Annotated in this window: 43 protein-coding genes and 3 pseudogenes (1 of these 46 cut by a window edge); 28 read left to right on the top strand and 18 right to left on the bottom strand. The window is 71.8% G+C overall.

The genetic code is table 11. The annotated features are described in order from the left end of the window. Nucleotides 1–265: 265 nt before the first annotated feature. Nucleotides 266–2,005 carry a S8 family serine peptidase gene (locus ACZ5DS_RS32925; RefSeq protein ID WP_468245840.1) on the bottom strand — a complete coding sequence of 580 codons (1,740 nt, stop codon included), beginning with the start codon at nt 2,003–2,005 and terminating at the stop codon, nt 266–268. A 144-nt stretch (nt 2,006–2,149) separates the two neighbouring features. Beyond that, on the bottom strand, nt 2,150–2,620 hold the full coding sequence (locus tag ACZ5DS_RS32920; RefSeq protein WP_468245838.1) for a hypothetical protein: 471 nt from the start codon (nt 2,618–2,620) through the stop codon (nt 2,150–2,152). A 494-nt stretch (nt 2,621–3,114) separates the two neighbouring features. Between ACZ5DS_RS32920 and ACZ5DS_RS32915 the strand changes: the two genes are divergently transcribed. The 8 genes from ACZ5DS_RS32915 to ACZ5DS_RS32880 all read left to right on the top strand — a co-directional run bounded on the left by ACZ5DS_RS32915 (nt 3,115) and on the right by ACZ5DS_RS32880 (nt 14,254). After that, nucleotides 3,115–5,889 carry a SpoIIE family protein phosphatase gene (locus ACZ5DS_RS32915; RefSeq protein WP_468245835.1) on the top strand — a complete coding sequence of 925 codons (2,775 nt, stop codon included), beginning with the start codon at nt 3,115–3,117 and terminating at the stop codon, nt 5,887–5,889. Nucleotides 5,890–6,011: 122 nt separating this feature from the next. Then, nucleotides 6,012–7,541 (top strand): sugar ABC transporter ATP-binding protein, encoded by a 1,530-nt coding sequence (locus ACZ5DS_RS32910; protein ID WP_468245833.1) that lies wholly within the window; start codon nt 6,012–6,014, stop codon nt 7,539–7,541. Next, nucleotides 7,538–8,632: an ABC transporter permease gene (locus ACZ5DS_RS32905; protein WP_468245830.1), complete on the top strand. Its 1,095-nt coding sequence runs from the start codon at nt 7,538–7,540 to the stop codon at nt 8,630–8,632. Before ACZ5DS_RS32910 ends, ACZ5DS_RS32905 begins: the two co-directional genes overlap by 4 nt. An 83-nt stretch (nt 8,633–8,715) precedes the next feature. Beyond that, complete coding sequence (locus tag ACZ5DS_RS32900) at nt 8,716–9,879, top strand: substrate-binding domain-containing protein (protein ID WP_468245828.1); 1,164 nt, start codon at nt 8,716–8,718, stop codon at nt 9,877–9,879. A 79-nt stretch (nt 9,880–9,958) separates the two neighbouring features. Next, on the top strand, nt 9,959–10,777 hold the full coding sequence (locus ACZ5DS_RS32895; RefSeq protein ID WP_468245826.1) for a DUF429 domain-containing protein: 819 nt from the start codon (nt 9,959–9,961) through the stop codon (nt 10,775–10,777). 107 nt (nt 10,778–10,884) lie between these two features. Next, nucleotides 10,885–11,592: a CBS domain-containing protein gene (locus ACZ5DS_RS32890; protein ID WP_468245823.1), complete on the top strand. Its 708-nt coding sequence runs from the start codon at nt 10,885–10,887 to the stop codon at nt 11,590–11,592. A 63-nt stretch (nt 11,593–11,655) separates the two neighbouring features. Next, nucleotides 11,656–12,804: a site-2 protease family protein gene (locus tag ACZ5DS_RS32885; RefSeq protein ID WP_468245821.1), complete on the top strand. Its 1,149-nt coding sequence runs from the start codon at nt 11,656–11,658 to the stop codon at nt 12,802–12,804. A gap of 235 nt (nt 12,805–13,039) precedes the next feature. After that, nucleotides 13,040–14,254 (top strand): cytochrome P450, encoded by a 1,215-nt coding sequence (locus tag ACZ5DS_RS32880; protein WP_468245819.1) that lies wholly within the window; start codon nt 13,040–13,042, stop codon nt 14,252–14,254. Nucleotides 14,255–14,299: 45 nt separating this feature from the next. Here the strand turns inward: ACZ5DS_RS32880 and ACZ5DS_RS32875 are convergent, their stop codons facing one another. The 3 genes from ACZ5DS_RS32875 to ACZ5DS_RS32865 all read right to left on the bottom strand — a co-directional run bounded on the left by ACZ5DS_RS32875 (nt 14,300) and on the right by ACZ5DS_RS32865 (nt 16,621). Next, on the bottom strand, nt 14,300–15,019 hold the full coding sequence (locus ACZ5DS_RS32875) for a putative Ig domain-containing protein (protein ID WP_468245816.1): 720 nt from the start codon (nt 15,017–15,019) through the stop codon (nt 14,300–14,302). Between the two features lie 57 nt (nt 15,020–15,076). Further along, a complete protein-coding gene (locus tag ACZ5DS_RS32870; protein ID WP_468245815.1) occupies nt 15,077–15,493 on the bottom strand; it encodes a hypothetical protein in 417 nt (138 codons plus the stop codon). A gap of 234 nt (nt 15,494–15,727) precedes the next feature. Then, on the bottom strand, nt 15,728–16,621 hold the full coding sequence (locus ACZ5DS_RS32865) for a LysR family transcriptional regulator (RefSeq protein ID WP_468245814.1): 894 nt from the start codon (nt 16,619–16,621) through the stop codon (nt 15,728–15,730). A gap of 853 nt (nt 16,622–17,474) precedes the next feature. Between ACZ5DS_RS32865 and ACZ5DS_RS32860 the strand changes: the two genes are divergently transcribed. The 6 genes from ACZ5DS_RS32860 to ACZ5DS_RS32835 all read left to right on the top strand — a co-directional run bounded on the left by ACZ5DS_RS32860 (nt 17,475) and on the right by ACZ5DS_RS32835 (nt 24,690). Beyond that, complete coding sequence (locus ACZ5DS_RS32860; protein WP_468245811.1) at nt 17,475–18,344, top strand: galactokinase; 870 nt, start codon at nt 17,475–17,477, stop codon at nt 18,342–18,344. Nucleotides 18,345–18,474: 130 nt separating this feature from the next. Then, nucleotides 18,475–19,647, top strand: a complete 1,173-nt coding sequence (locus ACZ5DS_RS32855) for an alkaline phosphatase family protein (RefSeq protein ID WP_468245809.1) — start codon at nt 18,475–18,477, stop codon at nt 19,645–19,647. 8 nt (nt 19,648–19,655) lie between these two features. Further along, a complete protein-coding gene (locus ACZ5DS_RS32850; RefSeq protein ID WP_468245806.1) occupies nt 19,656–21,005 on the top strand; it encodes an MFS transporter in 1,350 nt (449 codons plus the stop codon). Beyond that, complete coding sequence (locus ACZ5DS_RS32845; RefSeq protein WP_468245804.1) at nt 21,002–22,027, top strand: TolB family protein; 1,026 nt, start codon at nt 21,002–21,004, stop codon at nt 22,025–22,027. The genes ACZ5DS_RS32850 and ACZ5DS_RS32845 overlap by 4 nt, the downstream gene beginning before the upstream one ends. Nucleotides 22,028–22,038: 11 nt before the next feature. Then, nucleotides 22,039–22,185 carry a hypothetical protein gene (locus tag ACZ5DS_RS32840; RefSeq protein ID WP_468245802.1) on the top strand — a complete coding sequence of 49 codons (147 nt, stop codon included), beginning with the start codon at nt 22,039–22,041 and terminating at the stop codon, nt 22,183–22,185. A 99-nt stretch (nt 22,186–22,284) separates the two neighbouring features. Continuing rightward, nucleotides 22,285–24,690, top strand: a complete 2,406-nt coding sequence (locus ACZ5DS_RS32835; RefSeq protein ID WP_468245799.1) for an NACHT domain-containing protein — start codon at nt 22,285–22,287, stop codon at nt 24,688–24,690. A 319-nt stretch (nt 24,691–25,009) separates the two neighbouring features. Here ACZ5DS_RS32835 and ACZ5DS_RS32830 read toward each other — a convergent pair. From ACZ5DS_RS32830 to ACZ5DS_RS32815, 4 genes and pseudogenes are all read right to left on the bottom strand, one after another. After that, nucleotides 25,010–25,132, bottom strand: a pseudogene (locus ACZ5DS_RS32830) (metallophosphoesterase); the annotation flags it as partial. 89 nt (nt 25,133–25,221) lie between these two features. Then, a complete protein-coding gene (locus tag ACZ5DS_RS32825) occupies nt 25,222–27,612 on the bottom strand; it encodes an ATP-binding cassette domain-containing protein (RefSeq protein ID WP_468245797.1) in 2,391 nt (796 codons plus the stop codon). Nucleotides 27,613–27,790: 178 nt separating this feature from the next. Further along, nucleotides 27,791–28,454 (bottom strand): annotated as a pseudogene (locus tag ACZ5DS_RS32820) (NAD(P)-dependent oxidoreductase); the annotation flags it as partial. Then, nucleotides 28,453–28,710, bottom strand: a pseudogene (locus ACZ5DS_RS32815) (LysR family transcriptional regulator); the annotation flags it as partial. The pseudogenes ACZ5DS_RS32815 and ACZ5DS_RS32820, both read right to left, overlap by 2 nt. A 454-nt stretch (nt 28,711–29,164) precedes the next feature. Here ACZ5DS_RS32815 and ACZ5DS_RS32810 point away from each other — a divergent pair. Genes ACZ5DS_RS32810 through sbnA form a run of 5 tightly spaced genes read left to right on the top strand, consistent with a single transcriptional unit; the run spans nt 29,165 to nt 38,193 of the window. Next, entirely contained in the window at nt 29,165–31,753 is a 2,589-nt protein-coding gene (locus ACZ5DS_RS32810; RefSeq protein ID WP_468245795.1) for a Pls/PosA family non-ribosomal peptide synthetase, read from the top strand. Between the two features lie 13 nt (nt 31,754–31,766). Then, entirely contained in the window at nt 31,767–35,018 is a 3,252-nt protein-coding gene (locus ACZ5DS_RS32805) for a non-ribosomal peptide synthetase (protein WP_468245792.1), read from the top strand. Nucleotides 35,019–35,061: 43 nt separating this feature from the next. Continuing rightward, a complete protein-coding gene (locus ACZ5DS_RS32800; RefSeq protein WP_468245790.1) occupies nt 35,062–36,066 on the top strand; it encodes a TauD/TfdA family dioxygenase in 1,005 nt (334 codons plus the stop codon). Further along, nucleotides 36,063–37,133, top strand: coding sequence for a 2,3-diaminopropionate biosynthesis protein SbnB (gene sbnB / locus ACZ5DS_RS32795; RefSeq protein WP_468245788.1), 1,071 nt, complete (start codon nt 36,063–36,065; stop codon nt 37,131–37,133). Before ACZ5DS_RS32800 ends, sbnB begins: the two co-directional genes overlap by 4 nt. A 37-nt stretch (nt 37,134–37,170) precedes the next feature. Further along, a complete protein-coding gene (gene sbnA, locus ACZ5DS_RS32790; RefSeq protein ID WP_468245785.1) occupies nt 37,171–38,193 on the top strand; it encodes a 2,3-diaminopropionate biosynthesis protein SbnA in 1,023 nt (340 codons plus the stop codon). Nucleotides 38,194–38,251: 58 nt separating this feature from the next. On the opposite strand, the gene ACZ5DS_RS32785 is transcribed toward sbnA, so the two are convergent. Continuing rightward, entirely contained in the window at nt 38,252–39,214 is a 963-nt protein-coding gene (locus ACZ5DS_RS32785) for an SDR family NAD(P)-dependent oxidoreductase (RefSeq protein ID WP_468245783.1), read from the bottom strand. 102 nt (nt 39,215–39,316) lie between these two features. Here ACZ5DS_RS32785 and ACZ5DS_RS32780 point away from each other — a divergent pair, with 102 nt between their 5' ends. Both ACZ5DS_RS32780 and ACZ5DS_RS32775 read left to right on the top strand, forming a co-directional pair. Beyond that, the gene (locus tag ACZ5DS_RS32780) at nt 39,317–40,852 is read left to right on the top strand and encodes a M1 family metallopeptidase (protein WP_468245781.1); all 1,536 of its coding nucleotides are present in this window, start codon (nt 39,317–39,319) and stop codon (nt 40,850–40,852) included. 218 nt (nt 40,853–41,070) lie between these two features. Then, nucleotides 41,071–43,041, top strand: a complete 1,971-nt coding sequence (locus ACZ5DS_RS32775; RefSeq protein ID WP_468245778.1) for an N-acetylmuramoyl-L-alanine amidase — start codon at nt 41,071–41,073, stop codon at nt 43,039–43,041. Nucleotides 43,042–43,189: 148 nt separating this feature from the next. Here ACZ5DS_RS32775 and ACZ5DS_RS32770 read toward each other — a convergent pair whose 3' ends face one another. After that, on the bottom strand, nt 43,190–43,915 hold the full coding sequence (locus tag ACZ5DS_RS32770) for a DUF2625 family protein (protein ID WP_468245777.1): 726 nt from the start codon (nt 43,913–43,915) through the stop codon (nt 43,190–43,192). Nucleotides 43,916–43,944: 29 nt separating this feature from the next. Next, nucleotides 43,945–44,442, bottom strand: a complete 498-nt coding sequence (locus ACZ5DS_RS32765; protein ID WP_468245775.1) for a hypothetical protein — start codon at nt 44,440–44,442, stop codon at nt 43,945–43,947. A gap of 116 nt (nt 44,443–44,558) precedes the next feature. On the opposite strand from ACZ5DS_RS32765, the gene ACZ5DS_RS32760 reads away from it, so the two are divergent. The 3 genes from ACZ5DS_RS32760 (at nt 44,559) to ACZ5DS_RS32750 (ending at nt 46,680) form a co-directional block, all read left to right on the top strand. After that, nucleotides 44,559–44,906: a VOC family protein gene (locus tag ACZ5DS_RS32760; RefSeq protein WP_468245773.1), complete on the top strand. Its 348-nt coding sequence runs from the start codon at nt 44,559–44,561 to the stop codon at nt 44,904–44,906. A 103-nt stretch (nt 44,907–45,009) separates the two neighbouring features. Then, nucleotides 45,010–45,369: a DUF779 domain-containing protein gene (locus tag ACZ5DS_RS32755; RefSeq protein ID WP_468245771.1), complete on the top strand. Its 360-nt coding sequence runs from the start codon at nt 45,010–45,012 to the stop codon at nt 45,367–45,369. 144 nt (nt 45,370–45,513) lie between these two features. Next, nucleotides 45,514–46,680, top strand: a complete 1,167-nt coding sequence (locus ACZ5DS_RS32750; protein WP_468245855.1) for a phosphodiester glycosidase family protein — start codon at nt 45,514–45,516, stop codon at nt 46,678–46,680. Between the two features lie 22 nt (nt 46,681–46,702). On the opposite strand, the gene ACZ5DS_RS32745 is transcribed toward ACZ5DS_RS32750, so the two are convergent. The 6 genes from ACZ5DS_RS32745 to ACZ5DS_RS32720 form a co-directional block, all read right to left on the bottom strand. Continuing rightward, on the bottom strand, nt 46,703–46,897 hold the full coding sequence (locus ACZ5DS_RS32745) for a hypothetical protein (protein ID WP_468245769.1): 195 nt from the start codon (nt 46,895–46,897) through the stop codon (nt 46,703–46,705). Between the two features lie 102 nt (nt 46,898–46,999). Then, the gene (locus tag ACZ5DS_RS32740) at nt 47,000–47,863 is read right to left on the bottom strand and encodes a phosphatidylinositol-specific phospholipase C/glycerophosphodiester phosphodiesterase family protein (RefSeq protein WP_468245767.1); all 864 of its coding nucleotides are present in this window, start codon (nt 47,861–47,863) and stop codon (nt 47,000–47,002) included. 173 nt (nt 47,864–48,036) lie between these two features. Continuing rightward, nucleotides 48,037–49,119 (bottom strand): acyl-CoA dehydrogenase family protein, encoded by a 1,083-nt coding sequence (locus ACZ5DS_RS32735; protein ID WP_468245764.1) that lies wholly within the window; start codon nt 49,117–49,119, stop codon nt 48,037–48,039. Then, nucleotides 49,116–50,297, bottom strand: a complete 1,182-nt coding sequence (locus tag ACZ5DS_RS32730; protein WP_468245762.1) for an acyl-CoA dehydrogenase family protein — start codon at nt 50,295–50,297, stop codon at nt 49,116–49,118. The genes ACZ5DS_RS32735 and ACZ5DS_RS32730 overlap by 4 nt, the downstream gene beginning before the upstream one ends. Further along, nucleotides 50,294–51,259 (bottom strand): NADPH:quinone oxidoreductase family protein, encoded by a 966-nt coding sequence (locus ACZ5DS_RS32725; protein ID WP_468245759.1) that lies wholly within the window; start codon nt 51,257–51,259, stop codon nt 50,294–50,296. The genes ACZ5DS_RS32730 and ACZ5DS_RS32725 overlap by 4 nt, the downstream gene beginning before the upstream one ends. Nucleotides 51,260–51,353: 94 nt before the next feature. Beyond that, the gene (locus ACZ5DS_RS32720; RefSeq protein ID WP_468245757.1) at nt 51,354–51,935 is read right to left on the bottom strand and encodes a helix-turn-helix domain-containing protein; all 582 of its coding nucleotides are present in this window, start codon (nt 51,933–51,935) and stop codon (nt 51,354–51,356) included. Nucleotides 51,936–52,013: 78 nt separating this feature from the next. On the opposite strand from ACZ5DS_RS32720, the gene ACZ5DS_RS32715 reads away from it, so the two are divergent. The 4 genes from ACZ5DS_RS32715 to ACZ5DS_RS32700 all read left to right on the top strand — a co-directional run. Continuing rightward, complete coding sequence (locus ACZ5DS_RS32715; protein WP_468245754.1) at nt 52,014–52,943, top strand: NAD(P)/FAD-dependent oxidoreductase; 930 nt, start codon at nt 52,014–52,016, stop codon at nt 52,941–52,943. Between the two features lie 29 nt (nt 52,944–52,972). After that, complete coding sequence (locus ACZ5DS_RS32710) at nt 52,973–54,511, top strand: ATP-dependent DNA ligase (protein WP_468245752.1); 1,539 nt, start codon at nt 52,973–52,975, stop codon at nt 54,509–54,511. After that, nucleotides 54,508–54,981: an NUDIX hydrolase gene (locus tag ACZ5DS_RS32705; RefSeq protein ID WP_468245750.1), complete on the top strand. Its 474-nt coding sequence runs from the start codon at nt 54,508–54,510 to the stop codon at nt 54,979–54,981. The genes ACZ5DS_RS32710 and ACZ5DS_RS32705 overlap by 4 nt, the downstream gene beginning before the upstream one ends. 100 nt (nt 54,982–55,081) lie before the next feature. Then, on the top strand, nt 55,082–55,576 hold the start of the coding sequence (locus tag ACZ5DS_RS32700; RefSeq protein WP_468245747.1) for an NADP-dependent succinic semialdehyde dehydrogenase. 891 nt of this gene lie beyond the right edge of the window; 495 of the gene's 1,386 nt are visible here — the first part of the coding sequence; the start codon lies at nt 55,082–55,084; its stop codon lies off the right edge, out of view.

Raw genomic sequence — 55,576 nt, 5'->3', positions numbered from 1 at the left:
TCCACACCTACAACCACCACCGCTGCCACACCGCACTCGGCGGCCAGCCACCCATCACCCGCGTGAACAACCCTGCGGGTCAATACACCTAGGGCCTGTTGCGAAAGTCCCGCCTGCCCGGCGACGCCCGGCACGCACTCTCGCCGCACCGGGCGCAGACCCAAGTACGTCCAGTACGAGGGCCTGCACCCGGCACGCCGAGAGCACGCACCGGACGCCGCCGGGCCCGCCCTCCGGGCGGACGACGGGACTTTCGCAACAGGCCCTAGCCGGACATGGCCGCGGTGTACGGCGACAGGGCCGGGGCGAGCTGCACTCCGGGAGCCAGACCGAGGGCGACGAGTGCATCGGGCAAGCCCCGTCCGACGCGGACCGCCTCCAGGGTTCCCGGAGCGGCCAGTTGGCGGCAGCTTGCCGCGATGATCTCGAACAGGTGCTGCACCCGGCCGGGGCCGCGAGGCAGCAACTGGCCGTGGAAGTCCTCGTGGTGGGCGAGAACGAGCGCGGCGAGTCCGGCGACGTGCGCGGAGGCCGTACCGGTTCCGTCGAGGGCCGTGTAGCCGCCTTGCGGGGCGCATGACAGGACCGCCACGCCGGGGGCGGCCGCATCCACTCCGGGGCCGTAGCAGCTGAAGGGTGCGGCGAAAAGCCCTTCCGGGCTCAACGGCGGCCCCGTGTGGGTTGCTTGGGAGGTGTCGGGCGGATACGAGCCGAAGACCCCCAGCGCGCCGACGGTGAACACCGTGGGCAGTGTGCCGGGGAAGGAGACCGGTCCGCCGGTGTCGCCTGCCGGGGCGACGCAGGCGATGCCCGCGGCGCCTGCGTCGGCGAGTTTGCGGGAGACGAGCGCCGAGGGGTACGGGGTCGCCACCGCGATGTGGGCGATGTCGACCTCGCGCTCGATGCAGTGGTCCAGGGCTGCGATCAGGTCGCTGAAGTGGCCGTCGGGCAGCACCTGGCAGACCTCGATCTCGGCGTCGACGGCGATGCCGATGACGCCCTTGCCGGTGTCCGCTCCGGCGATGACGCCCGCCGCGTGGGTGCCAGTGCCCACCGTGTCGTGGGCCCAGCCCTCGTCCGTACCGCCCACCAGATCCACACCCGAGCGCACCCGTTGTTTCAGATCGGGGTGTTCGACGCTGACGCCCGTACCGATGACCCCGATCCGCACTCCGAAGGCGCGGAACGTGGGCGGCAGCCGGTCCAGCCGCATCGCCTGCTGGCCCCAGCCGTACTGCTGCCGCTGCTCCAGTTCCGGGTACACCTTGGCCAGCGGGGTGAGGGTGACGAGGTTCTCCTGGGTCGCCGACAGGTCGGGGCGATGGATCCAGCGGTCCGCGTACCCGCCCGTCGGCCGGACGTAGAGGGACTGGATGGAATGTTCGGTCTCGGTCGCCAGGGTGACGGTGACCGTGCCGTCGGCTCCGGTGATGCCCTGGCCGGGCCAGGTCGCCCCGATCAGGAACACCCCCGCACCCGCCAGCGGTTCGCCGTCCGGTCCGCAGACGCGCAGCGCGATCTCCACGGGTTGTTCCAGGGGCATGACCAGCCCCGGATCGCGCAGCGGCGGCATGCCGGCGATCTGCGTGGCCAGGGGTACGGATCCGGACAGCGGCAGGTCCGGTTCGATGTGCACGTGCAGCGACCGCATCACGGGTACCTGGGCCTCGGCCGCCTCGACGACCGCGATCTCCGGGCAGGAGGGGGGCAGCCCCGCCGACTGCAGCTTCTCCGACGGCCGGAGTCTGCGGATCACCGTGACCTCCGGCATCCGAGCCAGCCGGTCGCACACCGCATCCATGCCGACTTCCGGAACACCCGGGGGGAGGAGTTGCTGCGGCAGCGGTGTCACCATGTACCGCGATCGGCGCGGCTGTACCGCGATCGGCGACGGCGCGCCCTTGCCGCGCGGCCCCGCCTCTTGTTTGCCCTCGGGTCCCGGCCCGCCGACCCCCGCGCCCTCGGACCCGCTCTCGCGGTTGTTTCCGGACCTTTCCTTGGCCATTACGTCCACCTTCACCACGTCTATGTCGTCGTCCTCGTACTCCTGATCCGGTGACGGGCGGCTCGCGCTTCCACGAGGATGCGGTGTGCCCGGGAATCAGTTCCTGGGCACACCGCATCGCGCGCCGCCTACGTCAGCCGTGCATCAGCCGATACCGAAGGGCTGGCCGCCCATCTGGCCGAAGCCGAAGCCGGGCTGCTGGTACTGCGGGAACTGCTGGCCGTAGGCCTGCGGGCCGTACCCGCCACCCCACTGCTGCTGGCCCGGCTGACCCTGCTGACCCAGCTGGCTCTGCTGGAGCAGCGCCACGACTGCGGTCGGCAGCGCCTGCTGCACGGACTGCTCCACCGCACTCCGGACGCCCTGCTGCAGCGTGTGGTGCAGCGCAACGGCCAGGTACGGGTGCGCCTGGTGGGCCATGCCCTGCTGCTGGAGCTGCTGCTGGACCTGCTGGATGTGCTGCAGCGTCTGCTGCATGCGCTGCGCGATCTGGATGCTCGCCTGCTGACAGGCCTGCTGGATCGTCTGCTGGACGACCTGAGCGATCTGCTGCTGCGGGGCGCCGGCCTGCTGGCCGAACTGCTGCAGGGGTTGGGTACCGGTCATCACCGACATGAATGCTCCGTTCGATGCCATGGAAAGCCGACATAGTTCTCTATGTGGGCCTTATCGGTACATACCGACGCACCGAAGCTAAGTTGGCGTCGCCCCGGCCGCAAACGGAGGGTCACCTTCTGGGGCAGGGACACACGCGGACCACCGACGCGAAAGCACCCCGCACACCCGACGACACAGGGACCGCGGGTCGCCGAACACGGTGAACGGCACGAGGGCCGGGCCTCGCCCCCTGCCGGGAACAGCGCCGCCAACCGGGTGAACCTGCCCACGCTCCCCCGCGTCACCCCGGAGAACGGTGAGTACAAGCCACGCGTGCGAAGGAGATCACCTGGGCGCCGTACCACTGCTGGACTGCTGGTCGTGGCGCCGCTGAACATCCCGGGCGGGACGGGCCCGCCCGCCGACCCCCCAAATGACCGAATGTCCGTATTCTCATATATGTCAGATTGTTTCCGAAAAGCGGACTATCGTGGGCGCGGGTGAGGCGAAGCGTGGTTCGGTCCGGCGGGGCACCTATGCCGACGGGGCGTGCGACAGGCGGCGCGGGGCCCGTTCGTTCGCGTGAGCGGTTTCTGGAGGGTGAGCCGGTCGAAGCGGGCGTGCGCGCGTCCATCTCGAATTCGTGGCAGCGCTGCCGGTCCCTGGGGCTCTCGCCGGACCAGTCCGACCTCCCCTTCCGGGACGACTTCGATCCGGACGCCCGGATCGTCCGCGCGGCCGTGCCGGTGCTCGACCGACTGCAGTCCAGGTTCGCCGGCAGCAGCATGAACATCTGCGTCGCCGATGAAAGCGGAACGGTCCTCCTGCGCCGCTTCGGCGAGGCGTCCTTCGCCAGGAGCCTCCCGGCGATCCAGCGCGTGCCGGGATTCGTGTTCGCCGAGCAGGTCGCCGGCACCAACGGCATCGGCCTCGCGCTGGCCGAGCGCAAGCTCATCCAGGTCTGCGGCGCCGAGCACTTCGCCGAGCGCTCCCAGGGCAGCGCCTGCCGCGCCCTCCCGGTCCGCGACCCCCTCAGCGGCCGCATCGAGGGTGTCCTGTGCCTCGGCTATCCGCGCAGCTTCGACGACCCCGCGCTGGCAGCCGTGATACGCAAGGCGGCCCAGGCCATCGAACGGCGGCTGCTGCGGCAGAGCTCCGAACGCGAGCGCGCTCTGCTGCAGGCGTACCTGGACGCCGAGGCCGAAGCCGCCGTCGGCCTCCACCACAGCATCGGGTTGGACGAACTGGCCCTCGGACAGCACCCCCATGACCACGCGATCCTCATGGAGAGGGCCACCGAGTTGATCTCCTGTGCGCAGCGGGCCGCCGTCCATGTCCCCCTGCCCGACGGCCGGCGTGTCACGTTGGTGAGCCGTCCGATGACGAGTGCCACCGGGGTGGAGGGCCTGGCCATCGAGGCCGTCCTGCCCGACCCCTCGCCACGGGAGCCCGTCGTCGTCCCGCGGCGGGTCGACGAGTTGCCGGGCCAGCCCGCCGAGCCTGCCGCCTCCCCTGTCGTCCCGCCGTCCGGAGCCGCTCCCGTCGCAGCGAGGCACGATCATCGTGCCTCCCCTCCCGCGGCGAGAGGGCTCGTGCTGGTGGGGGAGCCACAGGTGGGGCAGTACGCCCTCGCCGCACGACGCCGCCTGGAGCTGCTGTCCGAGGCCAGCACGCGCATCGGCACCACCCTGGACGTGCGCCGGACCGCCCAGGAACTCGCGGAGACGGCGGTGCCACAGCTCGCCGACTACGTCACGATCGACCTGCCCGAGGCCGTACTGCGCGGAGAGGAGTCCGCCGACCCCCGCAGCGACCTGTGCAGGACGGTGCTCCATGGCATCCGCGACGATCTTCCGTTCCACCCCGTCGGCAAACGGGTCGACTTCGGCCCGACCACGCCGCAGCTGCGCTGCCTGACCAGCGGGCAGGCGGTGCTGGAACCGGACCTGAAGGCCGCCGCGGGCTGGCTCGCCCACGATCCCGAGCACACCGAGGAACTGCTGGCCCACGTCCACTCCCTGATCGCGGTCCCCCTGGTCGCCCGCGGCGTCGTCCTGGGCGTCGCCGGCTTCTACCGCGGGCAGGACCCCGCCCATTTCGGCGACGACGACCGTTCGCTGGCCCAGGAACTCGCCGCCCGCGCCGCCCTGTCCATCGACAACGCCCGGCGCTACACCCGCGAACGCACCATGGTCCTCGCCCTGCAGCGCAGCCTGCTCCCGCACGGTCTGCCCGACCAGGACACCGTCGAGATCGCCCATCGCTATCTGCCCGCCGAATCCGACGTGGGCGGGGACTGGTACGACGTCATCCCCCTCTCCGGCACCCGTATGGGTCTCCTGGTCGGGGACGTCGTCGGCCACGGCATGCTCTCCGCCGCCACCATGGGCCGGCTGCGCACCGCAGCACGCAGCTTCGCCGAACTCGACTTCCCCCCGGACGAAGTCCTCACCCACCTCGACAACCTGGTGGGACGCCTGGACCGGGAGGACCCCGCCGCCGACGAAGCGGGCATCATCGGCGCGACCTGCCTGTACGCCGTCTACGACCCGACCACGCAGCAGTGCACCATGGCCCGCGCCGGGCATCCTCCCCCCGCGCTGGTCCGCCCCGACGGCACGGTGTCGTTCCCCGACCTGCCCGCCGGGCCTCCCCTCGGCCTCGGAGGCCTGCCCTTCGAAGCCGCAGAGATCGGCCTCCCCGAGGGCAGCCGGCTGGTCCTCTACACCGACGGTCTGATCGAGGACCGGGACCGCGACGTCGATGTGGTCCTCGACCAGCTGCGCGGAGCCCTGGCCCACCCGGAGCACACGCCCGAGGAGACCTGTCAGGCGGTCCTGGACACCGTGGCGCCCGCCCACCCCTGCGACGACATCGCCCTGCTCGTCGCACGCACCCATGCCCTGGACCCCGACCGGATCGCCACCTGGGACCTGCCCGCCGATCCGGCCCTGGTCAGTGAGGTCCGCGCCGCCGCGATGCGGCAGCTGGCCGACTGGGGACTCGACGAGGCCGCGTTCGCCGCGGAGCTGATGCTGAGCGAGCTGGTCACCAACGCCATCCGCCACGGCTGCGGGCCCGTCCGCGTACGACTGCTCCACGACCGCACCCTGATCTGCGAGGTCTCCGACACCAGCAACACCGCCCCGCACCTGCGCCGGGCGGCCACCACCGACGAGGGCGGCCGGGGCCTGTTCCTGGTCGCGCAGCTGGCACAGAGCTGGGGTACGCGCTACCTCCCGCAGGGCAAGGTCATCTGGGCCGAATGCGGCCTCGATGGTGTCTGAGACCGGCGGCGCCGCTGACCCGTTGGTGTCATGGCGTGCGACATATATCTGATATTCCATGACTCATCCCACTAGGATCACTGGCGAACGTCGGGAAGAACTCGCCAGGCCGACCCTCGGAGATGTCCGTGCACGACCCTCCCGACGCCTCTGCGCAGCCCCTGGTCCGCATCCGCGGGCTCGCCAAGCGGTTCGGGGGGACCCGCGCGCTGGACGGGGTCGACCTCGACGTCCACGCCGGCAGCGTCCTCGCCCTCCTCGGCCCCAACGGAGCCGGAAAGTCCACGCTGATCAAGGTGCTCGCCGGCGTCCACCGGGCCGACGCGGGACAGATCACGGTGGACGGGCACCCGCTCGGGAGTCATGCCGCCTCCCGCAGCATGTCCTTCATCCACCAGGACCTCGGTCTCGTGGAGTGGATGACGGTCGCCGAGAACATCGCCCTGAGCACCGGATATCCCCGCCGCGCCGGACTGATCTCCTGGCGGCGGACCCGGGAGCGCTGCACCGACGCCCTGCGGATCGTCGCCGGACACCTCGACCCCGACGCGCCGATCGCCTGCCTCGCCCCCGCCGAGCGCGCGCTGGTCGCCATCGCCCGAGCCCTCGCCGCCCGGGCGAGGCTCATCGTCCTCGACGAGCCGACCGCCCGCCTGCCCGCCACCGACTGCGCCCGGCTCTTCCGAGTCCTGCACACCCTGCGCGACCGGGGTCACGGCATCCTCTACGTCAGCCATCGCCTGGACGAGGTGTACGAGGTCGCCGACACCTTCGCCGTCCTGCGTGACGGCCGCCTCGTCAGCCACGGCCCGCTGGCGGGCCACAGCCCCGCCCGTCTCGTGCATGACATCGTCGGCGAGGAACCGACCCCCTACCGCCCGGCCACCGTCCCCGCCGGCGGCCCGGCCGTCCTGACCCTCGACGGCGTACGGACCGCCGGCGCGGGACCGGTCGGCCTGGAACTCAGGGCCGGGGAGGTCCTGGGCCTGGTCGGCTTCTCCGGCGCCGGGCACATGGACCTGGGCCGAGCGCTCGCCGGTAGCCGGCCCGTCCTCGGCGGCCGGGTACTCCTCGGCGGCCGGCCGTACCGCCCCCGGACCGTCCCCGACGCCGTCCGCCTCGGTGTCGGCCTCGTGCCCGGCGACAGACTGCGGGAGGGCTGCGCCGCCGAGCTGACCGTGCGGGAGAACCTCCTGGCCAACCCGCGCGCGGGAGGCCTGCCGGCGCTGCGCTGGGTCGCCCCCCGCCGCGAACGCGCCGAGGCCGCCGGCCTGATCGAACGGTTCTCGGTGCGTCCCCGCGACACCGAGGCCCCCATCGCCACGCTGTCCGGCGGAAACCAGCAGAAGGTCATGATCGGCCGGTGGCTCCGGGTGGGCCTGCGCCTGCTGATCCTGGAGGAGCCGACCGCAAGCGTGGACATCGGAGCCAAGGCCGCGGTCTACCGCCTGCTCGACGAGGCCCTGTCCGCCGGCCTCGCGGTGCTGCTCGTCTCCACGGACTTCGAGGAGGTCGCGGGCGTGTGCCGGCGGGCCCTGGTGTTCGTCCGCGGGTCCGTGACGGCCGAGCTGAGCGGTCCGGCACTCACGGTCGCCGGGCTCACCCGGGCGGCTTCGGCCATGCCCCCCGCAGGAACCACGACGGACTCATGACCGCCTCGCCCTCTTCCTCCCCGTCCCCGTCCCGGCCGCGCCGACGGAGCCCCGCCGGACATCTCACCAGCGCCTACGGCCTGCTGGCCCTCACCGTCCTGCTCTTCCTGATCTTCTCTCTCGCCCTGCCGCGTACGTTTCCCACGCGGGACACCGTCGACGCGATCCTGTCCAACCAGTCGATCCCGGCCGTCCTCGCGCTCGCCGCCACGGTCCCCATCGTGACCGGCGCGTTCGACCTCTCCATCGGCTACGGCCTCGGCCTGGCGCACGTCATGGTGATGCAGCTCGTCGTCAACGACGGGTGGCCCTGGCCGTGGGCCTGCCTCGCGGTGATCACCGCAGGCGCGGTCGTGGGCATCCTCAACGGTGTCGTCGTCGAGTTCGGCCGGATCGACTCCTTCATCGCCACCCTCGGGACCGGCAGCATGCTGTACGCCGTCACCGGCTGGGTCACCGGCGGCGGCCGGATCGTCCCCGGCCCGCAAGGTCTCCCCGCCGCCTTCACCGACCTCTACGACTCCAGGTTCCTCGGCCTTCCTGTTCCCGCCTTCTACGTGCTCGCCCTCGCCGTCGCTCTGTGGCTGGTGCTGGAGCGGCTGCCGCTCGGCCGGTACCTCTACGTCGTCGGCTCGAACCCACGCGCCGCCGACCTCGTCGGCATCCCGACGCGCACGTACACCGTCTACGCCTTCGCCGCATCGGGACTGATCGTCGGATGCGCCGGTGTGCTGCTCGCGGCCCAGCAGCAGATCGGCAACCCCAGCGTCGGCCTCGACTATCTGCTGCCCGCCTTCGTCGGCGCCCTCCTCGGCTCCACCGCGATCAAACCCGGCCGCCCCAACGCCCTGGGCACGCTCGTCGCCGTGGCCGTGCTCGCCGTCGGTCTCACCGGCATCGGCCAGATGGGCGCCGACTTCTGGACGATCCCCCTGTTCTACGGCGGCACCCTCCTGCTCGCCGTCGGCCTGGCCGGCTACTCGGCCCGCCGTCTGCGCACCGGGGCCGGCGCGGCCCGCGACGCATCCGCCGTACCTCCGCAGCCGCCGCCCTCGGCGCGGGACGGTGGCACGGCGGGAACCACTCCATGACCCACGCCGTGGGCCCCACGTCCGGCCCACTCCGGCCGCTCTTCCCGCTGATTCCTCCGCTCATTCCTCCGAGAGGAGCTCCCGTGCACCGCAACCGCAAGGCCGTCCCCGGCGTCGTCAGGGCACGATCCGTCTCCCTCGCCCTGCTGGCGGCGGCAACCGCCGTCGTGGGCTGTGAACGCGGCTCGTCGAACGCCTCCGGGGTCTCCACCACGGGCCCGAGCGGCTGCCCCGCGGCCCAGGCAGCGGCCCAGGCCGCCGTCGCCCGGGCAGAGAAGACCGACGTCCCCTGGAACGGGCCGACCAGTGGCCCCGCGGCGGTGCCCGGCAAGACGATCGTCTACGTCGCGCAGACCATGACCAACCCCGGAGTCGCAGGCGCCGCGAAGGGCGTGCGGGAGGCGGCGAGGGTCATCGGCTGGCACGTCCGGGTGATCGACGGCGAGGGCACCCCCGCCGGCATCCAGGCCGCACTGAGCGCGGCCGTGACCCTCAAGCCTTCGGGCATCGTCATCGGCGGCTTCGACCCCAACTCGACCTCGCAGCAGGTCGCACGGGCAGGCGCGGCGCGCATCCCGCTCATCGGCTGGCACGCGGTCGCCTCCCCCGGCCCCAGCGAGAAGCCCAGGCTTTTCACCAACGTCACCACCAACGTCGACGACGTGGCCGCGATCAGCGCGCAGTGGGTCATCTCGCGCTCCCACGGCAACGCCGGGGTCGTCCTCTTCACCGACGCCTCGATTCCCTTCGCCAAGAACAAGTCCGAGCTGATCAGGAAGGGGCTGGCCGCCTGTTCGGGCGTGCGGCTGCTGGCGTACGAGAACATCCCGATCCCGGACGCGAGCAGCCGTACCCCGAGGGAGGTCTCCTCCCTCCTCTCCCGCTTCGGGAGCAGCTGGACCTACTCCGTCGCCATCAACGACCTGTACTTCGCCGATGCCGCCCCCGCCTTCCGCGCGGCCGGAGAGAAGGGCTCCGGTCCGCCCTTCAACATCGGCGCCGGCGACGGCGACCCGTCCGCCTTCCAGCGCATCAACAGCAGGCAGTACCAGGCGGCCACCGTTCCCGAGCCGCTGTCGCTGCAGGGCTGGCAGATCGTCGACGAGTTCAACCGCGCCTTCTCCGGCCGTCTTGCCAGCGGTTATGTCGCGCCCGTCCACATCGCCACGGCGGCCAACAGCGAAGGGGCCACGACCTGGGACCCGTCGGGCTACCGGGAGGCGTACCGGAAGATCTGGGGCAAGTGACAGCGGCGTCGCGCCGAGGGCCGCTCCACGGCACTGCTGACGGGTGGGCCTGCCCGGCTCGCTGCGGGAAGATCCAGGCATGGAACGACGGCAGACGGTGACGGTCGGCGTCGATCTGGCCGCCCGTGCACGGCGCACGGCCGTGTGCCGGGTGGTCTGGGGATCCCAGGACGGCTTGGCGGTGGAGTTCGTCGTGCCCGAGGGGGACGAGCAGCTGCTCGCTGTGGTCCGGGCGGCCGACAAGACCGGCCTCGACTGCCCCCTCGGCTGGCCGTCGAGCTTCGTGGCGACGGTGGTGGCCCACCACCAGGGCGTGCGGCTGCCGCCTCCTGTCCGGTTCGAGGAGCGTGCCGACGGCAGGCCCGGTCTGGACCCGTTGCGGTTCCGGCTGACCGACGACCTCACCTGGAAGGCGACCGCGATGCGGCCGCCCCTGTCGGTGTCCACCGACCTGCTGGGTGTCGTGGCGCTCCGAGCGGCCCATCTGCTCGACGCGCTCGCGGCGTCGGGCGTCCCCGTGCCCAGGGACGGGTCCGGGCCGGTCGCCGAGGTGTATCCCGCCGCCGCGCTGCGGCGCTGGGGGATCCACCTCACCCGCAGTTACAAGACCGCCATGCCCGAAGCGCACGCCGTCCGGGAGCACATCGTCCGCTCCATCGAGGCGGGTTTGGGGTCGGCTCTTCCCGCGCCGGTGCGCGCGAGGTGCGTCGACAGCCACGACCATCTCGACGCGCTGGTCTGCGCCCTGGTCGCCCGCGCCGTCCTGGTCGGGGACACGCTGTGGCCACGCTCTGCGGACGAGCGCGCGGCCGCCCGGCAGGAAGGCTGGATCCACCTGCCGGGTACGGATCTCGCCGTCCTGCGTGCAGCGGCAAGGCCCGACGGTGCTGAGATCTGAGTGCGGGCCTGCGCACGCAGAGGCGGGCCGTTCCCTGGCCAGGTGGTCCGTGTGACGTGTCGCCACCCGGGTACCCGGGTGGTTCGGAGGCCGAAGGGAGGTGGGCCATGTCGGCGCGCATTTTCGACCGGCAGGAGGTGTTCCGTCTCGTGGAGCAGGACCTGGCCCAACTGGTCGAGGTACTGCCCCAGCAGGCGTACGACCAGGTGCATCTGCCGGGCGCGATCCACATCGGGCTGCGCGACCTGGACCAGGAGGCGCCGCGGCAGCTGGACGCCCACCGGCCCGTCATCGTCTACTGCGCCGACGAGTTGTGCGACATGAGCCCGCGGGCCGCCGCACGGCTGCGTGGGCTCGGTTTCCGTGAGGTCTTCGACTACGTGCCCGGCAAGGCCGACTGGCTGGCCGCCGGTCTGCCGAGGGAGGGCGAGGCGGCCGACACGCCCCTGGCCGGGGACGTCGCCGACCGGAACGTCCCCCTGTGCACCGTGGACCAGTCGGTCGACGACGTCGTGGACATCCTCGACGAGACGGGCCGCCAGGTCGCCGTGGTGGTGGACGACGACCAGGTGGTCATGGGGCTCCTCCGGCACCAGGAAGCGGCTGACCGGAGCGGCGACACCGTCGGGGCCGCGATGCGACCGGGGCCGACCACGGTCAGAGCCGACCAGTTGCTCGCCCCGCTCCTGGAGCGTATGCAGCAGACGGGCACGGCCGCGGTCCCGGTCACCGATCCGGAGGGGCACCTGCTGGGCCTGCTGGATCGGGACAGCGCCGAAGGAGCCCTCGCCCAGCGCGAAGCAGTGGGCGGCTGAGGGCCAACAGGGGGCGGACCATGCCTGCCAGTCGGAGGGCACGAGTCGTCGGCGGTGATGGCGATGAAGCGTTCGATCCGGCTCGGGAGTGTCCGGGGGCTGGCGGTGCGGGCGCACTGGAGCGTGCCGTTGATCATGCTCTTCTTCGCGTACGGTCTGGCTTCCCGGACACTGCCCGGGTACGCGCCGGGTCTGGCGCCGGTGGCGTACGCGATCGCCGGAGTCGCCGGTGCACTGCTGTTGCTGGCGAGTCTGATCGTGCACGAGGTGGCGCATGCGCTGGTGGCACGCAGGGCGGGGATCTCCGTGCGGGACGTGACGCTGTGGGCCCTCGGCGGACTCACCCGGATGGACCGCCCGGCGACGGCACGGACAGCGTTCGCGGTGGCCGTCAGCGGACCGCTCGCCAGCCTCCTGCTCGGCGGGATCGGGCTGGGAGCGGCGGTAGCGGTGGCGGAGGTGCCGGGCTGGCGGATCGTGTTTGTCCTGCTGGGCTGGCTCGGCGGCACGAATCTGTTGCTCGGCGTCTTCAACCTGCTGCCCGCTGCCCCGCTGGACGGAGGCCGACTGCTGCAGGCCGTGCTGTGGTGGCGCACGGGGGACCGGGAACGCGCCCAGCAGGCGGCCGGGCGCAGCGGCCAGGTCGTCGGGGTGGCGCTGGGCGTCATCGGCTGGCTGGCGTTCGTGAGGGGGCAGTCCGGCGGGCTGTGGCTGATGCTCGTCGGCCTGTTCGTGGCGGGCGCCGCCGCGGCCGAACGCCGGTGGTCCGAACTCGTCACAGCCCTCCGCGGGGTGCGGGTCGGTCAGGCGATGACCACGCCGGTCGCCACCGGCCCCGACTGGCTGACCGTGGACCGCTTCCTGTCCGAGGTGGCCGGCCGGACAGGGCACTCGGCGCTGCCGGTGCTCGACTTCGACGGCCGGCCCAGCGGTGTCGTACGGCCACGCCGACTGGCCGCCCTGCCGTCCGAGCAGCGGGTGTCACTGCGGGTACGGGACGTCGCGACCCCGCTGTCCCAGTGCACGCTCGCCGCACCGGACGAACTGCTGAACTCCGTCCTGGAGCGCCTCGGCGCCGCCGGGAGCTTCCTGCCGATCCTGGTGGTGGACGACGGCCGGCTGCGCGGGATCATCACCGCGCACGACATCGACCGGTCCCGTCGGGACCCCCGCCTTCAGTCGTCTCCTCCGGCGTCCCCGGGTCCGTCGTGAGACCCATCGGCAGCACGGCGCGGACGCGGGGATCTGAGCGGCTTTCACCCAACTGGCCAGTTCGTTGCCTGAAGCGCCTGTTCTGCGAAGCTGATCAAACTATCGCATAGTGGGCACGATGATCTCTATCAGGCCGGACGACCGCGCGGGCCGCCGCAACGACACCGGACGGCCGGCACGGGAAAGACCGACACCCTCGGAAGTGACGCGCCCGACGGCGCACAAAGGAGGCTGTATGTCCGTCCACGACCCGGCAGTGCTCGACTGCCCCTTCGACTTCGCCGACGCGCTGGAGTTCGACCCCTCGCTGGCCTCGCTGGCGCAGCGCGGTCCGGTCAGCCGGATCCGGTTGCCCTACGGCGAGGCCGAGGCGTGGCTGGTGACCAGCTTCGCCGGAGTGCGTCAGGTGACGTGCGATCCGAGGTTCAGCCGGGCGGCGATCGTCGGGCGCGACTATCCGAGGATGACGCCCGAGCCCATCGTGTCGCCGGAATCGATCAACGTGGCGGACCCGCCGCACGGCACCCGGTTGCGGCACGTGGCGGCCCAGGCGTTCACCCGGGAGCGGGTGGCAGGCATGCGGCCGGCTGTGGACCGGGTGGTGGCCGGGCTGCTCGCGGCGATGGCCGAGGCGGGACCGCCCGCGGATCTGGTGACCCATCTGTCGGTTCCGCTGCCGCACCTGACGATCTGCGAGCTGCTCGCCGTCCCCGAGGCCGACCGCGACCAGCTGCGTGCGTACACCATGCGGCTCCTGGCCACCTCACCCGGCGCCCAGAAGGACGCGGCCGACGCCAAGGCCTGCCTGCGGACGTACTTCGCCGAACTGGTCCCGGACCGGCGGAGGACGCCGGGTGAGGACCTGCTCAGCGCGATGGCCGCTGCCCCGGTGCCGGCGGGCGAGGAGCCCCTGAGCGACGACGAGTTGGCGGTCCTGGCCGTGACGCTCATCCTCAGCGGCAACGACACGGCGACCTGCCAGATCAGCAACATCGCCTACCTGCTGCTGACCCGGCCCGAGGAGCGGGCCGCGCTCGCGCGCGACCCCGACCGGTTCCCCGGCGCGCTGGAAGAGCTGCTGCGGTTCATCCCCTTCCGCAAGGGCGTGGGCATCCCACGGATCGCGCTGGAGGACGCGGAGGTCGAGGGAACCGCCATCAGGGCCGGCGACTATGTGCACGTGTCCTACCTGGCCGCCAACCGCGACCCGTCCGTCTTCCCCGACCCGCACACGCTCGACCTCGCACGGCCGGTGCGCCCGCACATGACCTTCGGCTGGGGTGGACACCACTGCCTTGCCGCACCGCTCGCGCGGGCGGAGCTGGAGAGCGCGGTCGCCGGCTTGCTGACCCGCTTCCCCCACCTGCGCCTCGATGTCGCCCCCGACGACATCCGATGGGACACCGGGACCATCCGCCGCTTCCCCCTGCGCCTGCCGGTCACCTGGTGAAGCCGGGCGCCTTCGACGTCGTCCGGGGTTGTTCTCCCGAGCGCGTCAGATCCAGCTGACGGTGAGGGGGAAGGTGGCGTCGGCGGTGGTGCCGGCGGCGTCGGTGGCGGTGGCGGTGATCTGGATGGTTCCGCTGCCCCACGGTTTGCCGGTGATGCGTCCGGTGGCGGAGTCGATGGACAGGCCCCAGGGCAGTCCGGTGGCGCTGTACTTCAGGGGTGCTGTGCCGCCGGTTGCGGTGATCTGAATGGTGCAGGACTGGTTGAACTTGCAGCTCCGCGGGCCGGGGCTGGTCACCTTCAGATCACCTGGCTGCGGAGGCTCGGTACCTCCGCAGCCCGGGGCGGCCTCCGGCGGCAGCGGGACCCGCCAGACCTGGCTGTCGTTCTCCGAGCCGACGAGAAGCGTGCCGCAGTCGGCGTAGGTGACCGTCTCCCCCTGGGGCTGCGAGGGCAGCGCCACCTCGGCGAGTTTGCCGCCGGAGGAGTCGTACACATAGGCCGTGTTGGCGCCGAACGGGCCGCCGCTGCGGATGACGTACGACTTCCCGGTGGGCGCGTACGCGCCGTCCGTGGCGAAGACCGGCCCCGAACGCACCGGGCTGAGGGTGTTGACCTGTCCGGTCACCGGCGGCAGCGGCGCCTGGTACAACCGGCCGGCCGCGCCGATCAGTTTGCTGGCCACGTACAGCCGGCCGGTGACCGGGTCGGCGAGCAGGGACTCGGCGTCGTGCCTGCCGTCGGAGTAGGCGAACCGGTACGTCACAGGGGTGACGGTGGCGTCGGCGAGGGTGTCCGGCTCGGGCAGGCTGTGGACCTGTATCTAGGCGCGACTGCCGAAGTTGTCGCCGATGTCGCCGACCAGGATCACCGGGCGGCCCGCCGTGTCCCTGCCGACGGCCAGGGCCTCCCAGTCGGTGTTGGTGGTGCCCGAGAGGGTGAGGGTGGCTCTGAGCTTGCCGGTCGCGCCGGAGCAGTCGACGGCGAAGACCTGGTTGGAGTTCCCGCTGTCGTTGACCGCGTAGAAGATCCCGGGATGGCGGGCGCTCATGGCGAGGCCGCTGAATTCCGTCAGCCCCGCGGGAAGAGTGCACTTGCGCTCCGGCGCGAGCCCCGACCGGGGCACGGTGATGGCTCGGGGCGTGGGGCGAGCCGACGCCGAGGCCACGGCGGGGAGTGGACACAGGGCCAGGGCGAGCGCCGCCGCCGTGGCCCGCGAGAGGGTGAGGAGTCGAGGCATGGGCACAATGTGACTGCGGTTCCTTCAAGGGCCAAGCGACGATCGGGCGCCCTTTGGGCATGGCCCGATGCCACCCGTGCATGCCCCCCACCGGTGCCTCCTCGTGTCCTCCGCCGGGGCATGCCCCGCCCCCTCCAGCCTCCGCGTCCTCCGCCCGGGCATCCCCCGCCCCCTCCAGCCTCACCTCCCACCGCTCCGATACGCCTCGCTCCTCTCCCCCGCATCCCGCTCCCGTCACCGAATCGGTTCGCGTATGGGTGAGTTGTGCCGCACATGGGTGAGAAACGCCCGCCCCGCCCGGCTCAGCGGGCGCCGAGCGTGGACCACCCCGACGGGGCGGAGCAGAGGCGGGGTGAACGACCGTACTTCCACCCGGCGGCCGAAGGCCCGTAACACCACGTCCCGGTACCAGATCAGCGAGCCCCGGCCGTCCGTCACACCCGTCACCCAGGCCAGCCGCTCATCGGTCTCCAGCGAGGGGACGGGGCGCACCCCCAGGGAGCTGAACATGGCCTCCAGCTCGGTGCGCCGACCCGCGCCCGGGGTGGGCAGCACCATGTTCATCCCGTCGAGACAGCGGAACGGCACGGGGTCGGGCAGCCGGGTGCCCGGCGGTGAGATGAGTACGATCTCGCGTTCGACGAGATGGTGCGCCGACAGCTCCTTGTCCACCGGCAGATCCACGAGACCCAACTCGGCTTCGCGCTGCGTGAGTTCTCTCGCCAGCGCCTCCCGGCTCCCCCTTTGGTGCAACCGTACGTCGATGCCTGGATGCCGTGCGGTGAAGGCCTCGACCAGTTCCGTGGCCAGGTCCAGGGCCAGTGTGGGTGTGGTCACCAGGTGCAGCGTGGCCTGGGTGTTCCCGGTGTGGCAGACCCCGATGTCCTCGATGGCCTCCACCGCGTCCAGTACGGTCCGGGCGAGCCGCACGACGCGGGCGCCCTCGGGTGTGAGGTCCACACCCCGGCTGGTGCGGGTCAGCAGGGCCACACCGAGATCGCGCTCCATGGCCTGCACGGCCCGGGACAGGGCGGACTGGGCGACGAAGACCGACGCTGCGGCGCCGGTGATGGAACGGCAGTCCGCGACCGCGACGAGATAGCGAAGCTGCGCGAGTGTGGGGGTCATGACCGGACGGTAACCCCCGAAAGGTTCCGGTGTAAGGAGCAGTCGGGCGAACAGCCGGGCATCGCCTGAGCTGACGTATGCCGGCTCGGTAGCAAGCCATACCGACCCGGCATGAGCGGGCGGTTCCCTCCCACCCCGGCGGCTCGGATCTGCCCCGTGTGCCACGGGGAACAGCGCAGGCGGGGGCCGAACACACCCGTTCCAGCTTCGGATTTCGCAGCACCGATGGCGACACGCGAAGCGAACGTCCCCGTGGTGAAGGGGCGTTGACAGTGCAAGGCGGCGATCGCACGATCTGCCCCCGGTCGTGAACGCGCGGCGCAGGGCCGTCCCGTCGCCGCTGACCGTCGGATCCGGCGCCCCCCCTCGCCGCCCCGGCCAAGCCATGCCCGCCCCCCCGGCACCGCGTATCGCGTACCCCCGCAGCACGACGCACCGGAGAAGGAGCGCCTATGACCCTCCAGTCGGCCCAGTCCCCCGCCGGCCGTGACCTCGTCGTCGCGGTCAGTCCCTTCGAGGAGCCCCACGCGCCCATCGTCCTCGCCGCCGAACGGGCCGGCGCCCTCGGCCTGCTCGATCTGGGCCGGGACGCGGGATCCGCGCGCCGTGCCCTGGCCGAGCTGACCGCGCGGCTGAGGGGTCCGTTCGGGGTGCGGGTACCCGTCGGCTGCCCCACCGGGCCCGACGACCTGCCGACCGAGGTGCGGGTACCGGTCGGCTCCCCGACCCGACCCAACGGACTGCCGCCCGACGTGCGGGTACCCGTCGGCCCCCGACCGGACCCAACAACCTCCCGCCCGAAGCGCGGGTACCCGTCGGCTCCCCGACCGGACCCGACGACCTCCCGCCCGACGTGCGGGGGCTGGCCGGCACCCCGACCGGACCCAACAACCACCCTCCCGCGGCCGCAGTGCCGGGGGCGGCGATCTCGCTCGCCCGCCGGGCCACCGCCGACCCGCTGTTCCGGCTGGTCGCGTACGCGCTGGAGACCGCTCACGGCCGTCCCCCGGCCGCGGTGTGGAGCGCCCCGCACGCCTTTCACCTGGGCTCCCCTGGTCTGGTGGCCGCAGCGGGCAGGCCGGTCGCGGCGGCCGCGGCCCCGCGGACGGACGGGCTGGTGCGGCTCAGCTCGCTCGGCCACCCGGCGCAGAGCTGCACGCTGCCGCTGTCCGGGACACGGCCACCGGAGGTACCGCGCTGGGTCCGGCGCCCCTACGCCCTGCTGCGCGCTCTCGCCGAGGCCGGGTACGGACGCTGCGGCACCGACCTCCATGTGCACGGCACGCTCACGGAGGCCGCCGGGCTCTCCCTGGCGGAGCCGGCCGACTGCGTGGTGGCGCTGGCGGCCGCCGACGTACACGCCTCGCAGGAGGGTCCGGCCTCCCGGGCCCGCATCGCGGAGATCCTGCGGGAGGTCGCGCCGTACGAGGACGAGGCCCTGCGCGGCGGGGTGCTGTACGCCCGGCCGGGCACAGCGCTGCTGCTCGGCGACGGACCGCGCCGCCATGTCTCCTTCGATCCGGCCGCCTTGGGCGCCCGGCTGGTGCTGATGGCCGCCCGCGCCGGACCGGAGGACCGGGCCGCGGATCTCGCCGCGGGCCGTGGAGTGCGCGCGACGGGCGGGAGCGCTGAGCGTCTGGCCGACGGGCGGGCCGGTCCCGCGCAGCGTGCTGATGCTGCTGCCCGAGGACCGCCGGATCGCCGTGCGCACCACGGTGGTTGAGGACTTCCGCGCCCGGCAGCGGCCCGTACCGCGCTTGCTGAACATCGCCGTGGCCGGAGCGGCCCGGCGAGAGGACTGACCCGGTGAAGGAACAGGAAGCAACACCGACCGTGCAGAAGGGACAACAGCCATGAGACACCCCGCCCCGCGAGGGACGACCGTCGGCGCAATCCTCGCCGCGCTCGGCCTGATCGCCGCAGCGGCCCTGAGCAACTCCCCGGCCGCGGACGCCCGTCCTACCGCTGCCGCCGCGGCCCTGCCCGCCTACGACCACGTGGTCGTCGTGGTGTTCGAGAACAAGCAGTACGGGGAGATCATCGGCAGCGCGAGCGCCCCGTACATCAACCAACTGGCGGGCGGGGGCGCGAGTCTGACCGGGATGAAGGCACTCACCCACCCGAGCCAGCCCAACTACTTCAACCTCTTCTCCGGCGCGACACAGGGCATCACCGGCGACGGCTGCTACACCGCCCAGTCGATGTCCGCGGCCAACCTCGGACAGGAGCTGATCGCGGCGGGCAAGACCTTCGCCTCATACAACGAGGACCTGCCCGCCGAGGGTTCCACGGCCTGCACGAGCGGCAAGTACGCGCAGAAGCACAACCCGTGGTTCGCCTTCAAGAACGTGCCGCTGACCACGGGCAAGACCTGGGCGCAGTTCCCGACGACCGACTTCGCCTCCCTGCCGGACCTGTCGTTCGTGGTGCCCAACCTGTGCAACGACATGCACGACTGCGCGGTCGGCAGCGGCGACACCTGGCTGAAGAACAACCTGGACGGCTACGCCCAGTGGGCCAAGACCCACCACAGCCTCCTGGTGTTCACCTGGGACGAGGACAACTACCTCGGCTCGAACCAGATCGCCACGGTCTTCTACGGCGCGGACGTCAGGCCGGGCAAGTACAGCGGGGCGTACAACCACTTCCACCTGCTGCGGACCTTCGAGGATCTGTTCGGTACGGCCCACGCGGGCAACGCCGCGAGCGCCACCCCGATCTCCGAGGTCTTCGGGTCGGGCGGCGGTACGGAGCCGCCTTCGGGTGATCTGAGGGTGACCAGCCCCGGTCCGCAGAGCTGCAAGTTCAACCAGTCCTGCACCATTCAGATCACCGCAACCGGCGGCACAGCACCCCTGAAGTACAGCGCCACCGGACTGCCCTGGGGCCTGTCCATCGACTCCGCCACCGGACGCATCACCGGCAAACCGTGGGGCAGCGGAACCATCCAGATCACCGCCACCGCCACCGACGCCGCCGGCACCACCGCCGGCGCCGCCTTCCCCCTCACCATCAGCTGGATCTGACCCGAGCCGTGTACGTAGCAGACAGCCATAGCACGCGCGCGAAGGGCGGCGCTGTCCCGAAGCGTTCCGCACGACGGCCCGCCCTCGCGCCCACGGTCTACGCCTTGGGCATGGTCAGTCTCGTCACCGATGTCTCGTCCGAGATGGTGACGGCCGTACTGCCGCTCTATCTGGTGACGGGACTGGGCCTGACGCCACTCGCCTTCGGCTTTCTCGACGGCTTCTACAACGGCGTCAGCGCCCTCGTCCGGCTGACCGGTGGCCATCTCGCCGACCGCTGGGCCCGCCACAAGATGATCGCCGGCCTCGGCTACGGCCTCTCGGCGCTGGCCAAGCCCCTCCTCATGGCCGCTGGTTCGCTCCCCGCGATCAGTACGGCGCTTGCCGTCGACCGCACGGGCAAGGGACTGCGCACCGCACCCCGCGATGCACTGATCTCGCTGGCCGCCGACCCCGCCGAGCGCGGGCGCGCCTTCGGCGTGCACCGGGCCATGGACACCGTCGGCGCCCTGTTGGGCCCGGCAACCGCCTTCCTGATCCTGCGTCAGGCGGCCGACGGGTACGACGCCGTGTTCGCGGTGAGCGGGTGCGTGGCAGTACTCGGCGTGCTCGTCCTCGTGCTGTTCGTCCCCGGGCGGGCACCCCGCCCTGGGCGAACCACGGAGTACGGTGCCGAACCCGCCCCCGCCCCCGCCCCCGACGGCCGACGCGTCTCGCTGCGGGCCTCCCTTGCCCTGCTGCGCCGCCGCGATCTGCGCCGCATCACCCTGTGCACCCTGATGTTGAGCCTGACCACCATCAGCGACGCCTTCGTCTTCCTGCTCCTCCAGCACCGCTCCGGGCTGGCCGACCGCTGGTTCGCACTCCTGCCCCTGGGCACCGCCGGTGCCTTCCTCCTGCTCGCGGTACCGCTCGGCCGGCTCGCCGACCGGTTCGGCCGCTGGCGGGTGTTCCTCGCCGGCCATCTCGCGCTGCTGCTCGCCTACGGGGTGATGCTGTCGCCGTGGCGCGGCCCGGCCCTGCCGTATGCGGTGCTGCTCCTGCACGGCCTGTTCTACGCGGCCACCGACGGCGTGCTGATGGCGGCCGCCGCCGGAGCCGTACCGGACGAACTGCGCGGGGGCGGGCTGGCCGTCGTACAGACCGGTCAGGCGCTGGCGCGGTTCGCCTGCTCGCTGGCCTTCGGCGCCGCGTGGACGGCCTGGGGGGAGCGTCCGGCCCTGTGCACGGCCGCCGCCGGGCTGACCGTGACGGTCCTCCTCGCCACCCGCTTCGGCCCCGGAGACCCGGCGGATCCGGGCCGCTCCGGGGATCGCACCGACCCCGCTCCCGCTGCTCCGAGAAAGGCCCCCGAATGACCCACCGCAACCGGCTGCTGGTCCTGCTGGCCGCTGCCCTCGTCCTGGGTTGTGCGGCCGGGGCGGCGGTCTGGCGTGCCGCCGGGCGGGCGGACGACAGGACCCAGGCGCAGGCGGGTGGTCCCGACGTGCGTGCCGGGCAGGTCTCCCTCGCCCCGGGCGGACAGCGCCGGATCGTCTTCCGCACCATGGCCTGGGGCCCGCACCGGGACGAACTGGCCACCGTGCCCGCCGCGGCACCGGGTGGCCCGCGCACCGCCTCGGGGGTGCGCTGCCTGCGCTTCCACGCCGCCGCCGGGACCGGGGTCTGCCTGCGGTCCGTCCAGGGCCCGTTGCTGAAGGGCTACCGGGCCGTGATCCTGGACGCCGGCCTGAGGGAACGCGCCCGCTACAGCCTTGCGGGCATTCCGACGCGGGCCAGGGTCTCTCCCTCGGGGCATCTGGTCGCCTGGACGGTCTTCGTGGGCGGCGACTCGTATGCCGGCACCGACTTCTCCACCAGAACCGCCGTCCTGGACACCCGGACCGGCCATCTCACCGCATCCTTGGAGCAGTTCACCGCGGTCCGGGACGGCAAGCGGGTAGCGGCGACGGACGTCAACTACTGGGGGGTCACCTTCGACTCCGACGACCGGCACTTCTACGCGACGATGGCGACCGGCGGCCGCACGTACCTGATGCGGGGCGACCTCACCGAGCGGAAGCTGACGGCCGTGCACACCAACGCAGAGTGCCCGTCGCTCTCCCCCGACGGCACACACGTCGTCTACAAGAAGCGGGTGAAGGGCCTGCCCGCCGAGGCCCCGTGGCGGCTGTACTCCCTGGACCTGGCCACCTTCAAGGAGACCCCGCTGGCCGAGACCCGGAGCGTCGACGACCAGGTGGTCTGGGTGAACTCGCGGACCGTGGCGTACGCGCTGCCCGGCGACTACGGCGCGGACCTGTACACGGTCCCGGCCGACGGCTCGGGCACCCCGACCCGCCGGCTGACGTCCGCCCTGGCACCGGTGTACCTGGGCTGACCCTGCTGGTGATGGAGCACGGCGACCTGGCCGGCCCCGAACGCGTCGCCGCGCTCTTCCCCGCCCGAGGCCGGCGAGACCAGGGCGCCCTGGTCGGCGCCGGATCCGACTTCCCCGTAGGCCGGTTCGGCGCCGTGCGCGCCGTCTGGGGCATGTAGCCGACCGGGGTCAAGGCGTTCTCGTTGCCTTCCGCTTCTGCCTCTCGTTGGTCCGGTGACGTCCCGGATCGGGTGATCGACAGGTCATGGAGGCAAGCCGTGTTGCGCTGGCGCTGGGTCGTGGCAGTGGGGGCGTCCGCCGTCATCATCGCCGCGATGGTGACGGCCTGGATCGGCAAGAGCGTGGAGTACGCCGGCAACGCCGCCTCCGTACTCGGTGCCTGGGGCGCCGTGGTCGCGCTGATCCTCTGGGCCCGTGAGAACTCCGCCGGCGGGCCGCCACCGACGGCCGAGCAGCTCGCCGCTGCGGAGGACCGGCTGGCCCGCCTCGTCCAGCAGGTCTGGATCCGGGAGGCAGCGCTGCGCCGGCTGGACGATCCACGGCCTTTGGACGTCCGCTGGGTGGACAGCCCACGCCCACTCGCCGACCATCGCGCGCTCGTCGGAACACCGCTCGACTGCCGCGCGGACGACGCCGCAGGACTCGCTGCGGCTTTTCGCGCGCTCGCCCGGCAGCGGCTGGTCATCATCGGTCCGGCTGGATCGGGCAAGACCACTCTGGCACTTCTGCTGACCCTCGCCCTCCTGCGCACCCGCGCGCCCGGCGATCCGGTCCCGGTGATCCTCTCGCTCTCCTCAGACGTGCTCGGCCACACGAACCTGCGGGCCTGGCTGCAGCAACGGCTCACCACCGAGTACCCGGCACTCGGCGACCGGCGAGTCCATGGAAGCGAAGCCATGGCCGAACTTCTCGCGAGTCACCGTCTGTTGCCCGTGCTGGACGGGCTCGACGAGGTACCTGCCCCGCATCAGGTGCGGGTGTTCACCATGGTCAACGACTGGCTGGCGGAGGGTGGTTCCCTCGTTCTCACGTGTCGTACGGGCGCCTACGAGCAGGCGGTGGCTCGGTGCCAGGACGTGCTGACCGCAGCAGCCGTGATCGAGCCGCAGCCGGTGAGTGTGGATGCGGTGGCGGAGTTCCTCACCCTCGGCGCCGCCCCCGGCGACGTCAACCCCGGCTGGAGCAGGCTGGCCCAGCGACTGCGAGCCGATCCGCAGGGCCCGGCAGCAACCGCCCTCACCAACCCGCTCAATGCCTCCATGGCCAGGCTGGTCTACGCAGCGCCGTCCGGTTCGACGCGTACGGTCGGCCCGGAAGAACTCACCGACGTCGTCCGCTTCCCCGACAGCGCTGCCGTCACCAAGCACCTGCTCGCCGGCGTGGTCCCCGCGCTCTGTGACCGGGATGCCCGGCTCGCCGTCGCACACCCGGGCACCCGCCGCGCGAGGAGCGAACTCGGGGACGCGCCGCGCCGCCTCGGGCAACTCGCCTCCCAACTGCACAGCAAGGGCACCTACGACATCGAGTGGTGGCGTCTTCACCGGGCAGATCCGACCCCGGCCCGCACATGGCGCCGAGCGCTCTGCCTCGCACTGGGGGTCTTCGCTGCCTTCCTCGGTGCGGGGTTCTGGGCGGGAGGACAGTCTTCGTGGGTGGCACCACGGGCAGGCGAGTACGCATGCACCGTGCTGTTCCTCGTGGTGGTCGCTCCCGTGCTGCGCCGGTGCACCCCCTCGCGCGGGGCCGCAGCCGCCGGCCTGGCCCTGCTGCTCGGCTGCAGCGCCGGGATGCTGCAGGGGGGACTGTACGACCTGGCACGCGCCTACATCCGAGGCGAACCCGTATTCATCCCATGGCGCTACGTGTCGCCGATGGCCATGGCGGTGATCCCGTACACCGTGACCGTGCTGGCGGCCGGTCCGCCGCACCCGCCGTCCCTGCCCGTTCGGGCCCGGTTCGGCGTACGCGGCCGAGGGAGGCTGCTGGCCACCGAACTTGCTTCCGTCCCTCTGGCTGTCCTCGGTTTCGGTCTGCTGTGCAACGTGCTGCCCCACGTCTTCACGCTGCAGCCGCAGAGCCCGCTGACCCTGCTGAGCAACATCACCGACAACACGACGCCGCTTGCACTAGGGGTGCTCTTCGGGCTGGGGCTGGCACTCCTGCGCTTCGTCCGCGCGCCCCTGGCATCGGACAGCGGTGCCACCCCCGTGTCCTCACTGCGGGCGGATCGCCGCTACACCCTCGCCGTGGCCGCCCTGTCCGCTCTCGCGTTCATGGTCTATTCCGCGATGCGCCATGCTCCCCAGCAGTACTACGGACATCTCGACAATCTCGTCGAAGGCATGCGCAACGCAGCCGGCGGAGACCTGCCGACGTCAGCGGCGCTCGGCACTCTGCTGACGCTGTCAGCAACAAACTGGGGCCATTTCGCCGCTGCCCGGCTACGGTTCGCCCGGCGCGGGGGACTCCCCCGGAACACGATGGCATTCCTTCAGGATGCCCACCGCCTGGGAATCCTCCGGCAGGTCGGCCCGGTCTACCAATTCCGTCACGCACTGCTACAGGACCACCTCGCCGCCCAGACGCCCCTCCCACACATGCGCCGACCCCACCAGGCCCCTCGCGATGCGGCATCGGCAAACCAGCAGCGAACTGATGGATAGCGGCGACCATCACCCAGCCATCACGTGTCCACGTCGATCTTCCCCACGGCCAGATCCACCAGAATCCTCTGGTCTCCGGCTCGGATCAGGAAGGATTCCGAACGAGAAGCCGTCGGGGCTCGGGGGGGTGTGCGGGGGAGGTATCGGCGGCTCTCAGCCGTTGAGCGTCCCCATGAACTCGGGTGCGTAGCGGTCGCCGGTGACCATGCCGTGCGGAGCGACCGCCTCGATCGCGGCGATGGCCGCTGCCGAGGACCTTCGCAAAGGCGCCGCGCTCGTCGTGATTTCCGGTGCTGTACAGCACGGGCACATTCCGGGCCGACGCGAAGGACCCGATGAGTTCACGCGCGGCCGTGTACGCCTCCGGCGATCCGTCGTCCGCGATGTCACCGCTGACCACCACGACGTCGATCTCCGGCGTAGTGGCCAGATCCGCCAGCATGCCGCGGAGTGACTACCGGAAGGCGGACTGCGCAACCATGTCCCGCAGTCCGCAAGGGAATTCGAGCCCCTGACCCCGAGCCGACCCGGTCAGGCGCCGACGTAGTCTGCGAGGTGCTCGCCGGTGAGGGTGGAGCGGACGGCGACGAGGTCGGCGGGGGTGCCCTCGAAGACGATCCGGCCGCCGTCGTGGCCGGCGCCGGGGCCGAGGTCGATGATCCAGTCCGCGTGCGCCATGACCGCCTGGTGGTGCTCGACGACGATGACCGACTTGCCGGAGTCGACCAGCCGGTCGAGCAGGCCGAGCAGCTGTGCGACATCGGCGAGGTGAAGGCCCGCGGTCGGCTCGTCGAGGACGTAGACACCGCCCTTCTCGGCCATGTGGGTCGCCAGCTTCAGCCGCTGCCGCTCGCCGCCGGACAGCGTGGTGAGCGGCTGGCCGAGAGTGAGGTAGCCGAGCCCGACGTCGGCGAGCCGGTCGAGGATGCGGTGCGCGGCGGGGGTGCGCGCCTCGCCGGCGCCGAAGAACTCCTCGGCCTCGGCCACCGACATCGCCAGCACCTCGCTGATGTCGCGGCCGCCGAGGTGGTACTCCAGCACCGATGCGTCGAACCGCTTCCCCTCGCACTCCTCGCAGGTGGTGGCGACACCGGCCATCATCGCCAGGTCGGTGTAGATGACGCCGGCGCCGTTGCAGGTGGGGCAGGCGCCCTCGGAGTTGGCGCTGAACAGGGCCGGCTTCACGCCGTTGGTCTTCGCGAAGGCCTTGCGGATCGGTTCGAGCAGTCCGGTGTACGTCGCCGGGTTGCTCCGGCGCGAGCCGCGGATCGGGCTCTGGTCGACCGACACGACGCCCGCGCCGGCCGGGATCGACCCGTGGACGAGCGAGCTCTTGCCGGATCCCGCGACGCCGGTGACGACGGTCAGCACCCCGAGCGGAACGTCGACGTCGACGCCCTGCAGGTTGTGCATCGTCGCGCCGCGGATCTCCAGCGCGCCGGTGGGCTTGCGCACCGTCTCCTTGACGGCGGCCCGGTCGTCGAGGTGGCGGCCGGTGATGGTGCCGCCGGTCCGCAGCCCCTCGACGGTTCCCTCGAAGCAGACGGTGCCGCCCGCCGTGCCGGCGCCGGGGCCGAGGTCGACGACGTGGTCGGCGATCGCGATGACCTCCGGCTTGTGCTCCACGACGAGCACCGTGTTGCCCTTGTCGCGCAGCCGCAGCAGCAGCTTGTTCATCCGCTGGATGTCATGGGGGTGCAGGCCCGTGGTGGGCTCGTCGAAGACGTAGGTGACGTCGGTGAGCGAGGAGCCGAGGTGGCGGATCATCTTGACGCGCTGCGCCTCACCGCCCGACAGCGTGCCCGAGGGCCGTTCGAGGGAGAGGTAGCCGAGGCCGATCTCCACGAACGAGTCGAGGGTGTGCACGAGCGTGCTGAGCAGCGGCGCCACCGACGGCTCGTCGAGGCCGCGCACCCACTCGGCCAGGTCGCTGATCTGCATCGCGCAGGCGTCGGCGATGCTGACCCCTTTGATCTTCGACGAGCGGGCGCCCTCGTTGAGCCGGGTGCCGTCGCAGTCGGGGCAGGTGGTGAAGGCGACCGCGCGGTCCACGAACTCGCGGATGTGCGGCTGCATCGACTCCCTGTCCTTGGCGAGCATCGACTTCTGGATGCGCGGGATCAGACCCTCGTAGGTCATGTTGATGCCCGCGATCTTCATCCGGGTCGGCTCGTGGTGGAGCAGGTTGTGCAGCTCCTTCTTGGTGTACTTGCGGATCGGTTTGTCCGGGTCGAAGAAGCCGGACTCGGTGTAGAGCCGGTAGTTCCAGCCGCCCGCCGTATAGCCGGGGATGGTGAACGCGCCCTCGGCGAGCGACTTGGAGTCGTCGTAGAGCTGAGCGAGGTCGAGGTCCGTGACCGAGCCCCGGCCCTCGCAGCGCGTGCACATGCCGCCGGTGATGCTGAAGGAGCGGCGCTCCTTCACCTTCTGTCCGCCGCGGTCCACGGTCACCGCGCCCGCGCCGCTGATCGAGGCGACGTTGAACGAGAACGCCTTCGGCGAGCCGAGGTGCGGCGTGCCGAGCCGGCTGAAGAGGATGCGCAGCATGGCGTTGGCGTCGGTGGCGGTGCCCACCGTGGAGCGGGGGTCGCCGCCCATCCGCTGCTGGTCGACGGTGATCGCGGTGGTCAGCCCTTCGAGGACGTCGACCTCGGGTCGCGCCAGGTTCGGCATGAAGCCCTGGACGAAGGCGCTGTACGTCTCGTTGATCAGCCGCTGCGACTCGGCGGCGATGGTGTCGAACACCAGCGAGCTCTTGCCGGAGCCGGAGACGCCGGTGAACACGGTCAGCCGGCGCTTCGGGATCTCGATGCTGACGTCCTTGAGGTTGTTCTCGCGTGCGCCGTGCACGCGGATCCACTCGTGGCTGTCGGCAGCGTGCGGCGCGGGCGACCTCGTGTCCGTCCTCGGGGCCATGCTCATCGTGTCTCCATCCGTGGGGCGGGCGGGGCGGCCTGCGCGGTCCTCGTCGGCATCGCCCGGCCCGGTCCGACCGGCTCCGAGCCTAACGTCAGACCGACCTTAGATCGGGAGAGGTGACCGGGGCTTCTCCGATCCTGACCGGTCCGGTCACCTCACCCGCTGCCCGTGACTCCCCCGCTCACCCCTTGACGGAGTACGCGTGGGCGCCGGCCCCGGCGAGGGCGCCGGCGTCGACGATCAGGTACTCCTCGCGGATCGGCCGGCCGCGTAGCGGGCCTGCGCGGAGAGGGAGGAGCCGGAGATGTGCGGGGTCATGCCGTGGTACGGCATCGTGCGCCAGGGGTGGTCGGCGGGGGCTGGCTGCGGGTACCAGACATCGCCCGCGTATCCCGCCAGCCGGTCGCTGCGCAGGCCGCGGTCGACGGCGTCCCGGTCGACGATCCTGGCCCGGGCGGTGTCGATGAGGGCTGCGTTGATCGTGACGACGTCCAGTGCGGCACCATGTCGGCGGCGCTCGCGTGGAAGACCAGCCCCAGCTCGCGGCTCGACGTCCGCGGGCAGCGGTGCCGGTCGGTGTAGTGCAGCTTCACCTCGAAGGGCGCGAGCCGCCACAGCACAGCGAGGCCGATCCGCCCGGCGGCGACCGTGCCGACGTGCATAGCCTCCAGGTCGTACGAGCGGGCCACGCAGTCGGCGATGTTCCAACCGCCGTCGAGGACCACCTGGTGGGAGGGCGGGTAGGTGCGCACGAGGGTGAGCGTCGTCATCACCACGTTCTCGGCGACGCTGATGCTGTTGCAGTAGGTCACCTCGGCCACCGTCACCCCGTGCGCGATCGCCGCGCAGCATCGACAACTCCTGCTGCAGGGCGTCGCGTTCGGCGAGGATCCGGTGCGCCCACGCCAGCACCACCTCGCCCTCGGGCGTCAGGCCCTCGTAACGCCTCCCCCGCCGTACGACCGGCACGCCCAGCTCGTGTTCGAGTCGTCGTATCGCGGCGGACACCGGCGGCTGCGACACGTGACAGGCGGCCGTGGCGCGGGCGAAGTGCCGCTCCCTGGCGAGCGCGACGAGGTACTCCAGCTGGCGCAGCAGAATGCGGGGGCCGCCGTAGGGGGATCGCAGGGCTGGGGTGCGGGGGTGCCGACGTACAGCATCGGCCAGGGCGCGCTGCCGACGGGGTGTCGTCGGCGGGAGTGACGCACAGTTCCTTCTCCGCTCCTTCGATCTGCTCGCACCGGGGCGAGGCTCGGCGTCGTGGAGCGCTCGGAAGGCCCGCCATTCGGGTGATCCGTGACGCGCCCCGGTTCTGCGACGGGCCTGAGAACACGGGCCCGGCGAGCATTCCCCGCTCGAAACGGCGGTCGATTCGAATGGCAACGGAACGGGGGCCGACTGAAACTGAACGCGGCGGTTCGTGATCAGGAATTCGTGATCAGGAAAGAGCACGCGCTTCGAGCTTCCGATGGCTCGGCGGGCCGTTCTGCTGTGGCGAGGGCCCCGGACACCCATCGGCGGCCCCCGGCGATCCAGACGTCCTCCAGGAGATCGAATGGTGGAGCAGTCCTCCGAGGTCCATATATCCGGGCCGGACGAAGCCGCCGTCACCAGGCGGAACCCCGCCGGCTCGACGACGGACACCCAGCGGAGACTCGCGGAAGTGCTGGCCGACCTCGTGGGCGCCGAGAGCGTCCCGGTGGACAGCCACTTCTTCACGGATCTCGGCGCCAACTCCCTGGTCATGGCCCAGTTCTGTGCCCGGGTGAGGAAGCAGTCGGATCTGCCGTCCCCGTCCATGAAGGACATCTACCGGTATTCGACGATCCGCAGCCTGGCCGAGTCCCTCGCGCAGAGCGCCCCGGATCCTGTCGGCGCACCGAACTCCTCGCCGCCGCAGACGGCGCCGCCGGCCCCGGAGACGCGGCCGAGCGGGCGGGCTCATTTCCTCTGCGGAGTCTTCCAGTTGCTGTTCTTCCTGGGGTACTCCCTGGTCGCCGGTTTCGTCACCTCCGCCGGATACCAGTGGGTCGACTCCGGTTCCGGTCTGGCCGGCATCTATCTGCGGTCGCTGCTGTTCGGAGGGGCCGGGTTCATCGCCCTGTGTGTCTTCCCGATCGCCGCCAAGTGGCTTCTCGTCGGCCGCTGGAGAACGAGCGAATTCCCGCTCTGGGGCCTCACCTATCTGCGCTTCTGGCTCGTCAAGGTCCTCCTCCACGCGAATCCGATGATTCTCTTCGTCGGGAATCCGCTGTACGTGCTGTACCTCCGGGCTCTCGGCGCACGGATCGGCAAGGGTGTCACGATCCTGTCCCCCTCCGTCCCGGTCTGCACCGACCTGCTGACGATCGGCGCCGGCAGCGTGATCCGCAAGGACGCGTTCCTCCTCGGCTACCGGGCGCACGCGGGGCGTATCCAGACCGGCCCGGTCACGCTCGGCCGTGATGTGTACATCGGTGAGAAGACCGTCCTGGACATCGACACCTCGATGGGCGACGGCGCGCAGCTCGGTCACGCGTCGGCCCTGCACCGTGGCATGGCGGTCCCGGACGGCGAGCGCTGGCACGGGTCTCCGGCGCAGCCCACGGCGATCGACTACATGCGGATCCCGCCGGCCAGGTGCGGGACCCCGCGCCGGGCCTGGTTCGGTCTCGTCACCCTGCTTCAGCTGTTCTTCCTGTACATACCGCTGGCCGTCGGCGGGATGTACATGCTGTTCACCGAAGTACCGGCGATCGGCAAGCGACTCGACCCGAAGACGGCCGCGCTGTCCCGGCCGGAAATGATCGACGACGCGCTGGCCCTCTCCCTCGTGGTGTTCCTCGGTTTCCTCGTCGTGGGCCTCGTCGTCCTGTGCACCGTTCCGCGGCTGCTGAGTCTGGCCGTGAAGCCGGACAGGGTCTATCCGCTCTACGGGTTCCACTACGCGGTGCACCGGGCCACGGCTCGCATGACGAACATCAGGTTCTTCGCCTGGCTGTTCGGTGACAGCTCCTACATCGTGCCCTATCTCCAGGGCATCGGATACGACCTGTCCCGGGTCGAGCAGACCGGCTCGAATTTCGGCACCGAGGTGCAGCACGACAATCCCCTGCTGGTCTCCGTCGGCAGCGGCACGATGGTGGCCGACGGGCTCTCCGTCATCAACGCGGACTTCTCCAGCACGTCCTTCCGGGTGTCCCGGACGGCGATCGGTGCGCACAACTTCCTGGGCAACAACATCGCCTATCCCCCGGGCGGCAGGACGGGCGAGAACTGCCTGCTCGCGACCAAGGTGATGGTTCCCCTCGACGGTGCCGTCCGCGAGGGTGTCGGCCTTCTCGGCTCACCCAGCTTCGAGATCCCCCGGTCGGTGGAGCGCGACGCACGGTTCGACGGCCTCAGGACCGGGGACGCACTGCGCCGCGGTCTCGCCGCGAAGAACCGCTACAACCTGCGCTCGATGGTCCTCTGGCTGCTCATACGGTGGCTGCACACCTTCGCGCTCACGTTGTTCGGGCTCGCGACCGTCGATCTGTACGGAGTGGTGGGTCAGGCGGTGATCGCCGGGTATCTGGCCATCACGCTCGCCTTCACCACCGCCTACTTCGTGCTGGTGGAGCGCTGTCTCGCCCGGTTCCGTGCGCTGCGGCCCCGGTTGTGTTCCATCTACGAGCCCTACTTCTGGTGGCACGAGCGCCTGTGGAAGGTGCCCGACCACTACCTGAACGTCTTCAACGGAACGCCCTTCAAGGCCCTTGTCTGGCGTCTGCTGGGCGTGCGCATCGGCCGCCGGGTCTTCGACGACGGCTGCTACCTGACCGAGCGGACGCTGTCCACCATCGGCGACGACTGCACCCTCAACTTCGGGAGCAAGATTCAGTGCCACTCGCAGGAGGACGGCACCTTCAAGTCCGACGGCACCACGCTCGGCGCCGGCTGCACCTTGGGCGTCGGCGCCCATGTGCACTACGGCGTGACGATCGGCGACGGCGCGGTGCTGGCACCCGATTCCTTCCTCATGAAGGGCGAGGAAGTCCCCCCGTACGCACGGTGGGGCGGCAATCCGGCCGTGGATCTGCCGGATGCCGTCGACCAGCCGGGCCCCGGCGCCCGGCCGGCATCACCGTCTTCGGCCGACGCCCCTGCGGCGACCGTGAGTTGAGGAAGGCCATTCGATGGGAACGCGCGTGGAAGCGGACCGGGAGTTCTGGAGGCGTGTGCTGACCGCCGGCGGCAGCACGGCGGTGCCGCGATGGGTTCAGGAGCCCGTGCCGGGAACGGCCGAGCACGAGGCTGCGGTGCCGGACGAGGTCGCGGACGCGGCGCGGGGGCTGGTACGGCAGTTGGACGTACCGGTCAGCGCGCTGCTGCTGGCGGCACACGCCAGGGTGCTGGCCGCCCTGTCCGGCGAGCAGGAGGTCGTGACGGGCTATGCCGCCGGGGTGCACGGCGAGCCGCTGCCGTGCCGGCTGGCAGTTCCCCAGGGGTCCTGGCGCGACCTGGTGGCGGCCGCCCGGCGTGCCGAGGCGGAGGTGCTGGCGCACCGCGAGTTCCCGGTGGACGAGCTGCGGCGGGAGCTGCGGGTCGAGGAGCCGTCGTACGAGGTCGTGTTCGGCCCCCGGGCGGCCGGGGACCCACCGGCCGACGCAGGCGTGCTGCACGTGCGCTGGTGCGACCGCGACGGCCGGCTCAGGCTGCGGCTCCGGTACCGCACGGACGTGCTGGACGCCGGGAGTGCGGCCCGGATCGGCGGCTACCACCTGACGGCGCTCCGGCTCATGACGGCCGACGTGGACGCCGACCATACACGGCAGAGTCTGCTGTCGGCCGACGAGGTGCGCGAGCAGCTGGAAGGGCTGGCCGGGCCGCGCCGCACGCTGCCCGACGCACGGGCGCACGAGCTGTTCGAGCAGCGGGTACGGGCCCATCCGGACGCGGTGGCGGCCGTGCACGGCGAGCGGGAGTGGACGTACGGACAGCTCAACGCGCACGCGAACCGGCTGGCCCGGGCGCTGCTGGCACGCGGTCTGGGCCGCGAGGGCGTGGTCGCCGTGGTCACCGAGCGCACCCTCGACTGGCTGGCCGCGACCTTGGCGGTCTTCAAGGCGGGCGGCACCTACCTGCCGATCGAACCCCACTTCCCGGCCGGCCGGATCGCGGCAACGTTGTCGCGCGCGGGGTGCCGGCTGGTGCTGACCGAGTCCGGCAGCACCCACACGCTCGACCAGGCACTGGCCGCACTGCCGGGAACCGAGCGGCTGCTGATCGGGACGGCGTACGCGGAACCGCACCCCGAAACCGATCCCGGGGTGCCGGTCGACGCCGCTCAGCTGGCCTACATCTACTTCACCTCCGGCTCCACCGGCGAGCCGAAGGGGGCGATGTGCGAACACGCGGGCATGCTCAACCATCTCTTCGCCAAGATCGACGACCTGGGGATCGGTGAGGGGTGCGTGGTGGCGCAGACCGCCCCGCAGTGCTTCGACATCTCCCTGTGGCAGCTGGTGTCCGCGCTGCTGGTGGGCGGGCGGACACTGCTGGTCGGGCAGGACGTGATCACGGACGTGGAGCGGTTCGTCGACACGCTGGTGCGCGGCCGGGCCGGGGTGGCGCAGGTCGTGCCCTCCTATCTGGAGGTCGTGGTCTCGTACCTGGAGCAGCACCCGCGCGCGCTGCCGGACCTGGGGTGCGTGTCGGTGACCGGTGAGGCGTTGAAACGGGAGCTGGTCCAGCGCTGGTTCGCCGTCCAGCCGGGGATCAAGCTGGTCAACGCCTATGGACTGACCGAGACTTCGGACGACACCAACCACGAGGTCATGGACGCTGTCCCGGAGCGCGTTCTGCTGGGGCGTGCGGTCAACAACGTGCACGTCCACGTCGTGGACGAGCACCTGTCCCTGGTGCCGCTGGGCGCCCCGGGCCTGATCGCCTTCTCCGGTGTCTGCGTGGGCCGGGGGTACGTCAACGATCCCGGGCGGACCCGTGAGGCGTACCGGCAGGACCCGTTCCGGCCCGGTCAGCGGCTCTACGTCGGGGGTGACTGGGGACGCTGGCACCCCGGTGGCAAGCTGGAGTTCCTCGGCCGCCGGGACAACCAGGTCAAGATCCGCGGCTTCCGTATCGAGATCGGCGAGATCGAGAACGCCCTGCTGCGGGTGACCGGGGTACGGGACGGTGCGGTGGTCGTCGCGGAACTGGCCGGGCAGAGCAAGCACCTGATCGCCTTCTACACCGGCCGGCGGCTCGAGGCGGACCTGCTGCGCGAGGCGCTGGGTGCCGTCCTGCCCGGCTACATGGTGCCCTCGGCATTCCACTGGCGGCCCGGCCTGCCGCTGACCGCCAACGGCAAGACCGACCGGAAGGCGCTCACCGCGCTCGCGGAGGAGACGGAACGGGCGGCGTCCGACAAGCGCGACGACGCCCCGCTCACCCCGACCGAGCGGAAGCTGACGGCCGCCTGGGCCGAGGTGCTGGGCGTCCCCGAGCACCGGATCGGCCGCAGGGACCACTTCTTCGACTCCGGCGGCACCTCCCTGTCCGCGGTCAAGCTCACCATCGCGCTCGACCGCGCGGTGTCCCTGAAGGACATCACCCGGCACCCGGTCCTCGCCGACCTGGCCGCCCTGCTCGACGGCACGCGCCGGCAGCAGCCGGAGCTGCTCCAGCCGCTGTCGCAGGTGAGCGGGGTGCCGGAGTGCACCCTGGTGTGCTTCCCCTACGCGGGCGGCAACGCGGTCAACTACCAGCCGATGGCGAGCGTGTTGGCGAGCCACCGCATCGCGGTCCTCGCGGTGGACCTGCCCGGTCACGACCTGGCGTCCCACCCGGAGCCGTTCGCGTCGATCGCGCAGGTGGCGGACCGCATCACCGCCGAGATCACCGCGCGCGGCCTGACCCGGGTGCTGCTGTGGGGCCACTCGTCGGGTACCGCGCCGGCCGTGGAGACGGCCAGGCGACTCCAGCAGGCCGATGTGGACGTGCCGCGGGTGTTCCTCGGTGCGCAGCTGCTCGGCACCGCCGCCGACCGGCGCGCCGCCGTGGACGCACTGACGAGCCGGAGCAACGCCCAGATCGCCGCGGAGCTGACCTCGGACGCCGGCTACACCGAACTCGCGGAACTGAACGCGCAGCACAGCGAGCACATCGGCGCCGCCTACCGGCACGACTGCGTGTCCGCGCACCGCTACTTCTGCGCCGTCCTGGAATCCCCGCCGCCGACGCGGCTGGCCTCGCCGGTCTCGGTGGTCGTGGCAGCCGACGATCCGCACACGGCCGGCCACGCCCAGCGCCACCGGGACTGGCTGCTGCTGGCCGAGCACGTGGACCTGCACGAACTGGCCGACGGCGGCCACTACTTCCCGCGCACCCGTCCGGCCGAGGCAGCACAGGCCGTCCTGGGTGTCGTGGCACCACTGGCCTCCTCCTGAGCCCCGCAGAGCCACCACAAGGGCAACCGAAGGGAAATCCAAGATGTCCTCCTCACCTCTGGCAGCACCCCTCGACGTGGAGCTGCGACCGGACAGACCTGCGATCCTGCGCGTCGAGTCCCCGGGGGACGCGGCGAGTTGGGCGGCCCAGTACCGCGAGTCGCTGCGTGCGCAGGTCACCGAGCACGGGGCGCTGGTCGTCCGCGGTCTGGCGCTGCGGGAGGCGTCCCAGGTCGGTGCCGTCTTCGCGGGGCTCGCCGGGGCGCTGATGCCCGAGCGCGAGGCCTTCGCACCGCGCGAGGCGTACGGCTCCGGGCTGTACTCCTCCGCGACCTGGCCGGCCAACCAGCCCATGTGCATGCACCACGAACTGAGCTACACACTGGAGGTGCCCGGCCTGATGCTGTTCGCGTGTCTGACCGCGCCCGACCAGGACGGGGCGACCGCGGTGGCCGACGCGGAACAGATGCTCCAGGCGCTGCCGGCCGCGCTGACGGAACGGTTCGAGCGCGAGGGCTGGCTGCTGACCCGCTCCTACAACGACGAGATCGGGGCGTCCCTGACGGAGTCGTTCGGCACCGACGAGCGCGGCGAGATCGAGCGCTACTGCCGGGCCCACGCCATCGACTTCACCTGGCGGGCCGACGGCTCCCTGCACACCGAGCAGCGCCGCAGCGCCGTCGTGCGGCACCCGCTCACGGGCCGGCGCTGCTGGTTCAACCAGATCGCCTTCCTCAACCAGTGGACGCTGGCCGAGGAGGTGCGCGAGTACCTGCTGGACATCTACGGCGAGGACGGACTGCCGTTCAACACCCGCTACGGAGACGGCTCCCCGATCGGCGAGGACGTCGTCGCGCTGCTCAACAGCACCTACGACGAGCACACCCGGCGCGAGCCCTGGCAGGCCGGTGACCTGATGCTCGTCGACAACATCCGTACCGCACACAGCCGAGAGGCCTACACCGGCGAGCGAGAGGTTCTGGTCGGCATGGCCGAGCCCCGCCGCCTGGCCGACTGCTGCCCGACCCCGGAAGCGAGCCAGCGATGAGCGATCTGTTGTCCACCGCACCCCGGTCGGCTCCGCCGCAGCCGGCTTCGGCACCGACGTTCGCGGTGATCTCCGGCACACAGGTGCAGCAGGCCCTCAGCGGGCGCGAGAAGCAGATCGTGGAACTGGTCGAGGCCACCTACCGGCTGCACGGCGCCGGGGACACGGTCAACCCGCCGTCCTACTTCCTGCGCTTCGCCGACCGGCCCACCGCGCGGATCATCGCCCTGCCGGCCTCCGTCGGCGGATCGGTCCACGTGGACGGCCTCAAGTGGATCTCCAGCTTCCCGGACAACGTGCGGACCGGGCTGCCCCGGGCCTCCGCGGTCCTCATCCTCAACGACCCGGAGACGGGCTACCCGTTCGCGTGCCTGGAGAGCTCCATCATCAGCGCGACCAGGACCGCGGCGTCCGCCGCGCTGGCCGCGGACTGGCTCAGCCGCAACCGGCCGCGCCCGGCCCGGGTCGGGTTCTTCGGCACGGGTCTGATCGCCCGGTACATCCACGCCTTCCTGGCCGGCACCGACTGGGCGTTCGACACGATCGGCGTGCACGACGTGTCCCCCGACAGCACCGGCGGATTCTGCGCGTATCTGCGGCAGTCGGGCAGTACCGCCGAGATCACCGTGCACGACCGTGCCGAGGACCTCGTCCGCTCCAGCGACCTCGTGGTCTTCGCCACCGTCGCCGGTGAACCCCATGTCACCGACCCGGCCTGGTTCACCCACAACCCGCTGGTCCTGCACATCTCCCTGCGCGACCTCGCACCCGAGGTCCTGCTGGCCTCGGCCAACTTCGTCGACGACGTCGAGCACTGCCTGAAAGCCGACACCTCCCCGCACCTGGTCGAACAGCGCACCGGCAACCGCGACTTCCTGAACGGCACGCTCAACGACGTGATGCTCGGACGGGCCGCTCCGCCGCACGACCGGCCGGTGATCTTCTCGCCTTTCGGACTCGGCGTCCTCGATCTCGCCGTCGGCAAGTACGTCTACGACGAGGCAGCCGGGGCGGGCGACCTCCGCCTCATCGACGACTTCTTCCACGACCTGCGCCGGTACGGCTGAGGCCGTTGTCCTCAGCCCTGGTACCAGGAGGCTCACCGTGCCCGTGATATCCGCTCCCCAGGACTTCAACGAAGGCCGACTCTTCGTCGACCTCGAGTCGATCTTCGGATGCCCCCTCTACCTGAAGTGCGAGGGATTCAACTTCGCCGGCTCCATCAAGCTGAAGGCCGCGAACGAGATGGTGGAGAGCGCCGAGCGGGACGGAGTCCTGACGTCGCATTCCATCCTCGTCGAATCGTCCTCCGGGAACCTGGGCGTGGCGCTCAGCATGATCGCCGCGAGCAAGGGCTACCGGTTCCTGTGTGTGACGGACTCCCGTTGCAACCTGTCGACCCGGCTGCTGATGGAGGCGCTCGGCAGCCAGGTGCACATCGTGGCCGACCTGGACGCGAACGGCGGCTTCCTGGGCACGCGGATCGAGTACGTCCGCGGGCTGTGCGCCTCCGACGACCGGTACGTGTGGCTCAGTCAGTACACCAATGCCGGCAACTGGAGGGCGCACTACCGCACGACGGCGCCGGAGATCGCCGCCCACTTCCCGCGGCTGGACGTGCTGTTCATCGGGGCGGGCACCGCCGGGACCCTGATGGGATGCGCGCGCTACTTCCGTGAGTGGCACCGGCCGGTGCGGATCGTCGCCGTGGACAGCGTGGGCTCGGTGGCCTTCGGCGGCAAACCGGGCCGCCGGATGATCCCCGGCCTGGGCATGAGCATGGTTCCCCCGCTGCTCGACGAGTCCTTCGTGGACGAGGTGACGCGGGTGGAGGAGGCGGACACGATCCGTACGTGTCACCGCATGGCCAGACACGGCTTCCTGTTCGGCGGCTCGACGGGGACGGTGGTCAGCGGCGCGACGGACTGGCTGGCCCGGCACAACACCCGTGACCTCACCGCGGTGGCCATCGCGCCCGATCTCGGCGAGCGCTACCTCGACACCATCTACCAGACGAACTGGCTGCAGGACCTGTACGGCGACCAGATCCTCGACTCCGAGCACATGAGCACCGCCTCGAGGAACAAGTCCGCTTCCAAGCAGCCGAACCGGCGGACGAGACCGTAGCGGCGCCCGCCCGTTCGACGTCCGGCTGCGCTGCGGGGCGAGCGGGCGGCCCTTCGGGTCATGCCCCGAATGCGTCCACGCCCGTCAGCTCCGCCGAGAGCGCCCACAGGCGGGCCGCCTGCTCGGGGTCGGTCGCCCAGGCCTTGACGCCGGAGCGCTCATCGCCCTCGGGGGCCGGCTCGGCGATGTCACAATCCTCGAGGTAGACCCCGCCCATGCCCTCCAGCTGGGGCGAGGTCGCCGCCCACACCTGGGTGGCCGCGCCCTGCTGCGGGGTCTTGAAACCCTCGGGGTTGAGCGCGTTGCCCTGTTCGTCGATCCAGCCGCGCTCCACCATCTCCTCCTTGGGCAGGTGCCGCTGGAGCGGGGTGATGATGCCGCCCGGGTGGAGCGAGAAGGCGCGCACGCCGTGTTCCTTGCCGAGCTTGTCGAGGTGGACGGCGAACAGGACGTTCGCGGTCTTGGCCTGGCCGTAGGCCTCCCACTTGTCGTAGCCGTGCTGCCAGTGGACGTCGTCCCAGCGGATGCCGGAGAAGTGGTGGCCGCGGGAGGAGACCGAGACCACGCGGGCACCGCCGGGTTCGATCGCCGGCCACAGGCGGTTGACGAGGGCGTAGTGGCCGAGGTGGTTGGTGGCGAACTGCGCCTCCCAGCCGGGCCCGACGCGGGTCTCGGGGCAGGCCATGATCCCGGCGTTGTTGATCACGAGGTCGACGGTGCGGCCGGAGGCGAGGAACCGCTCGGCGAACGCCCGCACGCTGTCCTGGTCGCCCAGGTCCAGCTCGTCCACCTCGACACGGTCGAGGCCGGCCAGCGCCTCGCGCGCGGTGTCCGGACGGCGCGCCGGGACGACGACCCGGGCGCCCGCCTTGGTCAGGGCCCGGGTGGTCTCCAGGCCGAGCCCCGAGTAGCCGCCGGTGACGATCGCGAGCTTTCCGGTGAGGTCGATGCCGTGGAGGACGTCGTCGGCAGTGCTCTCGGCGCCGAAACCCGAACCGATCTTGTGCTGTGCAGTGGTCATGGCCGAAACGCTACGAAGTGGAGTGCACTCGAAGTCAAACGGAACGTCGATCACTATCGGGGCAATCCAGGCATTAGTGATCTTTTATGACATAGTTCCGCCGTGGACATCACGTCTGCCGGCCTCCGTCGCACGGCCCTCGCCCTGACCGGGGCCCTCGGGATCACCGGGGCCGTCGTCCTCGTCGTCGTCCTCTCCCCCGGGGAGCACCACGAGCCCGCCCGCGCCGGGCACCCCGCGCCCGGCGCCTCGGCCCGGGCGCCCGGCGAGGCCCCGTCCCCGGGCGCCCGGGGACTCGGCGACCCGCTCCTGCCGCTCGACGGCAACGGCGGCTACACGGTCCGCCGCTACACCCTCGACTTCGACTGGCGCGCACCCCGCACGCCGTTCCCGGCGAGCACCAGCATCAGCGCCACCGCCACACAGGCCCTGTCCCGCTTCGACCTCGACTTCGCGGGCAACGCGCTCCACACGGTCACCGTGGACGGTGCACCGGCGAAGGCCGTGCGCGACGGCGACGAACTCGTCGTCACCCCCGCGAAGCCGATCGCCCGCGGGCATGCGTTCACCGTCCGGGTCGCCTACACCGCCGACCCGACGCAGCGACGCCATCGTGACGACGCGATCCAGGACTACGGCTGGGTACCCACGCCCGACGGCACCCTGCTGTCCCTCCAGCCCGACGGGGCCAAGATGATCTTTCCCGCCGACGACCACCCCAGCGTGCGGGCGCCGTTCACCTTCCGCATCACCACGCCGCCGGGGCTGACGGCGGTGGCGGGCGGCCGGCTCGTCGAGCGCGCCAGGCAAAGGGACGGGCGGATCCGGTGGACCTACGACTCCGAGCATCCGGTCGCCGCCCAGCTGGTCCAGATGGCCGTCGGAAAGTACGCGTTCGTGGAGAGCCGGGGGCCGCGCGGGCTGCCCGTCCGGGACGCTGTCCCGCAGGACCTGGTCACCGCCACCGAGGCGTACCGCTCGCTCACCCCCGGGCACCTGGCGTGGCTGGAGGAGCGGCTCGGCCCGTATCCCTTCCGCCGGTACGGCGTCCTGGTCGGGGACGCCGACCTGCCGGTGGCCCTCGAGACCCAGTCGCTGTCGGTCGTGCCGAGCGCGGACCTGTCGGGCGATCAGGTCGCCGCCGAGCGCAACCTCGTCCACGAACTCGCCCACCACTGGACCGGCGACAGCGTCGCGATCCGGCGGTGGTCCGACCTGTGGCTGAGCGAGGGGCACGCCCGCTTCTACGAGCTTCTCTACTCCCACACCCACGGCGGCATCGACTTCGAGGACATGATGCGGGCCGCGTACGAGCAGCACGACCAGTGGCGGCACGACGACGGCGCGCCCGCCGAGCCCACCGAGCCCACGCTGTTCCGCCAGATGCGCTACGACGGCTCGGCGCTGGTGCTCTACGCGCTGCGGGAGAAGGTGGGCGAGGACACCTTCGACCGGATCGAGCGGTCCTGGGTGACGACCTACCGGGGCCGGGCCGCCGGCACCCGCGACTTCATCCGGCTCGCGTCCGATGTCGCCGGCCAGGATCTGACGTCCTTTCTGACCCCGTGGCTGTACGGGCCGCACACCCCGCCGATGCCCGGACACCCCGACTGGCAGGTGGACCCGGTCGAGGACTGATCCCCTCCCCCGCCGGGACCGACGAGGTGCCGCCGACCGGGTGGCCTGTGCCGGGCGGCTGGTCCACGCCGGTGACGCTCGGCGCGACGGGGCGCGCGAGGCACGGAAACGTACGAGGGGTGACGCGCAGGGCGGCCGTCTTTCGTCCTGGAGGGCAACGCTCCGTGCCCTGGTCGCATTTTGTCCTGGCCACGCTGAACCTCGTCGGAGGCACCTCCATGAAAAAACGCGTCGCCCCCCGCGTCTCCAGAGCCGTACGCGGACACCGCCGGATCATCTGTGTGACCGCTTCGGCGGCGCTTCTCGTACCGTTGCTGATCGACCGCTCGGGGGACGGCACCCCCTCCGACCGACGCCTGCAGGACGACTACACGGCCGCCGCGAACGAGTTCCACATCCCACGGAGCGTGCTCATGGGCGTGTCCTACCTGCAGTCGCGCTGGGACTCCCATCAGGGCGCCCCGAGCGTCGTCGGCGGCTACGGTCCGATGCACCTGCTGGACGCGTCCAGGACCCAGCCACAGCAGACGCCGCAGCACATGCGGGGCCGGCCGCACGTGGGGGCGGCGGGTCCGCCCGCCCCGCAGGGGACGAACGCCTCGGCCGACCTGCAACGGGCCGCACGTCTGACCGGACTGACGGCCGAGCAGCTGCGGACGGACGACGCCGCCAACGTGCGCGGCGGCGCGGCCCTCCTCGCGGCGACCCAACGGCAGCTCGGCAAGCCGCTGAGCCCCAACCCGGCGGACTGGTGGGAGACCGTGGCCCGCTTCCCGGGCGCCGCCGACCGCACCTCGGCGACGACGTATGCGAACGACGTCTTCGACGTGATCCGCCGGGGCGCGGACCGCACCACCGACGCGGGCCAGCGCGTCACCCTCGCCGCGAGCCCCCGCGTCCGCCCGCCCCGCCTCGTCACCGAGGGCGCGCCGCGGCCGAGGCAGGTCGACTGCCCGCGGGAGCTGTCCTGTTCCTGGCTCAGCGCGCCGTACGTCGAGATCGACGACGAGCAGTACGGCAACCACCAGCTGGCCGACCGGCCCAGGGACCAGCGGATCGACTACATCGTCATCCACGACACCGAGGCGCCGCTGGCGTCGATGCTGCAGACGATCCAGAGTCCGGAGGAGGCGTCGTGGCACTACTCCATCCGGTCCCGGGACGGTCACATCACCCAGCACGTCGAGACCAAGGACGCGGCCTGGCACTCCGGCAGCCAGTTCGTGAACGCCCACTCGATCGGGATCGAGCACGAGGGATTCCTGCGGCAGCCCGACGCCTGGTACACGGAGACGATGTACCGGTCCTCGGCCCGCCTGGTGAAGTACCTGGCGACGAAGTACGGGGTTCCGCTCGACCGGCAGCACATCTTCGGCCACGACAATGTGCCGGCCCCGACCGAGGACACCATCCCGGACATGCACGACGACCCGGGCCCCTTCTGGGACTGGCGGCACTACTTCGACCTGCTGGGCGCGCCGCTGAGGGCGACGGCCGGGCCGGACAGCGACGTCGTGATGATCCTTCCGGACTACCCCACCTACAAGCCGCGGTTCACGGGCTGCACCAAGAGCGGTGTGAAGTGTGCGCCGCACGGCTCCAGCGCGGTCCGCCTGCACACCGATCCGGACGAGGGCGCTCCGCTGATCCAGGACCCGGGCCGGCACCCCGACGGCGAGGACTCCACGGAGGACGTCGACGACCTGGGGTCGCGGGTCTCCGCGGGCCAGACCTTCGCGGTCGCGGACCGCAGCGGCGACTGGACGGCGATCTGGTACCAGGGCCACAAGGCCTGGTTCAAGAACCCGGAGGGTCACCCGACGGCCGTCGGTGCGCTCGGCCGGATGGTGACTCCGAAGGAGGGCCTGAAGGAGATCGAGGTGTTCGGCCGAGCCCTGCCGGAGGAGGACGCCTTTCCGGAGGAGGCGGACGAACAGCCCGAAGAGTCGCCGCTCCCGTACACCCTCCGCGCGGGCCAGCGGTACGTGACGCAGTCCCGCGTCCTCGGCTCCTATCTGGAGAAACCTTCCTCCGATGACTCCCCGTCCCCGGTGGTGAAGGGCAGCGAGGCGTACTACGAGATCCAGCTCGGCCACCGGCTCGCCTATGTCCGGGCGAGTGACGTCGACGTGCTACAGGCGACGGCCGCCGCGGGCCCGCCCGGACAAGCGGTGCCTCCCCAAAGCTGACCCGAACGATTCCCGGGCCGTCGGCTACAGGCCGGCGGCCCGGTGCGTGGGCCGGCCCGCCGGCACCTCTACGCGCTGCTCGTGTCCGACTTCCTGGACACGGTCGGGAACGTCCTGCTGGACGGGTGACCGTCTGGGCGGTGGTGTCTCACACCTCGCCCAGGAAACCCGGATCGGCCGGGCCCGCCTGCCGGGCGAAGTCCGCTGCCACGCCGAGGACTTCGCGCATCGCCACGGCTCGACGGCTCGTGGCCGCGAGGTCGTCGTGCGCCTCCTGCGACCACAGGAACGGATAGACGGTGATGCCCTGCGAGGGGTCCAGGGCGGCGGCCTCCGCGCGCCAGCCCGGCCGGCGAAGTCCGTCGTAGAACGTCTCCAGTCGGCCGGACAGCAGCCACCACACCCAGGTGGAGTGGCCCATGTCCAGCGCCTCCCACTCCAGGGTGTCGGGCGCGAAGTAGGTCATCTGCCCGGGGGCGCCGGGGCGGCCCGCTGCGGCCGGGTCGTGGCCGCTGAGCACGAACACCCCGCCGAGCACGTCGTGCCCGACGACGAGCCCGGACGCGGGGTGCCAGCCGGGATCGAACCGCTCCGGGAAGCCGTTGACCCGCCCGAGGCTCGGCAACCCGCCGCCGGCCTGCGACCCGCCGCCGAACACCCGCACCCAGCCGTCGTCCAGGACGAGTCCGCCGCAGTTCAGCACCAGCGCGCCGAGCGCCGAACGCGCGGTGACCTGCATCTGGAGCAGACAGCGGCGGCCCTCGCCGGGGTCGCCCGGCAGCACGCGGACCGGTACGGCACTGGCCTCCAGCAGCTCCTGAAGCTCCGGCCAGGCCGGATCGTCCACCTGGGCCAGTTCCTCGATCTCCCGCATCCGGGGATCATGACAGCCCGCCGTGCCGGTCAGCCCAGCGGGCCCTTCTTCCGGCGTTTCCGGTTCGGCCGGTGCGGGCGCTGGAGGGTGTCCAACTCGCCTATGGCGGCCCGGACGTGTGCCGGATCGCCCTCGGTCCCCGAGCCGGCGCACCACCACGACGGGCGCCCGGACACCTTGCGCACATGCATCCCCAGGTCGTGCACGGCACACACCGGCCAGGCCCGCCACAGCCGCTCGGAGACCGTGTCCTGGGCGGCCTCGGCCACGGCCTCAAGGGCGTGGGTGGCGGTGCTGAGTCCGGACCACAGGGAGTTCCCGTGCCACTCGCCGTTGGCGAGAGCGACGTACACCTGCTCCTCCTCCCCCTCCCAGGGCGGCACAGCGAACAGACACAGGGGCCGCTGCTCGGGCAGGGTCACCGCCAGATCCCGGTTGACCACCGCCAGGGCCTCGTCCCAGAGCGGGTGTTCGCCCTCGGCCACGAGGCGTGGTTCGGGCTGGTGGAAGGGCGAGTGGTAGCGCATGGGGACATCCTCTCCCCTGCACCTGCCCACCCGTCGACTTCATTTCGCCGAAGAACGCCTCCCACTACCCTGCCCGCACTGCCCTTCACCGTCCGACCGACCAGCGGAGCCGCGAGATGCACGTACGCCGCGTCGTGCCCAACATCCAGTCGACCGCCCTGCCGGAGAGCGCGGAGTTCTACGGGGTACTGGGGCTCGAGGAGGTCATGAACCACGGGTGGATCGTGACGCTCGCGTCCGCCGAGAACCCCACCGTCCAGCTGAGCCTCATGATCGAGGACCGCACCGCGCCCGTCGCACCGGACCTGAGCATCGAGGTCGAGGACGTGGACGCGGTGTACGCCGCGATGCGCGAGCGGGGCGCCGAGATCGTGCACCCGCTCACCGACGAGGAGTGGGGCGTGCGACGGTTCTTCGTACGGGATCCCAACGGGAGGGTGGTCAACGTGCTCGCTCACCGCTGACCGGCGGTCCGGCCCGGCCGCGAAGGACGCCTGCTGGACGTGGTCCTGACGAGCCGTGAGACTGGGTCGGGTCCGACGCCCCCGGCTCTCCAGGACGGTGACCATGGAAGAGGAAGTCCCCCGCGTCGAACTCACCCCTGAGGCCGCCGAACTGGTGCGGCGGCTGCGTGCCGAGCACGGCCCGCTGATGTTCCACCAGTCCGGCGGGTGCTGCGACGGCAGCGCGCCCATGTGCTACCCGGACGGCGAGTTCCGGACCGGCGGCTCGGACGTGCTGCTGGCGGAGCTGGCCATGGAGGGCGTCGAGGAGCCCGTGACCTTCTGGATGTCGAGGAGCCAGTTCGAGGTGTGGAGCCACACCCGGCTGATCGTCGACGTGGTACCCGGACGGGGGAGCGGCTTCTCGCTGGAGGCACCCGAGGGGGTGCGTTTTCTCACCCGTTCTCGCGTCGTCGACGCCTAGCACCCCCGCACGCCACCACCGTCTGCTGCACTTCCCCTGAGTTCTGGGAAAGTTGACGAGACATCAGGGGGCGCAGTGGCGCACGATCGGCGGCAGACGGCAGCAGGCAGATCGGTTCTCTCGGTTCTCACGGCGTTCGGTGTACTGGCCGGTGCGGCCCTGGCGGGGGCGGCACCGCCCGGTGCCGTTCCGCTGGGCGAAGGCGTCGCGCCGGGGGTCACCTACCGGCAGTTCGACCTCGAGGTGGCGGCGGGCGAGACCCACGCCCACCTGCTCACCGTCGACCTGAACAATCCCCACGTCCGACTGGACCTGCTGTACCCGGGGACAGTGGCCACCCGCGCGACCGTCTCGAAGCTGGCCGACTCGGCCGGCGCGGTCGCCGGCGTCAACGGCGACTTCTTCAACATCACCGAGACCCAGCACCCGGGCGTCGAGGCGACCGGCGCGAGCGTGGGACCCGCGATCGCGGCCCAGCAGGTGCTGAAGGCGGCGGTGCCGAAGGGCCAGCGGTTCGGGCCGTCGCTGCCGCCCGGGACCACCACGACGGACGTCTTCGGCGTGGGCACCGACCGGCGGGCCCGCATGGACCGCCTCACGCTGGCCGGCTCCGTGACCACGCCCGAGGGGCGCCTTCCGCTCAAGGGCCTCAACCAGTACGCCCTGCCGCAGAACTCCGTCGGTGCCTTCACCTCGCGGTGGGGCAGCGTCTCCCGGGTGCGGGCCGTCTGCGGCACGGACACCGACCGGGCGGCGGCGTGCAGCACGGACACCTACGAGGTGAAGGTCAAGGGCGGCAAGGTGGTCTCCGCCTCCGACACCCCGGGCAACGGCGCGATCGCCGCGGACACCACGGTCCTGGTGGGCCGCGAGCAGGGCGCGCAGCAGCTGCGCAAGCTGTCGGTGGGCGACCCGGTGGCCGTCACCCACGACCTGGTGGCGGCCACGGCCAAGGTCCCGTACGCGTTCGCGATCGGCGGCTACCCGGTCCTGCGCGACGGCGAGCCGCTGTCCGGTCTCGACGACTCCGTCTCCGCCGTGCGCACCGTCGTGGGCTTCGGTGACGACGGGCACCAGATGCTGCTGCTCGCGCTGGACGGGGCCGCCGACTACCGGACCGGCATGACCGTCGCGGAGGAGGCCGACCTGATGAACGACCTCGGCGCGACCGACGCGTTCAACCTCGACGGCGGCGGTTCGAGCGAGATGGTCACCCGCGATGCGGGCGCGAGCAGTGTGACGGTCCGCAACCACCCGAGCGGCGGCGCCGAGCGTCCCGTGCCGAACGGCATCGGGGTCTTCTCGTCGTGACCTGAACAGCCTGCGGCTGCCCCTAGGGCCGCAGGCTGCTCACCAGGTCGGCCGTCGCGGTGAGCCCGCTGTGGATGGTGGGCGCCATGCTGGTGCTGGCCATGTAGAAGCCGAGCAGCATGCAGACCAGGGCGTGCGAGATCTTCAGCGCGCCGTTGCGCATGAAGATCACGGCGATGATCAGGAGCAGCAGCACCACAGAGATCGAAACGGCCATCGGGAACCTCCTCCGCCACGCCCCATGAGCGGCGTTCGGCCGTAAGTGTGGCGTAGCGGAGGGTTCGTCCGGGCGGCTGACGTGTCCTCCGATCGTGTGGTGTCAGGCGGACGGGTGTGCGTCCAGGAACGCCTCGAGCCCGGCGAGGTCGTCGGTGTTGAGGTAGTCGACGCCGCCCGCGAGCAGTTCGGTCCACAGGGCGTCCCGGGCCGGTCCGGCGGCGTCCGGGGTGGCCCAGAACCGGATCTCCTGCCCTCGCGCGTGGGCGGCGGCGGTGATGCTCCGCAGCTTCTGCCGCTCGGCGTCCGGGAAGGCGCCCTCGCCCCGCCAGGTGAAGTTCAGCGTCCAGTTGTCGCTGATCAGCGGGATGAAGGAGGCGGGGGCCGCGCTGCCGAGATCGGCGAGCCGGCCGTCGTAGAAGGCGCGGCGCTCGGTCTGCGCCTCCATCGGGATACGGGCCGCGCGATCGCCGGAGATGACGGCGGTGACCGGCCCGGGATGGACGCGGCCGTGCGCGTACCGGGTGAACAGGCGCGGATAGCGCCTGAGGTGGCGGTCGAGTTCGAGGAACGTCGAGGAGCCCTCGGTCTTGATGTCGACGAGGAGCTGGAGAGGCCGGCGCCGGCCCCGGTACACCGGGCCGTGGTTGGCCGCGACGCGGGCGGCGAGCGGGTCGAGGTAGAGGGATTCGAGGGTGCGGGTCGGGTCCAGCTCGGAGGCGTCGTGGCCGATGAGCAGCTGGTCGCCGACGAGGAAGATGTCGGCCTCGACGCTGCCGAAGCGGTGGTCGAGGGCGTCGAACAGGGGTCGCGGGTGCTCGTAGTCGTTGTGGGCGTGCGCGTGCCACAGCGGGCGCGGGCCGCGGTGGCCGCCGTCCGCCCGGGCCTGGCCGGCGGGCAGGGCGATCGCGCCCGCGAGGGCGGCGCCGAGGGTGGTGAGGGCTCTGCGGCGGGTGGTGAGGGCCATGCGCTGCCTCCCTTGAGGGGCCGGATGGGACCGGGGAGAGTATGCGTGCGCTCTCCACTCAAAGGTCCCTTTCCTGCGGGGAGTTGGCCGGAGTGGTGCCCTCTGTTCACTTGGTGACGGGTGCGCGCACGAGAAAGCCCGCCCCAGGTGGGGCGGGCTTCACACGCCGTGGGTCAGGGTGCCTGGAGACCGACCAGTTCGGCCAGCGCCTCCCGGTGGGCGCCCGCAGTGCCGTAGGCGATCGAGTCGGCCTTGGCCCGCTTCAGGTACAGGTGGATCGGATGCTCCCAGGTCATCCCGATCCCGGCGTGCAACTGCAGCGCCTCCTCGGCCGTGTGGACGGCGACGGGCGCCGCATACGCCTGCGCAACGGCGACCGAGACGTCCGCGTCCTCGCCGCAGGCCAGCGCGTCGGCGGCGGCGCGGGCGGCGGCCCGGAGGCTGACGACCTCCAGCCACAGCTCGGCGAGCCGGTGCTTGAGCGCCTGGAAGCCGCCGACGGGCCGGTTGAACTGCTTGCGTTCCTTCAGGTACCGGACGGTCTCGGTCAACGCCCAGTCCGCGATGCCCAGTTGCTCGGAGGCGAGCAGTCCGGCGGCGGCGCGCAGGGCCCGTCGTACGGCGGGTTCCGCGTCGCCGATGCGGCGGCCGGGCGCGCCGTCGAGGGTGACGGTGGCGAGGGGGCGCGTGAGGTCGAGGGAGATCTGCGGGGTGACGGTCACCGCGTCGGCTGCCACGGCGTACAGCCCGCCGTCGTCGGCCGGGACGAGCAGCACATCGGCGGCGGCCGCGTCCGCGATGCCCGTCAACTCCCCGTGCAGAGTGCCGTTCTCCAGCCGTACGGCCTTGAGGGCGGCGCCCGGAGCCGCGTGCAGGCCGACCGCGAGGCCACCGATGGTCCGTCCGGAGGCCAGGCGGCCCAGCAGCTCCTCGTCCGCGCAGGCCAGCAGGGCCTCGGTGGCCACGACCGCACTGGTGAGGTAGGGCACGGGTGCGACCGCGCGCCCCAACTCCTCCAGTACGACGGCGACTTCTCGGTGGCCGGCACCCTGGCCGCCCTGTGCCTCGGGCACCAGGAGTCCGGCCAGGCCCATGTCGACGGCCAGGGACTTCCACAGGGCGAGGTCGTGCGGGGCGTCCGACTCGGTGCGGGCGATCACGTCGGCCGGTGCGCAGTGGTCCGTGAGCAGGTCGCGGACCGCGGCGCGCAGCGCCTCTTCCTCCTCGGAGTAGAGCAGATCCGGCTGTGTGCTCATCGGGCGAGGTCCTTCCAGGCGACGTCCTTGTCGGTGCGCGGCTCGGCGGGCAGGCCCAGGACGCGCTCGGCGACGATGTTCAGCAGGACCTCGCTGGTCCCGCCCTCGATGCTGTTGCCCTTGGAGCGGAGGTAGCGGTAGCCGGCGTCGCGGCCGACGAAGTCCACCAGTTCGGGGCGGCGCATGGTCCAGTCGTCGTACAACAGGCCCTCCTCGCCGCGGAGTTCGACCTCCAGGCCGCTGATCTCCTGGTTGAGCCGGGCGAAGGCGAGCTTCATGCCGGCGCCCTCGGGGCCGGGCTGTCCGGCGACGAGCTGTTGGCGCAGGCGTTCGGCGGTGAGCCGGGAGACCTCGGACTCCACCCACAGCTTGAGCAGCCGCTGGTGCAGGTCGTGGGTGCGCAGTTCGGGGCGTTCGCGCCAGGTTGTGGCGACCGGGCCGATCATGCCGCCCTCGCGGGGCAGCCGCATACCGCCGATGGCGACGCGTTCGTTGTTGAGCGTGGTCTGGGCGACCCGCCAGCCGTCGCCGACCTCGCCGAGGCGGCGGGAGTCGGGGATGCGGACGTCGGTCAGGAAGACCTCGTTGAACTCGGCCTCGCCGGTGATCTGGCGCAGCGGCCGCACCTCGACGCCGGGGTCGGTCATGTCGCAGAGGAAGTAGGTGATGCCCGCGTGCTTGGGCACGTCCGGGTCGGTGCGGGCGATGAGGATGGCCCAGCGGGCCAGGTGGGCGCTGGAGGTCCACACCTTCTGCCCGTTGACCACCCAGTCGTCGCCTTCACGGACGGCCCTGGTGCCGAGTGCGGCCAGGTCGGAGCCGGCGCCCGGCTCGCTGAACAGCTGGCACCAGACCTCCTCCCCCGTCCACAGCGGCCGCAGATAGCGCCGCTTCTGCTCCTCGGTGCCGTAGCGCAGGATGGTCGGCGCGGCCATGCCGAGTCCGATGCCGATGCGCCGGGGGTCGTTGTCCGGGGCGCCGGCTGCTTCCAGCTCGGCGTCCACCACGACCTGGAGGGCGCGCGGGGCACCGAGCCCGCCGAGGCCCTCCGGGTAGTGCACCCAGGCCAGCCCGGCGTCGAAGCGGGCTCGCAGGAAGTCCAGGCGGTCGGTGCTCCCGGGCGGGTACTGGGCCAGCAACTCCTGGGTGCGGCGGACCAGTTCGTCGGCGTCGGTCATGCTGCTTCCTCCATCACCACGGCGATCCGGCCGGTGGACCGGCCGTCCGCCACCTTCTGCACGGCCCCGGCGGCCTCGCTCAGCGGCACCCGCTCGCTCACCAGCGGCTTGATCGCACCCCGCGCGGCCAGCTCGGTGAGCTGCTCGTGGCAGTGCAGGATGAGCTTCGGGTTCTTGGTGGCGTACAGGCCCCAGTGCAGGCCGAGGATCGAGTAGTTCTTCACCAGGGCGTGGTTGAGCGCAGGGCTCGGGATGGTGCCGCTGGCGAAGCCGACGACGACGATCCGGCCCTCGAAGGCGACGAGCTTGGCGGACTGGGCGTAGGCCGCGCCGCCGACGGGGTCGTAGATCACGTCGGCGCCCCGGCCGCCGGTGGCCTCCTTCACGGCCGCGACGACGTCCTCGCTGCGCCGGTCGACGACCACGTCACAGCCCAGCTCCCGGGCGACGGCGGCCTTGTCGGCACCGCCGACCACGCCGATCACGGTGGCCCCGGCCGCCTTGCCGAGCTGCACGGCCGCGCTGCCGACACCTCCGGCGGCGGCGTGCACGAGCAGGGTCTCCCCCGCTTCCAGGTGCGCCCGGCGGTGCAGGCCGAACCAGCCCGTCTGGTAGCCGATGTGCAGCGCGGCGGCCTCGGCGTCGTCCAGCGCCGTTGGCGCGGGCAGCAGGGCGCGGGCGTCGGCGACCGCGTACTCGGCGAAACCGCCGTACGGCAGCGCGGGGTTGGCGATCACCCGGCGGCCGTCCTCGGTCTCGGCGCAGATCTCCACGCCCGGCGTGAAGGGCAGCGGCGGGCGTACCTGGTACTGGCCCCGGCACAGCAGGGCGTCCGGGAAGTTGATGTTGGCGGCTCGCACCCGCAGCAGCACCTGGCCGTCGCCGGGTGTGGGCCGCTCCACCTCCGCCAGGCGCATCACCTCGCTCGGCTCGCCGTTCTCGTGCACTTGCCATGCCTGCATGCGGGGCCTCCACGGGACTGCTTCGTCTGACCGGGTCCGACCGCATACTAAGCGGTCGCTTGCCGATCGGGAAACAGTCGGGCGCGTCGGTGCGTCACTTGCGCGTCGGCCGCGCCCTTACGTGCATCCGCTCCCCCTGCGGCCCGAACAGGCTCAGGAACTCCACCGGCCCCTCTCCCGTCGACCCGAACCAGTGCGGCACCCGCGTGTCGAACTCGGCCGCCTCCCCCGCCGACAGCACCACGTCGTGCTCGCCCAGCACCAGCCGGAGCCTGCCCGAGAGCACGTACAGCCACTCGTACCCCTCGTGGGTGCGCGGCTCCGGCTCCTGCGTGCGCTGGGGTTCGCGGACCTTGAAGGCCTGGAGGCCGCCGGGCTGGCGGGTCAGCGGCCAGAAGGTGCGGCCGTGCCGCTCAAGGGGCTTCGCCCGCACCCGGGGGTCGCCGACCGGCGGGGCACCGACCAGCTCGTCCAGCGGAACCTGGTGGGCCTGGGCGATGGGCAGCAGCAGCTCCAGGCTGGGCTTGCGCAGGCCGGACTCCAGCCGGGACAGGGTGCTGACGGAGATACCGGTCGCCTCGGACAGCGCTGCCAGGGTGACCTCCCGCTCCTTGCGGATCCGCCGCAGCCGCGGGCCCACGCCCGCCAGAACGTCGTCGGTGCTCTCGGTGCTCATGCTCGTATTGCAGATTCGGCAAAGACGTTTGTCAATACGGCAGTGCCTGGGCGACCGTCGGCGACGGAGGTGGTCACCGTGACCGAGAACGTTGACGTGGTGGTGGTCGGGGGCGGCGCGGCCGGTCTGTCCGCCGCGCTGGTGCTGGGCCGGGCCCGGCGCCGCACCCTGGTGGTGGACGCAGGCGAGCCGCGCAACGCGCCGTCCGCACACATGCAGGGCTATCTGACCCGGGACGGCATGTCGCCCGCCGAGTTCCTGGCGATCGGGCGCGAGGAGATCGCCCGGTACGGAGTGCAGCTGGTCCGGGACCGGGTCCTGGACGCCGCCAAGGGCGAGGACTTCACCGTGTCGCTGGCGAGCGGCCGTACCGTGCGGGCGCGGCAGCTGGTCGTCGCCACCGGTCTGAGGGACGAGCTGCCGCCGGTCCCGGGGCTCGCCGAGCGGTTCGGCCGGGACGTGGTCCACTGCCCGTACTGCCACGGCTGGGAGGTCCGGGACCGGCCGACCGGAGTGCTCGCCACGACCCCGCTGAGCGTGCACCAGGCGCTGATGGTCACCCAGTGGTCCGACGACGTGCGGCTCTTCCTGCACCAGGTGCGGGAGACCGAGCTGGCGGACGACGATCGGCGCAGACTGGCCGCCGCCGGGGTCACGGTCGTACCCGGCGAGGTGGCTGAGGTGCTCGCCGCACAGGACCGGCTCACCGGGGTCCGGCTCGCGGACGGCACGGTCCACGAGCGCGAGGTGCTGTACTGCGCTCCGCGTGCCGTTCCGCAGAACGACCTGCTCGTCCGCCTGGGCGCGGAGCTGCGCGAGACGCCCTTCGGCAGCTACCCGGTGATCGACGAGCGGGGCCTGACGACCGTGCCGGGGCTGTGGGCTGCGGGCAACGCGAGCGGCTTCGCCGAGCAGGTGGTGAACGCGGCGAGCCGCGGCTACCGGGCCGGGGCGGCGATCAACGGGGAGCTGCTCTTCGCCGACCTCGACGCGTCCGTCCGGGTGTAGCCGCCGCACGCCCGGTGCACCATGACTGCATGCTGCTCACCCGGCTCGCGGAGGTGTCCCGGGAGGTCGCCGCCACGGCGGCCCGGTCCCGCAAGACCGCGCTGCTCGCGGAGCTGTTCCGGGACGCGGAGGCGGACGACGTGCCGATCGTCATCCCCTATCTCGCCGGACGGCTCCCCCAGGGCCGGCTCGGCGTCGGCTGGAAGGTGCTGAGCCGTCCGGTCCCGCCGGCCGCCGAGCCCTCCCTCACCGTGCGGGAGGTGGACGCCCGGCTGAGCGAACTGGGCAAGGTGTCCGGGCCCGGTTCCCAGGCGGAGCGGGCCCGGCTCGTCGGCGAGCTGATGGGCGCGGCCACCGAGGAGGAGCAGCGCTTCCTGCTCGGCCTGCTCACCGGCGAGGTCCGGCAGGGCGCGCTGGACGCGGTCGCCGTGGAGGGTCTCGCCCGGGCGACCGGCGCGGACCCGGCGGACGTACGGCGGGCCGTGATGCTCGCCGGGTCGCTGCAGACGGTGGCCCAGGCCCTGCTCGCCGAGGGGCCCGGAGCCCTGGACCGGTTCCGGCTGACGGTGGGCCGTCCGGTGCTGCCGATGCTGGCGCAGAGCGCCTCCTCGGTCGCCGAGGCGGTCGAGAAGCTCGGCCCGTGCGCGGTGGAGGAGAAGCTGGACGGCATCCGGGTGCAGGTCCACCGGGACGGCGACTCGGTACGGATCCACACCCGTACCCTGGACGACATCACCGACCGGCTGCCCGAAGTGACCGCCGCCGCGCTGGGGTTGGCGGGCGAACGCTTCATCCTGGACGGCGAGGTGATCTCCTTCGACACCGGCGGCCGGCCCCGCTCCTTCCAGGAGACGGCCGGCCGGGTCGGCTCCCGGACGGACGTGGCGAAGGCCGCCGTACAGGTCCCGGTGTCCCCCGTCTTCTTCGACGCCCTGTCGGTCGACGGCAACGACCTGCTGGACCTTCCCTTCACCGAGCGCCACGCGGAGCTGGCCCGGCTGGTGCCGGAGCCCCTCCGGGTGCGCCGGACGGTGGTGTCCGGCCCGCAGGAGGTCACCGAGGCGGAACGCTTCCTCGCCGACACCCTGGCCCGCGGCCACGAGGGCGTGGTCGTCAAGGCGCTGGACGCCCCCTACAGCGCGGGCCGGCGCGGTGCGTCCTGGCTGAAGGTCAAGCCCGTGCACACCCTCGACCTGGTCGTGCTGGCCGCCGAGTGGGGCCACGGCCGCCGCACCGGCAGGCTCTCCAACCTCCACCTCGGCGCCCGCAACCCGGACGGCACCTTCGCGATGCTCGGCAAGACCTTCAAGGGCATGACCGACGCGATGCTCGCCTGGCAGACCGAGCGGCTCCAGGAGCTGGCCGTGGAGGACAACGGCTGGGTGGTCACCGTGCGCCCCGAACTCGTCGTGGAGATCGCCTACGACGGTCTGCAGCGCTCCTCCCGCTACCCGGCCGGCGTCACCCTGCGCTTCGCCCGCGTGGTCCGCTATCGCGAGGACAAACGGCCCGAGGAGGCCGATACGGTGGAGGCCCTGCTGGCGGCCCATCCGGAGGTCACGCCGTGACGGTGCGGACGACGAAGCGGAGCGCGGGACTGCTGTTGTTCCGGCACACCGACGACGGACTGGAGGTGTTGCTCGGCCATATGGGCGGACCGTTCTTCGCGAAGAAGGACGCGGGAGCGTGGACGGTGCCCAAGGGCGAGTACGAGCCCGACGAGCCCGCCTGGGAGGCCGCCCGCCGCGAGTTCCGGGAGGAGCTGGGGCTGGCGCCGCCCGACGGCGAGGCCGTACCGCTGGGCGAGGTCGCGCAGGCGAACGGCAAGATCGTGACGGTGTGGGCGGTCGAGGCCGACCTGGACCCGGAGACGATCGAGCCGGGCACCTTCACCATGGAGTGGCCGCCACGGTCCGGTCGGACGCAGGAGTTCCCGGAGCTGGACCGGGTCGCGTGGTTCGGCCTCGACCGGGCCCGCGAGGTGATCGTCAAGGCCCAGGCGGCCTTTCTCGACCGGCTGGCGGAGCACACGGGCTGACCGCGAGCCGCGGGGGCACGCCAGGACAGCGCACTACACGTTGCGGTCGGCAGCGCCGCGCGCGAAGGTCTAAGCAAGCCCGCTCCCAGGGAGGTCTGCCATGCCCATCGCGACGGTGAACCCGGCGAACGGCGAGACGCTCAAGACGTACGAGCCCATGGGCGACGAGGAGCTGGAACGCCGGCTCCAGCTCGCCGAGGCCACGTTCCGCACCTACCGGACGACCACGTTCGCCGAACGCTCCCGACTGCTGAACAAAGCCGCCGACCTGCTGGACGAGGACCAGGACGAGATCGGCAGGGTCATGACCACCGAGATGGGCAAGCCGGTCAAGCAGGCCCGCGCGGAGGCCGCGAAGTGCGCCAAGGCGATGCGCTGGTACGCCGAACGCGCCGAGGCACTGCTCGCCGACGAGGAGCCGGCCGAGTCGGACGTGACGGACTCGGGCGCCTCCCGGGTGCGGGTCCGCTACCGGCCGCTCGGGCCCGTCCTCGCGGTGATGCCGTGGAACTTCCCGCTCTGGCAGGTGGTCCGGTTCGCCGCGCCCGCGCTGATGGCCGGCAACGTGGGTCTGCTCAAGCACGCCTCGAACGTC

It is taken from the genome of Streptomyces sp. NPDC031100, from assembly GCF_055570785.1.
The sequence above is the reverse complement of the archived record's forward strand: the minus strand, read 5'-3'. Positions and strand labels throughout refer to the sequence as shown.

Excerpts from the sequence above, each read along its gene's own strand:
- ACZ5DS_RS32760 (WP_468245773.1), top strand. The coding sequence starts at position 44,559 with ATGCACGTACGCCGCGTCGTGCCCAACATCCAGTCGACCGCCCTGCCG.
- ACZ5DS_RS32810 (WP_468245795.1), top strand. The coding sequence starts at position 29,165 with ATGGTGGAGCAGTCCTCCGAGGTCCATATATCCGGGCCGGACGAAGCC.
- ACZ5DS_RS32740 (WP_468245767.1), bottom strand. The coding sequence starts at position 47,863 with ATGGCCCTCACCACCCGCCGCAGAGCCCTCACCACCCTCGGCGCCGCC.
- ACZ5DS_RS32910 (WP_468245833.1), top strand. The coding sequence starts at position 6,012 with ATGTCCGTGCACGACCCTCCCGACGCCTCTGCGCAGCCCCTGGTCCGC.
- ACZ5DS_RS32885 (WP_468245821.1), top strand. The coding sequence starts at position 11,656 with ATGAAGCGTTCGATCCGGCTCGGGAGTGTCCGGGGGCTGGCGGTGCGG.
- ACZ5DS_RS32920 (WP_468245838.1), bottom strand. The coding sequence starts at position 2,620 with ATGTCGGTGATGACCGGTACCCAACCCCTGCAGCAGTTCGGCCAGCAG.
- ACZ5DS_RS32725 (WP_468245759.1), bottom strand. The coding sequence starts at position 51,259 with ATGCAGGCATGGCAAGTGCACGAGAACGGCGAGCCGAGCGAGGTGATG.
- ACZ5DS_RS32890 (WP_468245823.1), top strand. The coding sequence starts at position 10,885 with ATGTCGGCGCGCATTTTCGACCGGCAGGAGGTGTTCCGTCTCGTGGAG.
- ACZ5DS_RS32710 (WP_468245752.1), top strand. The coding sequence starts at position 52,973 with ATGCTGCTCACCCGGCTCGCGGAGGTGTCCCGGGAGGTCGCCGCCACG.
- ACZ5DS_RS32785 (WP_468245783.1), bottom strand. The coding sequence starts at position 39,214 with ATGACCACTGCACAGCACAAGATCGGTTCGGGTTTCGGCGCCGAGAGC.
- ACZ5DS_RS32730 (WP_468245762.1), bottom strand. The coding sequence starts at position 50,297 with ATGACCGACGCCGACGAACTGGTCCGCCGCACCCAGGAGTTGCTGGCC.
- ACZ5DS_RS32775 (WP_468245778.1), top strand. The coding sequence starts at position 41,071 with ATGAAAAAACGCGTCGCCCCCCGCGTCTCCAGAGCCGTACGCGGACAC.
- ACZ5DS_RS32840 (WP_468245802.1), top strand. The coding sequence starts at position 22,039 with ATGGAGCACGGCGACCTGGCCGGCCCCGAACGCGTCGCCGCGCTCTTC.
- ACZ5DS_RS32895 (WP_468245826.1), top strand. The coding sequence starts at position 9,959 with ATGGAACGACGGCAGACGGTGACGGTCGGCGTCGATCTGGCCGCCCGT.
- ACZ5DS_RS32745 (WP_468245769.1), bottom strand. The coding sequence starts at position 46,897 with ATGGCCGTTTCGATCTCTGTGGTGCTGCTGCTCCTGATCATCGCCGTG.
- sbnB (WP_468245788.1), top strand. The coding sequence starts at position 36,063 with ATGAGCGATCTGTTGTCCACCGCACCCCGGTCGGCTCCGCCGCAGCCG.
- ACZ5DS_RS32735 (WP_468245764.1), bottom strand. The coding sequence starts at position 49,119 with ATGAGCACACAGCCGGATCTGCTCTACTCCGAGGAGGAAGAGGCGCTG.
- ACZ5DS_RS32770 (WP_468245777.1), bottom strand. The coding sequence starts at position 43,915 with ATGCGGGAGATCGAGGAACTGGCCCAGGTGGACGATCCGGCCTGGCCG.
- ACZ5DS_RS32870 (WP_468245815.1), bottom strand. The coding sequence starts at position 15,493 with ATGCCTCGACTCCTCACCCTCTCGCGGGCCACGGCGGCGGCGCTCGCC.
- ACZ5DS_RS32880 (WP_468245819.1), top strand. The coding sequence starts at position 13,040 with ATGTCCGTCCACGACCCGGCAGTGCTCGACTGCCCCTTCGACTTCGCC.
- ACZ5DS_RS32765 (WP_468245775.1), bottom strand. The coding sequence starts at position 44,442 with ATGCGCTACCACTCGCCCTTCCACCAGCCCGAACCACGCCTCGTGGCC.
- ACZ5DS_RS32845 (WP_468245804.1), top strand. The coding sequence starts at position 21,002 with ATGACCCACCGCAACCGGCTGCTGGTCCTGCTGGCCGCTGCCCTCGTC.
- ACZ5DS_RS32825 (WP_468245797.1), bottom strand. The coding sequence starts at position 27,612 with ATGAGCATGGCCCCGAGGACGGACACGAGGTCGCCCGCGCCGCACGCT.
- ACZ5DS_RS32805 (WP_468245792.1), top strand. The coding sequence starts at position 31,767 with ATGGGAACGCGCGTGGAAGCGGACCGGGAGTTCTGGAGGCGTGTGCTG.
- ACZ5DS_RS32905 (WP_468245830.1), top strand. The coding sequence starts at position 7,538 with ATGACCGCCTCGCCCTCTTCCTCCCCGTCCCCGTCCCGGCCGCGCCGA.
- ACZ5DS_RS32925 (WP_468245840.1), bottom strand. The coding sequence starts at position 2,005 with ATGGCCAAGGAAAGGTCCGGAAACAACCGCGAGAGCGGGTCCGAGGGC.
- ACZ5DS_RS32755 (WP_468245771.1), top strand. The coding sequence starts at position 45,010 with ATGGAAGAGGAAGTCCCCCGCGTCGAACTCACCCCTGAGGCCGCCGAA.
- ACZ5DS_RS32720 (WP_468245757.1), bottom strand. The coding sequence starts at position 51,935 with ATGAGCACCGAGAGCACCGACGACGTTCTGGCGGGCGTGGGCCCGCGG.
- ACZ5DS_RS32800 (WP_468245790.1), top strand. The coding sequence starts at position 35,062 with ATGTCCTCCTCACCTCTGGCAGCACCCCTCGACGTGGAGCTGCGACCG.
- ACZ5DS_RS32855 (WP_468245809.1), top strand. The coding sequence starts at position 18,475 with ATGAGACACCCCGCCCCGCGAGGGACGACCGTCGGCGCAATCCTCGCC.
- ACZ5DS_RS32865 (WP_468245814.1), bottom strand. The coding sequence starts at position 16,621 with ATGACCCCCACACTCGCGCAGCTTCGCTATCTCGTCGCGGTCGCGGAC.